The sequence below is a fragment of the Paraburkholderia sabiae genome (genome assembly GCF_030412785.1).
Lineage (GTDB): Bacteria > Pseudomonadota > Gammaproteobacteria > Burkholderiales > Burkholderiaceae > Paraburkholderia > Paraburkholderia sabiae.
This window is the reverse complement of record NZ_CP125295.1, coordinates 4,766,607-4,824,277: the sequence shown is the minus strand read 5'-3', so window position 1 is coordinate 4,824,277 and position 57,671 is coordinate 4,766,607. Positions and strand designations below refer to the sequence as shown.

Below are 57,671 nucleotides of genomic sequence, written 5' to 3'. Positions count from 1 at the left end.
GACGATACGCGCAGCCACTACGAAGACACCGACGAAGCGCAAGCGATCGAAGGCGTGCCCGTGCACCGCGATTACGCGGCGATGATCGACGAAATGCGTCGTCGCTCGGTGCGCGAGCTGTGGATGGCGCTGCCGATGTCGAAGGAAAAGATCATCCATCGCTTCGTGATGGAGTTCCGCAACGACTTCGTGAATATCCGCTTCATTCCGGATGTGCGCAGCCTGACGCTGTTCAGCCAGCCGATGGTCGATCTGCTCGGCGTGCCCGCGATCAACCTCGCCGCGTCGCCGATCACCGATCTGCGCGTGCTGCCCAAGCGCGTGTTCGACCGCCTGTTCGCGCTCGCCGCGCTGACGATGCTCGCGCCCGTGATGCTCGCGATTGCCGCGGCCGTGAAGCTGTCGTCGCCGGGGCCTGTGTTTTTTCGTCAGCGACGCAAGGGCATCGACGGTCGCGAGTTCGAGATCTTCAAGTTCCGCTCGATGAAGGTCCACAAGGAAGAGGTGGGCCGGATCACGCAGGCCACGCGCCGCGATCCGCGCATCACGCCCGTCGGCGCATTTCTGCGCCGCACGAGTCTCGACGAGCTGCCGCAATTCATCAACGTGCTGCGCGGCGAGATGTCGGTGGTCGGCCCGCGTCCGCATGCGCTCGAACACGACGACATCTACAAGGATCTGGTGAAGGGCTACATGCACCGCTACCGGATCAAGCCCGGCATCACCGGCTGGGCGCAGATCAACGGTTATCGCGGCGAAACCGACCGCATCGAAAAGATGATGGGCCGCGTGAAGCTCGATCTGTACTACATGCAGCACTGGAGCTTCTGGCTCGATCTGAAGATCGTCGGCCTGACGTTCTGGAAGGGCTTCGTCGGCAGCAACGCGTACTGAACGCTGCGCGCCACCTACATAGCAGAGGAACGCCACGCGTTCCGCATTCACTGAACCATTCAATCTCGAGGTGTAATTCATGAACCTGACGATCGTTGGAACCGGATACGTAGGCCTCGTGACGGGCGCCTGTCTGGCAGACATCGGACACGACGTATTCTGCCTCGACGTCGATCAGCGCAAGATCGACGTGCTGAACAATGGCGGCGTCCCCATCCACGAGCCGGGTCTGCTCGACGTCATCGCGCGCAATCGCAAGGCAGGGCGCCTCAAGTTTTCGACGGATGTCGAAGCGGCCGTTGCGCACGGCGATATCCAGTTCATCGCTGTCGGCACGCCGCCCGATGAAGACGGTTCCGCCGATCTGCAATACGTGCTCGCCGCCGCGCGCAACATCGGCCGCCATATGAAGGGCTTCAAGGTGATCGTCGACAAGTCGACGGTGCCCGTCGGCACGGCTCGCCGCGTCGCGCAGGCTGTGCAGGAAGAACTCGACAAACGCGATCTGCAGCAGATGTTCTCGGTCGTGTCGAACCCCGAGTTCCTGAAAGAAGGCGCAGCCGTCGAAGACTTCACGCGCCCCGACCGCATCATCCTCGGTTGCGACGACGACGTGCCCGGCGAAAAGGCGCGCGAGCTGATGAAGCGTCTCTATGCGCCGTTCAACCGCAATCGCGAACGCACGCTGTACATGGACGTGCGTTCCGCCGAATTCACGAAGTACGCGGCCAACGCGATGCTCGCAACGCGCATCTCGTTCATGAACGATCTCGCGAATCTCGCGGACCGTGTCGGCGCCGACATCGAAGCCGTGCGGCGCGGCATGGGTTCCGATCCGCGCATTGGCTACGACTTCCTGTATGCGGGCTGCGGTTATGGCGGCTCGTGTTTCCCGAAGGACGTGCAGGCGCTGATCCGCACGGGCAGCGAAATGGGCCATGGTCTGCGCATTCTCGAAGCCGTCGAAGCCGTCAACGAATCGCAGAAGAAGGTGCTCGCACAGAAGATCGTCGCGCAGATGGGCGAGGACCTGTCGGACCGCACGTTCGCGGTCTGGGGTCTCGCGTTCAAGCCGAACACCGACGACATGCGCGAAGCACCGAGCCGCGCGCTGATCGCCGAACTGCTGTCGCGCGGCGCGAAAGTCGTGGCCTACGACCCCGTCGCGATCGACGAATCGAAGCGCGTGTTCGCGCTCGACCTGCAAGGCAAGCCGCAGCAGCTCGCGCGTCTGACTTTCGCCGATGAAGAAATGCAGGCGGCCGAGCAAGCCGACGCGCTCGTGATCCTCACCGAATGGAAGGTCTTCAAGAGCCCGGACTTCGACAGCCTCAAGACGCTGCTGAAAACGCCTGTGATTTTCGACGGCCGCAACCTGTACGAGCCGGAAGCGATGCGCGAACTCGGTATCGAGTATCACGCGATCGGCCGTCAGGCTGCGCAGCCGCAAGGCGCATCGCAAGCGGCCGCTGCGTCGCTGGCTGCCGCCGCGCTGTAACGCTGCAATAACGCATCGACCTGACCGGAGGCCGCCCATGTTCGCCAACGTCCTGATCGTCTGTCACGCCAACGTGTGCCGCTCGCCTGCCGCCGAGTGGCTGTTCAGGTCGCGACAGCAGGAGCGTGGCGCGCAGCCCATCGCATTCCGCTCGGCGGGTCTGCGCGCGATCGACGGACATGGGATGGACCCGGTGATGCGGCGTCTGCTCGAAGAACGCGGCGTCGACGGCGGCACGGTCGGCACGCATCGCTCGCGGCGGCTCGATCGCCAGAGCGTGCGCGCCGCCGATCTGATCCTCGTCACCGAACAGCGGCAAGTGAAAGACGTGGAAGCCCTCGAACCCACGTCGCGCGGCAAGGTGTATTCGCTCGGCAACTGGAGCAAGTCGGACAGACAGGGCAACGGCGGCGCCGATGTCGTCGATCCGCACGGACGCGACGAAGCCGTGTATCGCGACAGCCTCGCGCACATCGAACACCTCGTCATGGGATGGCTGGACAAAATATGTTGAAACGACACATCACGATATCTCTTGTGCTGACGACTTTTCTGTCGGCATGCGCGACCGCGCCGGGGAATTACCTCGATACGTCGCGCCTGAAGGAAGACCAGCAGAACAAACCGGCGGAGACGTACCCCGTCAAACTGATCGACGCCTCGGTGATCCGGCAGCAACAGGCGCAGACGGCCGATGCGATCGCGCATCAGGTGCTGCCGCCGCCGGGCCCGTTCGCCGATCCGACGCAGTACGTGTACCGCGTCGCGCCGCAGGACATTCTCGGCATCACCGTGTGGGACCACCCCGAACTGACGACGCCGAACGGCAGCACGCTCTCGTCGGGCGGCAACACGACGCAGACGCTCGGCGGCGCATTGCAGCAGCCATACACCCAGGCATTGCCCGGTCAGGCCGATCCCTACGGGCAGACGGTCGCGCCCGACGGCACGATCTATTTCCCGTTCGTCGGCCGCATTCGTGCGTCGGGACGCACGACGGCGCAGCTCCGCGACGAGCTGTCGAAAAAGCTCATCCCGTACATCCGCGATCCGCAGGTCGATGTGCGCGTGCTGTCGTACCGCAGCCAGAAGGTGCAGGTGACGGGCGACGTGAAGACGCCTGGCCCGCTCGCGCTGTCCGACGTGCCGCTGACGCTCGTCGACGCGATCACGCGCTCGGGCGGTTCGACGGATAACGCCGATCTGCAACGCGTGCGTCTCACGCGCAAGGGCAAGCTCTATGTGCTCGACGCGAACCGCATGCTCGACAAGGGCGATGCCACGCAGAACGTGATGCTCGAACCGGGCGACATCGTCAACGTGCCGGATCGCAGCGACACGCGGATCTTCGTGATGGGCGAAGTGAAGACGCCGATCCCCGTTCCGATGAACAAGGGCGAACTGACGATCGCCGATGCGCTCACGCAGGCGGGCGGCATTCTCGACACCGACGCGAACCCGCGCCAGATCTACGTGATGCGCGGCATGAAAGAGAAGCCGACCACGCCCGACGTGTATCGCCTCGACATGACGCAGCCCGACGCAATCATGCTGTCGTCGCAATTCGAGTTGCAGCCGATGGATGTGGTGTACGTCGGCACGGCCGCTTCGACGACGTTCAACCGTGTGCTGCAGCAGGTGCTGCCGACGGTGCAGACGCTGTTCTATCTGAAGCAGCTGACGCGTTGATGTCTTTTTCGACGTTTGCATCGACTAGCGGCAGCCGCATTGCCTGAACCGCTGTCCGCATGCCGGCGCTTCGCATCCGAACCTGAACGGATGCAACGCACCGGATGCGGGCGGCGACCCGACCCGGGTCAACCCTGAGCACTCAAGCGAGTATCCAAGTGAGCACTCAAGCCAATCCCCATCTGGCCATGCAGGCCAGAACCGAAGAAGAGGACGTGGTCCTCGGCCAACTGCTGCAGGTGATCATCGACGACATCTGGTGGCTGATCGGCATCGCCGCGACCATCGTCGCGATGGCCGGCTTCTACTGCTATGTCGCGAAGCCCGTCTATTCGGCCGATGCGCACGTGCGTGTGGAAGCGTCGGACAACACGTCGCAGGCGCTCACGCAGACGCAAACGGGCGCGACGATCTCGACGGGACAGAACACGATCCCCACCGACGCCGAGATCGAAATGATCAAGAGCCGCGGCGTCGTCGCGCCCGTGGTTCAGCAGATGAAGCTGAACTTCTCGGTGACGCCGAAGACGATCCCCATTCTCGGCAGCCTCGCCGCGCGCCTCGCGACGCCGGGCCAGCCCGCGAAAGCGTGGCTCGGTCTCGGCTCGTATGCGTGGGGCGGCGAGGTGGCCGAAGTCGATTCGATCGACGTGACGCCCGCACTCGAAGGCAAGAAGCTGATCCTCACCGCAATGGACAACGGCCGCTACACGCTGATGACGCCCGACGGCCAGTTGCTGTTGCGCGGCGAAGCGGGCGAACCCGCGCAGGGCGGCGGCGTGACGATGCTCGTCAACAAGCTGGTCGCGCGTCCGGGCACGCAGTTCACGGTGATGCGGGCGAACGATCTCGACGCGATCGGCGCGTTCCAGTCGGCGATCAACGTGCAGGAGCAGGGCAAGCAGACGGGCGTGATCTCGATCTCGCTCGAAGACCAGAGCCCCGAGCACGCGGCCGCCGTCGCCAATGCGCTCGCGCAGTCGTATCTGCTCGAACACATCCGCACCAAACAGGCCGACGCGAGCCGCATGCTCGACTTCCTGAAGAGCGAAGAGCCGCGCCTGAAGTCCGATCTCGAACGCGCGGAAGCCGCGTTGACGGCGTATCAGAGCAAGAGCGGCTCGATCAACGCGAGCGACGAAGCGAAGGTCTATCTTGAAGGCAGCGTGCAGTACGAGCAGCAGATTTCGTCACTGCGTCTGCAGATTTCGCAGCTCGAACAGCGCTACGGCGACGATCATCCGATGATCAAGGCCGCGCAAGAGCAGATGGCCGAACTGCAGGCACAGCGCACGAAATACGCGGACCGTTTCCGCGATCTGCCCGCCACCGAAGTAAAGGCCGTGCAGTTGCAGCGCGACGCGAAGGTTGCAGAAGACATCTACGTGCTGCTGCTGAACCGCGTGCAGGAACTCTCCGTGCAGAAAGCGGGGACGGGCGGCAACGTGCATATCGTCGACGCGGCGCTGCGTCCCGGTTCGCCCATCAAGCCGAAGAAGGTGCTGATTCTTTCGGCGGCGACGATTCTGGGCCTGATCGTCGGCACGGGTTTCGTGTTCCTGCGCCGAAATATGTTCAAGGGTATCGACGACCCCGAAACCGTCGAGCGCACGTTCCATCTGCCCGTGTACGGTCTCGTGCCGCTGTCGGCGGAACAGGCGCTGCTCGAAAACGCCGCGGTGCGCGGCGGTACACGCCAGCGCGCGGTACTCGCAAACGCGAAGCCGAAGGACGTGTGTATCGAAAGTCTGCGCAGCCTGCGCACGTCGATGCAGTTCACGTTGCAGGACGCGCGCAATCGCATCGTGATGTTCACGGGTCCGCTGCCGGGCGTCGGCAAGAGCTTCCTGACGATCAACCTCGGCGTGCTGCTCGCGCATTCGGGCAAGCGCGTGCTGATGATCGACGGCGACATGCGGCGCGGCGCGCTCGAAAAGCATCTGGGCGGTTCGCCCGACAACGGCCTGTCGGAATTGCTGAGCGGTCAGATTTCGCTCGAAGAAGCGGTGCGCGCGACGGAAATCGACAATCTCGCGTTCATCTCGTGCGGCCGCCGTCCGCCGAATCCTTCCGAACTGCTGATGTCGCCGCGTTTGCCGCAATACCTCGAAGGCCTCGCGAAGCGCTACGACGTGATCCTGATCGACACGCCGCCCGTGCTCGCCGTCACCGACGCCTCGATCATCGGCGGCTATGCGGGCTCGACGTTCTTTGTCGTGCGCTCGGGCATGCATAGCGAAGGCGAGATCGCCGACGCACTGAAGCGTCTGCATTCGTCGGGCGTGCACGTGCAGGGCGCGATCTTCAACGCGATGCCGCCGCGTGCGCGCGGCAACTACGACCGCCACTACGCGGCCGTGCAGGAATACCTGAGCACCTGATGCGCGCAGTGCGCCTTCAATCAGCCACGGAGAGTTCACGATGAAGATAACGGTACTGGTGCCGACGTATCGCCGGCCGAAAGACCTCGCGCGCTGCCTCGCCGCCTTGCAGAAACAGGAACGCGTGCCCGACGAAGTCGTGGTAGTCGCGCGGCCCGACGACGACGCGACGCATGCGTGCCTCGCCGATCCCCTCGTAGTCGGTGCGTTGCCGCTGAACATCGCGCCCGTCGAATTGCCGGGCCAGGTCGCCGCGCTCAACTGCGGGCTGGACGCCGCGACGGGCGACGTGATCGCGATCACCGACGACGACGCCGCGCCGCACGCCGACTGGGTGCGCCGCATCGGCGCGGCGTTCGAAGGCGATGCGCGGCTGGGTGCACTCGGCGGACGCGACTGGGTTCATCAGAAAGGCGGCGTGCTCGACGGCTCGCGCTTTCTGGTCGGCAAGATGATGCGTTCAGGCAAGATCATCGGCAATCACCACCTGGGCGTGGGCGAAGCGCGCGAAGTCGATCTGCTCAAGGGCGCAAACATGAGCTACCGGCGTGACGCGATCCGCGCGATCCGCTTCGACGGCCGTTTGCGCGGCGCGGGCGCGCAGGTTCACAACGACATGGCCTTCAGCATGAGCGTGAAGAACGCGGGCTGGAAGCTCGTCTACGATCCGCGCGTCGCCGTCGATCATTTCCCCGCCGAGCGTTTCGACGACGACCGCCGCGACGCGCAATCGATGACGGCCGTGCGCAACGCCGCGTACAACCTGCATCTGATCCTGCGCGAGCAGTTGCCGCCGGGCCAGCGCGAAGTCGCGTGGTGGTGGTATGCGCTCGTCGGCACGCGGGTTTATCCGGGCGCCGTGCATGCGATGCTCGCGCTGACCTCGAAAGGCGCGCGCACGAAACTCGCGCGCTGGCACGCAGTGCGCACGGGCGCACGCGAAGCGCGCCGCGCGTACGCAGCGCATCGCGGCGCGGGGGTGCACGCATGACGACGAAGGTCCACGTGCATCTGTTTTACGGCGCCGATCCGCGTTTTTATCGCAAGGGCGAGGACATCGGCTGTCTGTACGGCTATCACCATGCCGAGTCCGACGAGTTTCAACTGAGCTACTCGCAGGACACGCCCGAAAGCAAACCCGTGCGCCTCGTGCGACGTGCGTTGAAGACGCTGCTCGGCTTCGATCTGATCCACACGCTGCGCAACCGCGACGAGATGCTGCGCTCGGACGTGATCTGGACGCACACCGAACACGAATGGCTGTCCGCCGCGCTGATGTTGCTGATGAACGGCAAGCGGGAGAATCAACCGCTGCTGATCGCGCAAAGCGTGTGGCTGATCGACAAGTGGCCCAGCTATGGCCTGCTGCGTCGCTGGTTCTATCGCAAGCTGATGGCGCGCGCCGATTTGCTGACCACGCTCGCGCGCGACAACGCCGAACTGTGCCGCGATTACTTCGATCGCGATGCGACGCAGCTTTTCTACGGCCTCAACACGCGCGACTTCCCCGTACAGCCGCCGATGCAATGGCAGCCGGATACGCCGCTGCGCATCGCGGCCATCGGCAACGATCGCGACCGTGACTGGGAAACGCTGATCAAGGCAGTCGGCAACGATCCGCGTTTTGCGGTGCGGCTCGCGACGCGCCGGCGCATTCCGCGTTCGCTGCGCTCGCTGAACGTCGATGTCGCGCCCGCAGCGGGTTTGAAGAAACAGCGCGAACTGTACGACTGGGCCGACGTGATCGTCGTGCCGCTGCGGCCGAACACGCATGCGTCGGGTATCACCGTGATGCTCGAAGCGGCTGCTGTCGGCAAGCCGATGGTCGTGACCAACGTCGGCGGATTGCAGGATTACTTCTCGGCGCGCGCCGCCGCGTATGTGCCGCCGTTCGATACCGACGCGCTGCGCAATGCGCTGCTCGGCCTGATGACGTCGCCGGAAGGGGCGCTGCAACAGGCGCAGGCGGCCGCGACGGAACTCGTCTCGCGCGATCACACGACGCAGCACTACGCGCAGCAGCACGTGAAAATCACGCGCGATCTGCTGCGCCGCCGTGGCCAGACCGCGCAGCAGGGCGCGCGCGAACGCGCAAGCGTTCGTCAGGCTGAAGCCGTGCCGTCGCAAAGCCGGGGAGGGAGGTAAGCGATGTCGTCGATTGCACCAGCCGGAATGGAAGGCACCGCGCGCGTCGCAAAGCGCGAGCGCCGCGACTGGCTGCCGCCCGCGTTGCTGTGGCTCGTCACGGCGATGCTGATCGTCGCGCACCAGGGCACGGTGCTCACGCTCGCGTTCCCGGTGCTGTCGATCGCCGTCGGTTTCTGGCTGTACTTCAAGGCGCCCGCGAAGTACGTCGGGTACATGTGGTGGCTGTGGTTCCTGAGCCCGGAAGTGCGGCGTCTCGCCGACTGGTCGAAGGGCGCGTTCACGCCGACGAGCCTGATCCAGGTCGCGCCGCTCGCCGTCACGATGATCAGCGGGCTCTCGCTGATCCGCTTCTACCCCGTGCTCGCGCAAAGACGCGGTTTGCCGGTCTTGCTGGTGCTGGGCGGGCTCGCCTATGCATTCATGATCGGCGTCGTCTCCAGCGGCCCGCTAGCGGCCCTGTACGACCTCGCGAACTGGGTCTATCCGATCCTGATCGGCTTTCACATCATGGCGCACTCGCGCCAGTACCCGGAATTCCGCGAGACCATCGTCAATACGTTCATCTGGGGCATGCTGCTGATGGGCGGCTACGGTCTCGTGCAGTTTTTCATCATGCCGCAGTGGGACGCGCTATGGATGCTCGGCTCGCAGATGAACTCGCAGGGCGACCCCGTGCCGTTCGGCGTGCGCGTGTTCAGCACGATGAATTCGTCGGGCCCGTTCGCGCTCGCGATGATGGGCGCGATGGTCTACGTGATGGCCGCGAACCATCGCGTGCGCTGGGTGGCGGGCGCGTTCGGCTTCCTGTCGTTCTGTCTGTCGCTGGTGCGCTCGACATGGGGCGGCTGGGTGATCGCGATGCTGATCCAGCTCGTCAAGTCGGACAACAAGGTGCGCATCCGCATCGTCGCGAGCGCGGTGCTGCTGACGGGCCTGTGCGTGCCGCTGCTCGCCGTCGGTCCCGTCGCGGAACGGATGCAGGCGCGCCTCGACACCATCATCAATCTGCACGACGACCAGAGCTACGCCGCGCGCAACGAGTTCTACGCGACCTTCGCGAAGACCGCGTTCACCGACGTGACGGGCGAAGGACTCGGCGCGACGGGCACGTCGACCAAGCTCTCGAACGACGGCGGCCAGCTCGGCCAGTACGGCAACTTCGACAGCGGCGTGATGAACATTCCGTTCGTGCTCGGCTGGCCGGGCACGCTGCTGTACATGTCGGGCGTGATCTGGCTGCTGCTTCGTGCGCTGCGCGCGTCGTTCAGATTGCGCGACGACAAATTCGCGTCGGCGTCGCTGTCGCTCGCACTCTCGATCTTCGCGATGCTCGTGTTCACCAATTCGCTCGTCGGCACGGGCGGCCTGCTGCTCTTCATGGGCGTGTTTTCGATCATTTCCGCGGCGCACTGGCAAAAGCTGAACCGGCGCCGCCAATCATTCTTTCATGGAGGCCACTGATTGAGAGTCGCCATCGTCACGCACGTGGTGCGTCATAACGACGGGCAGGGCCGCGTCAATCACGAGATCGCGCGCGCGGCGCTCGACGAGAACATCGAGGTCACGCTGGTCGCCTCGCATGTCGCGCCCGAACTGCTGCAGCATCCGCTCGTGCGCTGGGTGCCCGTGAAGATCGGCCGCTTCTGGCCGACCAATCTCTTGCGCCAGCAGGTGTTCGCGCTCAAGAGCGCATTGTGGCTGCGCATGCATCGGCGCGAATACGACGTGCTGCACGTGAACGGCTTCATCACGTGGATGCCCGCCGACGTCAACACCGCGCATTTCGTGCATACCGGCTGGTTCAAAAGCAAGTACTACCCGTTCGGTCTCGGCAAAGGGCTGTGGTCCGCGTATCAGTTCGTCTATACGCGCGCCAACGCCGTGCTCGAAGGCTGGGCGTACCGACGCTCGCGTGTGATCACGGCTGTGTCGCAGAAGGTCGCGGCAGAGATCGCGGCGATCGGCCTCACGCCGCGCAACCGGCTCGACGTGATCTACAACGGCGTCGATACGCAGGGCTTCGCGGCGGCGCATGGCGACCGCTCGCGCTTCAAGCTGCCCGAGGACAAGTTCCTGCTGCTGTTCGTCGGCGATCTGCGTACGCCGCGCAAGAACCTCGGCACGGTGCTGAAGGCGCTCACGCATCTGCCCGAACGCGTGCATATCGCGGTGGCGGGTTATCTGCCCGGCAGCCCGTATCCGGAAGAAGCGAAAGCGCTCGGCATCGCGGATCGCGTGCATTTTCTGGGGCTCGTCAAAGAGATGCCCGTGCTGATGCATTCCGTCGATGCGTACGTGTTTCCGTCGCGCTACGAGGCGATGAGCCTGTCGCTGCTCGAAGCGATGGCAGCCAGTCTGCCCGTCGTGACCGCCCATACGGCGGGCGGGGCGGAAATCATCACGCCCGACTGCGGCATCGTGCTCGACGATCCCGACGATCCGAAAGCGCTCGCGCAGGCCGTGGGCCGTCTCGCATCGAACGATGAAGAACGGCTCGCGATGGGCCGCGCGGCCAACGAACTCGCGACGGGCTTCGGCTGGGCGCGCATGGCGCAGCAGTACATCGCGCTGTATCGGCAGATCGCGGGACGGCGCGAAGACCGCCGCCACGCGACCACACTCAACGACAACCACGGTGACAGCGACGCGCTGACGGCGAACGTGCTCGCCGGGCCGCAAGGCGCGGACCGCGCCTGATGCACTGACAACGACAAGGAATGCACACACCATGAACCCACGTTCCATCAAATCGCTGCAGATCGGCATGCACTGGTTTCCCGAGCGCGCGGGCGGTCTCGACCGCATGTACTACTCGCTGATCGGCGCGCTGCCCGGCGCGGGCGTCGAAGTGCGCGGCGTCGTCGCGGGCTCGGAGCGCGTTGCGCACGACACGAACGGTGCGATCAACGGCTTCGGTTCGGCGGCGCAATCGCTGCCGCTGCGCCTGATGGCCGCGCGCCGCGCGCTGCGCCGCGAGATTCGCGAGCAGCGTCCCGACGTGATCTCGTCGCACTTCGCGCTGTACACGTTTCCGGGTCTCGACGTGACGCGCGGCATCCCGCAGGTTTCGCATTTTCAGGGGCCGTGGGCCGACGAGAGCCACGTCGAAGGCGCCGATTCGCTCGGCCAGCGCGCGAAGCGTTATCTCGAGCAGACGGTCTATGCGCGGTCGTCGCGACTGATCGTGCTGTCCGATGCGTTCGGCAAGATTCTCACGTCGCGCTACGGCATTCCCGCCGATCGCGTGCGTGTCGTACCCGGTTGCGTGAACGTCGACCAGTTCAATCTGCCGCTCACGCAGAACGAGGCGCGGCTGCGCCTGCAACTGCCGCTCGGCCGTCCGATCGTGCTGGCCGTGCGGCGTCTCGTGCGGCGCATGGGCCTCGAAGATCTGATCGACGCGGTGAAGGTCGTCAAGCGTCGTCAGCCGGATGTGCTGCTGCTGATCGCGGGCAAGGGCCGCTTGCAGGAAGAGTTGCAGCAGCGTATCGACGATGCGGGTCTCGGCGACAACGTGAAGCTGTTGGGCTTCGTGCCCGACGAGCATCTGGCGTCGCTGTATCGCGCGGCGGATATCAGCGTTGTGCCGACGGTGGCGCTCGAAGGCTTCGGCCTGATCACGGTGGAATCGCTGGCGTCGGGCACGCCCGTGCTGGTGACGCCCGTCGGCGGGTTAGCGGAAGCGGTGTCGGGGCTGTCGCAGGATCTCGTGCTGCCGTCGACGGGTGCGGACGCGATCGCCGATGGTCTGATCAAGGCGTTCGACGGCACGATCAGATTGCCGGATGCGGATGCGTGCCGCGCCTACGCGCGGGCGAACTTCGACAATCCGGTGATCGCGAAGCGCGTCGCGGCTGTGTATCAGGAGGCGATCCAGGCGGCGGCATAAGTAGCCTAAGCTGCGAGGACGAAAGGGGCGGCGTTGGTGCCGCCCTTTGTTTTTTCAGCGATAATTCCGATATTTAAGGAATTATCGAGCTTTGGACGAGCCTTAGAGTCATAATTCCTGAAATGTAAGAACTATTGACATCCGACGCGCCATGTCGCAATAATTCCGATATTCTCGTAACTATCCGTCTGCGTGCGCCGCAGGTGGGTTTATTCCTGGAATTCCGGAACTATGGCCCGCACCTTACCTCGACCGACCGCCGTCAACCCGTTGGCCCGCGACATGGCCGCATTGGGCCTGCTCGTACGCAACCGGCGCGCGCAAAGCGAACTGCGCATCGACGATGCCGCCGACATGCTCGGCGTCTCCAAAGACGTGCTGTCGCGCCTGGAGAACGGCCGCTCGGTCAGTCTCGACAAGGTGTTCAAGGTGCTGGACGGCCTCGGCCTCAACATGCTGGTTTTCACGAACCAGCAGACGAGCGCGGTACTCGATGCCGTCGAACCAGGCGGTCCGGTCGCGTCGAGCAGCACGGCGGAGAAGCCCTGATGGCTCATACCCTCCACGTCACGACTCACGAAGGCGCGGTCGGCCGTCTCGACTTCGAGGCGAAAGAGAGCCTCTATCGTTTCCAGTACCACGGCAACTGGACGTCGCGCCGGCAGGCGTTTCCGCTGTCGCCGCACATTCCGCTGTCGGGCGAAGAGCCCGCGGGCGGCGCCGTGCATCGCTTCATCGCGAATCTGTTGCCGGAGGGGCGGGCGCTCGATGTGGCGTCCGTCGTCTATCAGGTGTCGAAGGACAACACCTATGGGCTCATTCGCATGCTCGGCAAGGAGCCTGTCGGCGCGCTGAGCTTTCTTGCTTCCGACGACGCGGGCCGGCCCGTCGAGCCTGTGAAGCAGGAACAGGGCCCGCCCGCACGCCGCAACATCACGCCCGACGAACTGAGCCAGCGCATCCGCGAGCGTGACGCGATTCCGTTTCCGGTGTGGGACGGCAAAGTGCGGCTGTCGGTGGCGGGCTATCAGGACAAGCTGCAGGTGCTGCTCGAAGGCGAACGCATCGCGCTCGCCGATGGTCCGCTGAGTTCGACGCACATTCTCAAGCCCGAATCGCGCAGTTCCGTCACGCCGTGCATGGTCGCCAACGAGCACTACTGCATGACGCTCGCGACGCGCATGGGCTTGCAGGCTGCGCCCGTCGCGATCCGGCGCCTTCCCGAACCGATCCTGCTGATTCAGCGCTTCGACCGCGCAGTCGTAGTCGATGCGAAGGACGGCGAGTCGGTCGAAGCCGTGCGACGCCGGCATGTGATCGACGGCTGTCAGGCGCTCGACTTGCCCGTGTCGTTCAAATACGAGCGCAATTTCGGCAATACGCAGGACGTACGCAATATCCGCGAAGGTGTGAGCTTCGAGAAGCTGTTTTCATTGCAGCGGCATCTCGACAATCCTGCCGCGGCGCGCACGTTCATGATCCGCTGGGCGCTGTTTCAGCTGCTGATCGGCAACAGCGACGCGCATGGCAAGAACCTGTCGTTCTTCGTGCACGGCGGCGGTCTCGATCCCGCGCCGCTGTACGATCTCGTCTCCGTGAATGCATACGGCGAACAGGTCGAGCAGGACATGGCAATGGGGTATGGCGATGCCTTCAGGCTCGAAGAAATCACGCCGTTCGCGCTCGCAGACTTCGCGCAGCGCACGGGCACGGCGCCACGCTTTCTCGCACGCGAAATGACGCGCATGGCGCAGGCCGCGAAAGCACTCGCGCCTGATCTGGCGAATGCGGACGTGTACATCGGCGACGAGCGCACGCTGGTGCACACCATCGCTTCGTTCATCAACGCGCAGGCCGATCGCCTGTTGCAGTTCGCGCCGATGGTGCCGCAGGTCAGTCGCAAGCTGCTCTAAAAACAAAGGGCGCTTCGAGCGCCCCTTGTTCTTCAACGCAGTGTCAGCACGACACGCCGTTCTGGTTGCGCGCGAGATCGGCCTCGACCATCATGCGGCACAGCTGTTCGAGCGACGTCTCCGGATGCCAGCCGAGCTTCTCGCGCGCCTTGTCCGCGCAGCCGATCAGCAGATCGACTTCGGCAGGGCGATAGAAGCGCGGATTCACGCGAATCAGCGTCTTGCCCGTCGAAATATCGAGGCCGACTTCGCGCTCGTCGCGGCCTGTCCATTCGAGTTGATAACCCGCCGCTGCAAACGCCATCTTCACGAAATCGCGCACCGTCTCCGTGCGATTCGTCGCGAGCACGTAGGTGTCCGGCTCGTCCGCCTGCAGCATGCGCCACATGCCTTCGACATATTCGAGCGCGAAGCCCCAGTCGCGCTTCGCATCGAGATTGCCGAGTTCGAGCACATCGGCTTTACCGAGCTTGATCTTCGCGACGGTGTCGGTGATCTTGCGCGTGACGAATTCGCGGCCACGCAGCGGCGATTCGTGATTGAACAGAATGCCGCTCGTCGCGAACATGCCGTACGACTCGCGATAGTTGATCGTCGACCAGTGCGCGAACAGCTTGGCCACGCCATACGGGCTGCGCGGATAGAACGGCGTGTCTTCGCATTGCGGCACGGCCTGCACCTTGCCGAACATTTCCGACGTGGACGCCTGGTAGAAACGCATCTTCGGATTCACCGTGCGGATGCCTTCGAGCAGGTTCAGCACGCCGACGCCCGTCACTTGCGCAGTCGTCGACGGCTGGTCGAACGATACGCCCACGAAACTCTGCGCGGCGAGGTTGTAGAGTTCGTCGGCCTGCACGGTGTCGAGCAGACGCAGCGTGGAGCCGGCATCCGTCAGATCGTGTTCGACGAGTTGCAGATTCGGGTTGTCCATCACGCCGAGTTCTTCCATCCGCCAGAAGTTGACGGAACTGGTGCGGCGATACGTGCCCGTAACCTGATAGCCCTTGTTGAGCAGCAGCTTCGTCAGATAGGCGCCGTCCTGGCCGGATACGCCCGTGATGATGGCTTTGCGTTGTGTGGTCATGAGTTGCCTCTCGTCGGGTTGTCTGAAGTTGAATGAGGAGTGGACGGCGCGCGCGGCGGCTGGCTTTGTGAAGACGCAGCCACGTGGGACAGCCGCCGCACGAGCGGATCGATCACCTGAAAATCCTGCTGCGCCTTCACGCGATACAGCTCCGGCTTCGGATGCGCGCCGTCGGACATATGCGTTTTCCAGTCGGCCATCGCGGAGATTTGCGCGTAGTGGTCGACCAGTGGAACCTGCTGTTCGGCCGCCACACGCCGCGTCATCGCCACCATCTCCGCGAGACGCGCATTCAGGCGACCGTCGGGCATCGGGTTCGAGGTCTGCAGCACGGGCAGCTTGCCGAGCGCCTGCGCCGTTTTTACGAGCTCCGTTTCGGCCTGATAGAACTGCTCGGGCGTCTGGTTGTGCATCACTTCGTTGATGCCGTAGTTGATCGTGACGATCTGCGCATTCGATGCGGCGAGGCGGTCTTTCCACGGACCTTTGCGGCCCGGTCCCGTGCCGTCGCGCAGTTGCGTGGCCATCGTGCCGCCGACGCCGTCGTTCACCACTACGACACGCTCGCCATACTTCGCGCGCAACTGCTCCTGCAGATACGTGACCGCGTTATCGGGGCGTGGCCCGCAGTGACCGTCGCTGCACGAAATGCCGAGGGTCGTCGAGTCGCCGTACGCTTCGATCAGCACTTGCGGTTGCGCAGGCTCGTCCGCCGATGCGAGCGTCGCAGCGAAGGCAAGCGCACAGAGCACGGCGCGATGCATCCGTGCGGGCCTCAAGCGCTCGTCCTCGATGCTTCGCGTGCCGCGTGCAACAGTTCTTCGCGCGCTTCGTCGCGCTTCGTGCTGCGAGGCGACGCGCTGCCGTGAATCAGACGCCGTTCGAAGCCGAACCACGAGGCGCTTGCGTACGCGAGCGTGATCGCCAGCGCGAGCACGGCCGTCACCGGGCGGCTGTAGTGCAGCGGCCAGAGCACGTAGAGAACGGTCAGGTGAATCAGATAGATCGTGTAGCTGATCGTGCCGATATAGACGAGCACCGGGTTGCACAACACGCGCTTGACGATGCCCTTGCTTTGCAGCGCGATCACGACGACCGACGTGCATAGCACCAGCGACACGCTATACAGCCCCGCATTCGACAGCGGCGTATTGGCCGCGCGAAAACGCGGATAGTGCAGATGCAGCCACGCGAGCACGGCCAGCGCCGCGCAGATGCCGAGTGCAGCGAGCAACTTGAACGGCTCCAGCGCGTTCGCATTGCGTCGCACGGCGACGGCGAGCAGCGCGCCCGCCGCGAGCAGATCCATGCGGAACGGCGTCAGGTAATAGATCGGCCAGAACGAATCGAACCACGGCGTCGCGACGGCGCGCAGCACGGGAACGAGCACGATCAGCGCGGCCGCCACGTAACCGACCACGCGCTCGGGCAGCAGCAGAATCACGAACGGCCAGAAGATATAAAACTGCTCTTCGACGGCGAGCGACCACAGCACATTCAGGCTGTCATGGCCGCTTTGTCCGAGTGCATCGGCGATATTCGTCGCGAAGAACGCGTACCACTCCCAGTGCTGCGCCCAGCCGAGACCGAACAGCAGCGACGACACCAGCATCAGCAGCAGATACGGCGGCAGGATGCGACGCACGCGGCGCGCGTAGAAGTAACTGAAATACGACTGCTGGCGCGCCTTGCGTTCGAGCAGGATGCCCGTGATCAGAAAACCGCTCAGCACGAAGAACAGATCGACGCCCATCCATAGCGGCGCTTTCAGCGCGTGCTGTGCGAAGACGGCGAGCACAGCGATCGCACGCAGGCCGTCGAGCTGGACGATGCGTCGGTGATGAGTCGAAGGGGCGGGCAGGGTGCTGGCTGTCATGAGCGTCCGTGTATGCGCCTGATGCGGCATTCGAAGGGCCATGCACGATGTCGCGAGGCGATCACCATGAAGACGGGCGAAAACGGGTTTTATTCTAGGGAAATAAAAACACTAAAAAACCGGAATGAAATAAACGAATTGATTTGAATAATAAAAAAGACATTTTTGTATCGACGCGTGAGCCGTTACACCTCGATACACCTTTCCGAAGAAATGCGGCAAGAACTACCGGATCACGCGACGCGCCGGAAATTCACGGCCAGTTTTGCCCGCAAAATTGCCCGAAAAGCACGCAGACCGATTTTTTTCAATTTTCTTTTCGATCGTTTCAACACGCGAATAATTTTGAATTATTTGCGATTTACGTGATTCATTCTTTGCAATTACCGTTAAGCGCTGATTGGACCATTGCGCTTTAGCGATGCTTTAACGCTAATGCGCGCATTGCAGGTTCTTTTGCGCATTTCCGCATTGCATCCGGTGCTGCATGCCGATCGCTGCCTTTGTTTCGTCTCGACTGGAGAACCCGCGTTGCCTCGACTCACGCTTGCTCGCGCGATGTGCGCGTTTGCCTTGCTCGCCACGCTGCATGCGTTCGCGGAACCCGCGCTGAACGTGCAGACGTCGTGGATCGGCAATACGTTCGGCTTCGGCGACGGCAGCTGGACGCAGATCAATATCACGTCGCTCGCGGTGTCGCCGGATGGCAAGGTTTATACGAACGCCCCGTGGGACGAGAGCGGCGCGGAGGCGAGCGTCTATCAGAACGGCAAGATGCTCGGCTTCGCGGGCGGCACGCACGGCTGGGGCAACAGCGGCGGCAACGCGATTGCGATCAACGGGCGCTACGCGTATGTGGCCGTTGGTGTCGGCAACGAGAAGGGGCATCTCGTCGGGCAGGGCGTGTGGCCGGAGAAGGGCCGCCAGTGGTACGGCATCTCCCGACGCGAGATCGGCGACACGAAGCGCGTCGCGGCGTTCCAGTCCGCTGTGAGCAGCCTCGATCCGCATGCGAAAGCCGCCGCCGCATTCGAACTCGTCAACGACGTGCCGACGGGCACGCATGGCGACATCAACGGGCTCGCCGCGAGCGACACGACGCTGTATGCGTCCAACACGACGCAGAACCGCATCGAGGTGTACGACGCCGAATCGATGCAACGCAAATCGCAATGGAACATCGCCGCGCCGGGACGCATCGCGCGTGCAGGCGACGGCACGTTGTGGGTGCTGACGGATACGCTGAGCGAGCATCCGAAAGTCGTGCATCTCTCTGCCGACGGCCAGCGCCTGAAAGACGAATTGCCGCTGCCCACGGACGCCGTCGCCGTCGATCTCGCCGTCGACCCGCAAGGCCGCGTGCTGATCGCCGATAACGGTCCGCGCCAGCAGGTGCTGTTCTTCAGCAAGCGTGACGGCACGTATGCGTTGACGTCGACGCTCGGCGAACGCGGCGGCATTTTCTCGGGCGTGGCAGGCAAGCCCGGACCGCAGCGTTTCAACGGACTGACGGGCGTGGGCGTCGATGCGCGCGGCAACGTTTACGTGTCGACCAACGGCATCGGTCCGCGTTTCGAACCGACAGGCGCAGGCCTCGGCGCAACGCTCGAAAGCTATGCGCCCGATGGCAAGCGTCTGTGGCAGGTGGAAGGGCTGCTGTTCGTCGATGGCGCGTGGATCGATCCGTCGCGGCCCGACAGCGTCTATATGGGCAACAAGCGCTTCGAACTCGATCTGTCGAAACCTGCCGGCCAGCAATGGAAATACGCGGGCTTTCTGACCAACCGCTTCCGCTATCCCGACGATCCCGTCTTCAACACTGATCAATGGCCGGGCCTGCCCATCGCACGCCAACTGAAGGGCCGCACGTTCCTGTTCCTCACCGACATGTACGCGGACCATCTGAAGATCTATCGCTTCGATGGCGGCCGCGACGGCGAGACGGCGACGCCTTCGGGCTTTATCGCAGGCCGCGAACGCGCCGTACTGAAGGTGCCGAACGCGCCGAAGGGCGGCGACTGGATCTGGCGCGACACGAACGGCAACGGCCATTTCGACGCCGATGAATTCACGCCGAACACGACGGGCAATCACCTCGCGGGCGGCTGGGGCTGGTGGGTCGACACCAACGGCGACATCTGGCGCGCGCGCGATTCGAAGGGCATCAACCGCTTTCGATTCGGCGGCCTCGATGCGAAGGGCAACCCGATCTACTCATACGCGGACATGACCGCGTACGCGGTGCCGCAGCCGTTCAGCGAAGTCAAACGCGCGATCTACGACCCGCAAACCGATTCGATGTACGTGACGGGGTACACGCCCGAAGCCCCGTTCGACCGTGCGTTCTGGAAAGAAGTGGGCCGCGTGCTGGTGCGCTACGACAAATGGTCGAGCGGCAATCCCGTTGCGCGCTACACGCTGCCGCTGCCGTGGGACACGAAAGCGAAGCCCGTATCGACGCTGATCGGTCTCACCGTCGAAGGCAAGTACGTGTTCGCCGTCGAGCCCGTCGGCACCGTGCACGTCTACGACAGGGACACGGGCACACCCGTCGGCACGATGCAGCCGGGCCCGGAAGTAGGCCGTGCATCGGGTTGGGTCGACGTGCCCAACGGCATCAGCGCGCATCGACGCAAAGACGGCGAGTACCTCGTGTTCGTCGAGGAAGACGCGCGCGGCAAGGTCCTGATGTACCGCTGGAAACCCAACGCCTAAGCACAGATTCTCCACCCACACGCTACTCCGACAAAAACGCAACGCATGACTGACTCAAAAGGAATCCGATGGACAAGGGCATCCTAAGAAACGTAGTGATCAACCTGATCGGACTGGTGTTGCCGACGTTTGTTTCGCTCGTCACGGTGCCGTCGTACATCAAGCTGCTGGGCGTCGAACGCTACGGCGTGATCAGCCTCGTCTGGACGCTGATCGGCTACTTCAGCATCCTCGATCTCGGCATGAGCATGGCCGCGCAGAATCACATCTCGAAGGCGCGCGCGTCGAACGACGCCGATGCCTGCGAACAGGTGTTCTGGAGCGCGACGTGGCTCAATCTGGCGACGGGCATCGTCGGCGGACTCGTCATTTACTTCGGCGCGGCGCTTTATACCGCGTACTTCTCGAAGGTGTCGCCCGAACTGCAGCACGAGGTCTATATGGCGCTGCCGTGGCTCGCGGTGGCGATTCCATTGGCGAACGTGTCGTGGGTCTTCGCGGGCGCGATCAACGGCGCGGAACGCTTCGGCATCTACAACACGAACCAGACGCTCGGCACGTTCCTGTTTCAGCTGTTGCCGCTCGCGGCTGCATGGATGATGGGCCCGACGTTGCAGAACGTGCTCGCGGCCGCTGTCGTCGCGCGTCTGCTCGCCGCGATTCTGCTCGGACGTTCGGCGTTCAGTGTGCTCGGCATCCGCCGGTTGCGTGCGCCGCAATTCACAGTGGCGAAGGGCCTGTTCAACTTCGGCGGCTGGATGCTGATTGCGAGCATCACGGGCATGGTCGCCGAATCGCTCGACCGCGTGATGCTCGGCACGAGTCTCGGCGCGCGCTTCGTCACGTACTACACGGTGCCGCAGAACCTCGTCACGCGTCTGAACATCGTGCCCACGGCAATGCAACGCACGCTATTCCCGCGGCTTTCCGCGGTCGGCCGCGACGATGCCGACGTCATCATGCGGCAGTCGCTCGAGTTCCTGAACGGCGTGTTCACGCCCGTTGCGCTCGTCGCGATGATCGTGCTCGAACCGTTCCTGCATGCGTGGGTCGGCAGCGAAATCGCGGACGTGGCGGGGCCTGTCGGCCGCATTCTGATCATCTCCGTGTGGCTCGTCGGTCAGGCGAACCTCGCGCGCATCCTTATTCAGTCGCAGGTGCATCCCGCTTCCGCTGCGCGTCTCGGCCTGTTCGAACTGCCGTTCTTCGCGGGCGCATTGTGGTTCGGCATCGCGCATTTCGGGCTGACGGGTGCGGCCGTCGTGGTCGCCGCGCGCGGGCTGTTCGATTACGTCGTGCTGCTGCGCCTCTCCGCGATTCACGCGCGTCCGATCGTGCTCGACATGTGCGCGCATCTCGTCTTCCTGGTGGGCACGTTGTGGCTCGCCACCTTGCTGTCCAGCCTGCCGATGGCCATTGCCGCGGGCGCGCTCGTCGTGAGCGCGAACGTCGCCTGGTCGCTCACGATGACCCCTGCATTGCGCGATCTTGCGCGTTCGCTGCTTGCGCGTCTGAAGTTGCGACTCAATCCGAGGAATAGCGCATGAACCACGATATCGTTGAAGAAGACCTGCTGCGTCCCACGCCTGTGACGCGCGATGCAGGCCACGATCTCATCCCCACCACGCCCGTTTCCAGGCCACCTGCGACGCCCGTGAAACGACGCGGCGCGCGCAGCGTCGGCCCCGTGCGCGTCGCGATCATTCACGACTGGCTCGTCACCTATGCTGGCGCCGAGCGCGTGCTCGAACAGATCGTCGCGTGCTTTCCGGATGCCGATCTGTTCAGCCTCGTCGACTTTCTCGACGACCGCACGTTTTTGCGCGGTAAATCGGTGACGACGTCGTTCATCCAGAAGCTGCCGATGGCGCGCACGAAGTACCGTTCGTATCTGCCATTGATGCCGCTCGCGATCGAGCAACTCGACGTGTCCGCATACGACGTCGTGATCTCGAGCAGCCATGCCGTCGCGAAGGGCGTGCTGACGGGACCGGACCAGGTGCATATCAGCTATGTGCATTCGCCCATACGCTACGCGTGGGATTTGCAGCATCAATACCTTCAACAGTCGAAGCTGACGAGCGGACCGAAGTCCGCATTCGCGCGGCTCATCCTGCACTACATGCGCAACTGGGATATCCGCACGTCCAACTCCGTCGATGCCTTCGTCGCGAACTCGGAGTTCATTTCACGCCGCATTCGCAAGGTCTATCAGCGCGAATCCGAAGTGATCTTTCCGCCCGTCGATGTCGAGGCGTTCTCGCTCTGCGAACAGAAGGACGATTTCTATCTGACGGCGTCGCGCATGGTGCCGTACAAGAAGATCGATCTGATCGTCGAGGCGTTTGCGAAGATGCCCGAGCGCAAGCTCGTCGTGATCGGCGACGGTCCCGACATGCAGAAGGTGCGCGAGAAGGCGACGCCCAACGTGCAGATCATGGGCTATCAGCCTTTCAACGTGCTGCGCGATCACATGCGCCGCGCGAAGGCATTCGTGTTCGCGGCGGAAGAGGACTTCGGCATTTCGGTGGTGGAGGTACAGGCCTGCGGCACACCCGTGATCGCTTACGGCAAGGGCGGGGCGCTCGAAACCGTGCGCGACCAGTACGAATCGCATCCGACGGGCATCTTCTTCAACGAACAGACGACCGATTCGATCATCGATGCCGTCGAGCATTTCGCGAGCGATCCCGCGCGTTTCAGGCCCGCCGACTGCCGCGCAAATGCCGAGCGTTTTTCGATCCGCCATTTCCGCGAGCGCTTCTTCGGCTTCGTGCGCGAGTCGGTGCCGGCATTGCGCGGCGCGTCGCTGCCTTCCGACGATCCGCCCGTCATCGGCAAAGAACAGAAGCATGAAACGAGTGCATTGCGCGTGCTCGCGATCGATCAGAGCGGCGTGATGGGTGGCGCCGAACTGTCGCTGCTGGAGATCGTGAAGGCGCTCAAGGCGCGTGTGCAGGTCGTGCTGTTCGACGACGGCCCGTTTCGTGTGGCGCTGCATCGCGAAGGCGTCGCCGTCGATGTCCTCGATCCCGGCGCGATACGCGAGGTCCGCAAGCAGGGCGGCACACCGCCGTTGGCGAAAGCGGTGAAGGGCGTGGCGTCGCTGGTGCGCGCGACGGTCGCGCGTGCGCGTGACAGCGACGTGATCTACGCGAACACGCAGCGCGCGATGGTGATCGGCGCGATCGCGGGACGTCTCGCACGACGCCCCGTGGTCTGGCATCTGCGCGATATCGTGAGCCCCGAGCATTTCGGCGGCAAGCAGCTGGCGATCATCAAGTGGTGCGCGAAGTTGGGCCTCGCGCACGTGATCGCCAATTCGGCCGCTTCGGCGCGCGCGTTTTCCGATCTGACGCAGTTCGGTGACAAGCGCATCGACGTCGTGTTCAACGGCATTTCCAGCGCGCCGTTCAATGCGCTGCGCGATGTGCCGCAAAGCGTGCTGCGCGCGCGACTCAACTTGCCGCAGGACGCTTTCCTCGTCGGTTCGTTCAGCCGGCTCGCGCAATGGAAGGGGCAGCACGTGCTGCTCGAAGCGATGGTGCTCAATCCGCACATGCATGCCGTGCTGGTGGGTGCAGCGCTGTTTGGCGAAGACGCATACGAAGCGAAGCTGCATGAGTTCGTCGCGACGCACGGTCTTGAAGAGCGTGTGCATTTTCTCGGCTTCCAGGACGACGTGGCCGCGTGCATGTGCGCCGTCGATGTCGTCGCGCATACGTCGATCACGCCCGAGCCGTTCGGCCGCGTGATCGTCGAGGGAATGCTCGCGCAGCGGCCCGTGGTGGCGTCGCGCGCGGGCGGCGTGACGGAGATCATCGACGACGGCGTGAACGGCGTGATGTGCACGCCGGGCGATGCGCATGCGCTCGCCGATACGCTCGCCGAGTTGCGCTCCGATCAGGCCTTGCGCGATCGGCTCGTCGCACGCGGCTATCAGACGGCCGTGCGCAAGTTCGGTACGCAGACGTACGTCGAGGGCGTCGAGCGCATTCTGGCGAACGTGGCGGGCGCGCACGCAAAGATCGCCAGCTGAGAAAAGCAGAAAGGCCGGCGCGATCTGTATCGCGCCGGCCTTTCTTTTTGCCTGAATCTGCTTGAGTCGTTAGTGCATGCGCTTTGCAGCAGCAGGCTTCAAACTCGCCGACCACTTCATCGCAGGCAGTTCGACGCAACGATAAAACACCCATGCAGCGGCAAGCGCGACGAGCATAAAGCCGAAGGTCGGAAAGATCGACATCTGCAGCGCCGAGCGATACAGCAGCGACGACAGCAGCACGAAAATCGGCAGATGGATCGAGTACAGCGAGAAGCTGAAATCGCCGAAACGCGACAGCAAGCGGATCGCGGGCGTGTCGTTGTGACGCCGGCTCTTGAGCGCTTCGTTCAGATAGCACGCGAAGCCCAGCGCCCACAGCTGGAATGCGTAGTACTGGGCGAAGTGGAGCGCGGCACAGCCCAACGCCGTCAACATTGCCGCCGCGCCATACATGAGCCACGGCATGCGCTTCTGCGCTGTGTTGTGCTTCACCTGCGATTCGGCGATCCATGCGCCGAGCGTCCACGAGAGCCAGAACGACGTGAAGAATTGCAGTTCATGGCGCTCGAACACGAAGTACGACGCGATGTTGACGAGCGCAACGAGACCGAGCACGCCGTTCATGCCGAGCCGCTTGCGCAACGCGAAAAGCAGCGGATATACAGCGTAAAACTGCACTTCGAGCGACAGCGTCCACAGCGCGCCGTTGGAGCCATATGTCTTGCCGGCCACGCCTTGCAGCGAAAACAGATTGACGAAAAAGGCCTTCGGACCGATATCGAGAATCTTGTGATTGACGGGCGGAAACTGCAGGCTCGCCCAGTCGAGCGCCAGCGTGAGCAGCAAAGCGGCGAACAGCACGGGATAGATGCGCGTGAAGCGGCGTGCCCAGAAGTTCATCGCGTCGAGCCTGTAGGCAGGATTCGCCGCGAGCTTTTGCGCGGCGCTGCGATGAATGCAATAGCCGCTGATGACGAAAAAAATCGACACGCCCGCCGAGCCCCATGCAATCGGCAAAGTCAGGTACGCGACGATCGTGTTCAGGTCGAGCGACTTGCCCGCGACGTGGTGAAAGCTCTGCATGCCGACCCATTCGACCTGGCGGCAATGAAAATAGGCCACTAGCAGCGCAGCAAAGCCGCGCATCGCGTCGATGACGTGTTCCTTGTCGGCGACTTTTGTCTCACTGCGCGTCGCCGGCGCGAAGGACAGGGACGAGCCGTTGGCGCCCAGTGCTGTATCGCTCATGCGGTCCTTGATCGTTGATGGATGAAAAGGCGCAAGGCTTCAAGAGGCCGCGCGCCCGCGTGCCTAACGTACGCGAATGGTAGGTGAATAGACCGGCAAAAAAACGGCAAGAAATGATTCGAATAATTTGAATCGACATATGGCCGTTTTATTTCCGGAGTCGCGCATAAATCCACATAGCCGCTTGAATTATTTGACGTTTTTTTCGTGTTACGTTGATGCGGGAAAACTTTGACAGGGGTGGAGTCATGAACCTGCATTTGATCGCCGGCGTCGTCGTGCTGCTGCTGCTCGTCGCCGTGTCCGCATATCGCGAAGCACTGCGCAACGAGCCGATCAGCCGTATCCGCATGAATCCGGAAAAGATGCCGCAGTTCGAAGAGAACGAATAGCCACATCTGCGCAGCACGCATCGGCTCAACGGCAAGAATTACCCGGCGTATGCAAGGCGATTCAAAGATTCGGCGTCATTGTTTCCCGATGCTTTTCGAATGTCGGAATAAATGATCGTCAATCGAACAATTTGAAATAATTTAGATGCCGCGTTGCACAAAATTTCGAACAGTTTTGCGCTAGTCTTTTCCAGCACGACAATGCGCCGCCTCTCACGGCGATTGCATACATTCAATCCAACCGAGTGGAAATGCATACCATGCTGAAAGTCACCAAAGCCGTCTTTCCTGTTGCGGGCCTCGGAACACGTTTTCTGCCTGCCACGAAGGCGAGCCCGAAGGAGATGCTGCCCATCGTCGACAAGCCGCTGATCCAGTACGCAGTCGAAGAAGCGATCGCAGCAGGCATCACCGAAATGATCTTCGTCACGGGCCGCAGCAAGCGCGCCATCGAAGATCACTTCGACAAGTCCTATGAAATCGAAGCGGAACTCGAAGCGCGCGGCAAGGCGCAATTGCTTGAGCTGGTACGCAGCATCAAGCCCGCGAACGTCGACTGCTTCTATGTGCGTCAGGCCGAAGCGCTGGGTCTGGGTCATGCCGTGCTGTGCGCGGAAAAGCTCGTCGGCGAAAGTCCGTTTGCAGTGATTCTTGCCGACGACCTGCTGCACAGCGAAAAGCCCGTGATGAAGCAGCTCGTCGACACGTTCAACCACTATCACAGCTCGGTAGTCGGCGTCGAAACGATCGCGCGCGAAGCGAGCCGTTCGTATGGCGTCGTCGACGGCAAGGAGTGGGAAGAGGACGTGATCAAGCTGTCGGGCATCGTCGAAAAGCCGGCACCCGACAAGGCGCCGTCGAATCTCGGCGTGGTCGGCCGCTATGTGCTGATGCCGACCATCTTCAAGCATATCCGCGCGCTGAAACCGGGTGCGGGCGGCGAACTGCAATTGACGGACGCGCTGCAATCGCTGCTGACGGAAGAGCAGGTGCTCGCGTATCGCTACTTCGGTACGCGTTTCGATTGCGGCAGCAAGCTCGGCTATCTGAAGGCGACGGTCGAATTCGCGCTGCGTCACCCGGAAGTGCGCGCGGATTTCGAAGATTATCTGCAAGCCTATCTGCCGCTGCATCTGACGAAAGCCGCTGCATGAATCCAACGCCTGCGGCAGCGACGGCGCGTCTATGCGCCCTCGCGCTGCAGGTCGGTCGGCGCGAGTTCGCGTGCGATCAGGACGAAGCGGGCCCGCTGGCCGACGATGCGTGTGCGAGTATTGCGCGCACATCGTCGTCGGTCGTTTCGTTGAAGTCGGAATAGAACTGGCTGACAGCGAAGAAGGATTCCGGCGTCACCACACAGACGAATTCATCGATCTCGCCGCCGATCCGCGCCGACGCATCATATGGTGCAACGGGCAACGCAGCGACGATCTTCGCGGGCGAGCGAGCGCGCAATGCGCGTGCTGCGACTGTCATCGACGCACCCGTCGCGAGTCCATCGTCGACGATGATCGCGATGCGATTCGCCACGTCGATACTGTTGCGCTGCGGATCGCGAAACAGTACTTCGCGTCGCGCGAGTTGCACTTTTTCATCGGCCAGTACGCGCTCGAAATCAGCACGGGACACAGCCGTCTCGCGCAGCAGTTCTTCATCCACATACAACGCATCGCCCGATGCGATCGCGCCCATCGCCAGTTCGCATTGCCACGGCACGCCGAGCTTGCGCACCACTAAAACATCGAGGGGCGCACCGAGCGCGCGTGCGACTTCATACGCGACAGGCACACCGCCGCGCGGCAAGCCGAGCACGACGACGTCATCGCGTCGTGCGTATTGCTTCAGATGATCGGCGAGCGCACGGCCCGCGTCGGCGCGATCCGCAAACCGCTGGTGCATGATTCGCTCGCTCCCACGTCCGCTATCCCTTCACTATAGGACGTTGAGCATCGAAAGGGCCGACTCCTGCAAGGGCCGCAACACGCGATGCAGCGCCGCTTCCGACGTCTCCTTGCCCATCGGCATGTTCGTGCTGAGTGCGGCGACCACTTCGCCATGCCGGTTCTTCATCGGCACGGCCACACCACGCACGCCGATATCGAGTTGCTGTTCGATCACAGCGAAACCGTCCGCTTGCGCGCGACGAATCTTTTCGAGCAGACCCGTGCGGTTCGTCAGTGTGTGCGGCGTGAACGGTGCGAGCGACGTGTCGTTGAGCCACGTCTGCATCGCGTCCTGATCGCGGTGATACGCGAGCAGCACGACGCCGGGCGAGGTGAGCGGGGCGGGCACACGCGCGCCGAGCACGAAGCCTGTCGTCATCACGCGCGACGTGCCGTTACGCGCGATGAACACGAGTTCCCAGTCGTCGAGCACGCTCACATAGACGGATTCGCCGATCGACGCGCTCAGTTGCTGCAGATACGGCTGCACGGTTTTCGGCAGACGCGCCGAATCGAAATACGACCAGCCGACGCGCAGCACGCGTGGCGTCAATCCATACAGCTTGCCGTCGCCCTGCACATAGCCGAGATGTTCGAGCGTCAGCAGATAGCGGCGCGCGGCCGTGCGCGTCATGCCCGTCAGTTGCGCGGCCTGACTCGGCGTGAGGCGCGCGTGTTCGCTGTCGAACGACTCGAGGATCGCGAGGCCTTTTTCGAGGCCCGCGATCCAGTCGCGTTTGTCCAATGGCGGTCGGTTCATGGCAATTACCCCTTGATTCTGCGCGGCTAACGTATCGATACGCGCGATTATCGCTCACGTAGGGCAATTGCGTTTCGTTGGCTGATTCGTGCGCGGGCGATCAAATCACACCGGTCCATTCACCCCAAAAACCGCGCGAATCCTTGCACCCGCTGTATCCGCGCCACCACATCGTGCCTGGTGCAAACCCGCAAAGCGCGCGTTAATCGCACATAAACGTGCGATTAACGCACAGTTTGGCGTTGGCCAGCATTGCCCGACCTGGCTCGCTTGCCTATTCTTGAGCCACCTCAGCGGCTCGCGGTCTTGCCGGCGCCGCATCGACGGGAATAGCGAATGCGTCGCCCTGCAACACGGGTTTCACCGAAGAAGGTTCTGCCATGAGTCAAGCAACGAGTCAGCCCTGCATCATCTCCGTCGCGATCACGGGCTCCGTGCCGCGCAAGAAGGACAATCCGGCCGTGCCGATCTCGGTGCCCGAGCAGGTCGAGAGCACGCATGAAGCGTATGAAGCGGGCGCGACGCTCGTGCACCTGCATGTGCGCGACGAAGAAGAGCGTTCGAGTTCGGACCGCAACAGCTTTGCGGTGCTGCAAGAGGGCATCCGCAAGCATTGCCCGGACATCATCATCCAGTTTTCGACGGGCGGCCGCGGCCGTTCGTTCGAACAGCGCGGCGCGATGCTCGATTTGCGTCCCGACATGGCCTCGCTCGCGACGGGCTCGGTGAATTTCCCGACTACTGTCTACGAGAACCCGCCCGATTTCGTGCGCATGCTCGCACAGACGATGCTCGATCATGACGTGAAGCCCGAAATCGAAATTTTCGATCTGGCCATGCTGTACAGCACCGTCGATCTCGTTCAACAGGGCTTGCTGAAAGAGCCCGTGCACGTGCAGTTCGTGATGGGCGTGAAGAACGCATTGCCTGCGCGCCGCGAGATTCTCGAATTCGAAGTCGAGCAACTGAAGAAGCTCTTGCCGACGGCGACGTGGACGGCGGCAGGCATCGGCCGTCACCAGCTCGAAGTGAATCACTGGACGCTCGAAATGGGCGGCCATTGCCGCACGGGTCTCGAAGACAACGTGCGCTGGGACAAGGACACGCTCACGAAGAGCAATGCGCAGCTGGTGCAGCGCGTGGCGGATCTGTGCGCGCAATACGGCCGTCCCGTCGCGACGGCGAAACAGGCGCGTGAGCTGCTGGCGCTCAAGCCCGTCGCCTGAGCGCGCATTCAGTACGTTTTCTCATCGAGCCCACTATGCTTCGCTCCATTGCCACCGTGTCGGTTAGCGGCACGCTCGTCGAGAAGCTCGCTGCGATTCGCGCGGCCGGCTTCGATGGCGTCGAGATCTTCGAGAACGATCTGCTGTATTTCGACGGCTCGCCCGCCGACATTCGCAAGCGTTGCGACGATCTCGGCCTGCAGATCATGCTGTTCCAGCCGTTCCGCGATTTCGAGGGCGTCTCGAAGGAACGGCTCGCGCAGAATCTGAACCGCGCCCAACGCAAGTTCGAGCTGATGCACGAACTCGGCACCGATCTGGTGCTCGTGTGCAGCAACGTCAACGCAAACGTGATTGCAGACGACGGTTTGATCGTCGATCAGCTCGGCGAGCTTGCATTGCTCGCCGAACGCGAAGGCGTGCGCGTCGGTTTCGAAGCGCTGGCGTGGGGCAAGTATGTGAATTCGTATCGCCACGCATGGCGGCTCGTCGATGCCGTCAATCATTCGAATCTCGGGCTGATACTCGACAGCTTCCACACGTTGTCGATCGACGACCCCATCGATCCCATCGCCGACATTCCCGGCGACCGCATCGCGTTCGTGCAGATCGCCGATGCGCCGCTGCAAAAGATGGACGTGCTCGAATGGAGCCGTCACTACCGATGCTTCCCAGGGCAGGGCGAATTCGACGTCGCAGGCTTCGCGGATCGTGTGCTGGCGACGGGTTATCAAGGCCCGTTTTCGCTGGAGATTTTCAACGACGGCTTTCGCGCCGCGCCGACGGCAGCGACGGCTGCCGACGGTTATCGCTCGCTGCTGTATCTCGAAGAGCAGGCCGCGCATCGACGTGACGCATCAACAGTCACGCAGGATGCGCAGCCGCTGTTCACGCCGCCTGCGCCGCCCGCGCATTCGGGTTTCCAGTTCATCGAGTTCGCCGTCGATTCGACGAGCGCGCCGCGTCTTGCGCAGCGCTTTGCTGAAGCGGGATTTCATGCGGCGGGCAAGCATCGCTCGAAAGACGTGACGCTGTATCAGCAGGGCGATGCGTCGATCGTGCTGAACGCCGAGACGGATTCGTTTGCGAGCGAGTTCTTTCATCGGCACGGATTGTCGCTGTGCGCGTCGGCGTTTCAGGTCGACGATGCCGGGCGTGTATTCGAGCGCGCGACGTCGTTCGGCTATGCACCGTTTTCGGGCCGAGTCGGCCCGAACGAACGCGTCGTGCCGGGCGTGCGTGCGCCTGATGGCAGCCTGCATTACTTCGTCGATGCGCGGCCCGACGAGCCGACGTTGTATGAAGCCGACTTCGTGCTCGACGCGCAGGCCAACGGACAGCCGGCCGGGCAGGGCGAGCTGAAACGTATCGATCACGTGTGCCTCGATCTGCCCGCCGATACGCTCGATACGTGGATTCTTTACTTCAGGGCTGTGTTCGGCTTCGAAGCCGAGGCGGCCTGGTTGCTTCCCGATCCTTACGGACTGGTGCGCAGCCGCGCGGTGCGCAGCGCCGACGGCTCGGTGAGGATCGTTCTCAATGCGTCGGTGGACGGGCGCACGTCGACGGCGCAATCGCTGCATACGTATCGCGGTACAGGTCTGAATCACGTGGCATTTGTCACCGACGATATCTTCGCGGCCGTCGAACAGTTGCGCGCACGCGACGTTCGGCTATTACGGATCCCGTCGAACTATTACGATGACCTTGAAGCGCGATACGATTTCGCCGACAGCATGGTCTCGATGATGAAAGACGCTCACGTGCTCTACGACCGGGACGCGCAGGGCGGCGAATTCTTCCATGTGTACACCGAGCAGATGGACGGACGCTTCTTCCTAGAGATCGTGCAGCGCAAGGGCGGTTATGACGGATACGGCGCGGTGAACGCGCCTGTGAGACTCGCCGCGCAGGCACAGCGCAAGAACGGCTAGCAGCACGAACAGAGATCGCGCGGGTGACGTACTAGTGGTTACCCGTAGCGATCCGCGCAACACGACATACAGGCAACCCGGCTTTCCCCGCATCACTTCGGCTTTTCCCGTACTACCACGCAGCACTGGCGGCGACGGTCTCCGTTTGTCCGAAGCCGGCAAAGCGATGCTCTGCATCGTCATAACACTCAAAGATAAAAGGATCAGGAGATGAAAAGACGTTACCCCGAAGTCAAACTCGCGCTGGCTTGCGCAGCAGTGCTGGCCGCGATGCCTGCCTTCGCACAGAACAGCGTGACGCTGTACGGCATCGTCGATAACGGCATTGGTTATCAGTCGAGTTCGACTACGCTCGGTTCGACCGCGAACGGCCACTCGGCAGTCAAGATGGTCACGGGCGTGTGGGCGGGCAGCCGCTTCGGCCTGAAGGGCGCGGAAGACCTCGGTGGCGGCACCAAGGCGATCTTCACGCTGGAAGAAGGCTTCAGCGCGAACAACGGCGCGATGTCGACGACCAACCTGATGTTCAGCCGCCAGGCGTTCGTCGGCGTGACGAACGATGCGTACGGCTCGCTGACGGCCGGCCGCCAGTATGCGTCGTACTACCAGCTGCTGTCGCCGTACAGCCCGACGACATGGCTCACGGGTTTCTACGGCGCGCACGCGGGTGACGTCGACGGTCTCGATACGATTTATCGCGCGAACAACACACTGCTGTACATGTCGCCGAAACTCTACGGCTTCAAGTTCAGCGGCTCGTATTCGTTCGCGGGCGTGCCGGGCAGCGCGTATCAGGGTTCGACGTGGAGCACGGCCGTGCAATACGCGCAGGGCCCGATCGGCATCGCGGTCGGCTTCTCGAAGATCAACAACTCGAACGTGAACGGCGGCACTTTCGGCACCGACACGGCGACGTCGAACAACGGCTCGCAGGCGGGTGTCTCGGCTGTGACCAACGGCTTCCAGACGGCGCGCGCGCAGCAGCGCTTCGCGGTCGGCGCGGGCTACACGTTCAGCAGCCAGTTCGACATCACGGCAACGTACTCGAACGTGCAGTACATTCCGGGCATCGGCTCGTCGTACCGCAACCTGGCGATCTGGAATTCGGGCGGCATCGTGCTGCACTGGAAGCCGACGGCAGCGTGGGACTTCGCGACGGGCTATGCGTACACGCGCGCGACGCAGTCGAATGGCATCACGAGCAGCGCGTCGTACTCGCAGTTCAACCTGTCGGAGTACTACTCGCTGTCCAAGCGCACGGGCATTTACGCGCTGCAGGCATACCAGCGCGCGAACGGCCAGACGCTCGGCACGAACGGCCGCACCATCATCAACGCAACGGCAACGCTCGGCGACGGTTTCAACTCGACGCCTTCGTCCTCGCGCAGCATGGTCGGCGTCGGCGCGGGCATTATTCACCGCTTCTGATTCTCGCCTGAAGCTGTTTTATCGTTTGAACGCTGCTTGACGGTTGGCTGAAGTTGCCGTCGAGCAGGACAGGGCGCCGCGATTGCGGCGCTTTGCTTTTGCGGGCCCGCATGCTGCATCGAGTTGCATTTGCGGGCCGGGATCGGCGCTTGCTGGCCGCGTCGGCGGTTGAATTTCCGTTTGTGACGCGCTGAAATCGGCATGGCGACAGCAAAAAGCCATCAACGGCATGCATCATGGACGGACAGCAAGGAGAGCCAGTGGGCATCGAGATGCTCAGCGGCTGCTACAATCCTGCGTCATTGCAATGAAGGTGAACACATGGGCTTTGAACAACTGGCGAAGCTGAGGGACGAACTCGCCAAGCAGGCAAAAGCGCAGCGCAAGGAAAAGCAGGCTGCGGACACGCACGCTGCCCACCCGGGCAAGGATGCGAAGGCTAAGGACTCGAAACCCAGAGACGCGCGTCCGGCGGGCAAGCCTGCCGCGAAGGCGGACCGCAAGCCGGCGCCCGCGCGTCCGGCCGCGAAGCAGCAGAATCCCGTCGATCCCGTCGTGCATACCATCGGCAAGTTGCAGAAGCGGTTCCCGCTGGCATTTCCGAAGAATCCTGCACCGAAGGTCGCGCTGAAAATCGGCATTCTCGACGATCTGCTCGCGCAGGCCGGCGAACTGAAACTGACCGAGCAGGAAGTCCGCGATGCCGTGAGCACGTGGTGCCGTGGCAGCCGCTATTGGGCGAGCCTGACGGAAGGCGCATCGCGCGTCGATCTGACGGGCGCGGAAACGGGCAAGGTCACGGCGTCGGAATCGGCGTTCGCGCGACGTCGTTCGGGCGGCCGGACGAAACCGGCGGCGAAGACTGATGGTGCGGGTGTTGTTGAGAAGGCGGCGGGTGATGCGACTGCGGCTGCGGCTGCGACTTCCGCTGAGGCTCCGGCCAGCACGGATGGCGAAGAAGGAAACGCGCCGGCTGCTGATCAGGCGCAAGGTTGATGGATTGAGGTTGTAGGGAGCGGTGGCGGGTTTGCTGCTGCTTATTCGTTATTTGACATAATCTTAATTATCAACATTCTGGATGTAGCGGCCAAGTTGTAATGTCCGCTTTTAGCCAACCCCAGCCAGCCATCCCCGCACCAACAACAAATCACTGCGCCGCGCCACGCCCCCGAACAAACGCCGCATACCCATTCTGTGTCTTCAGAATCTTCTCAACACAATCGTCGTAATCCGAACCCTTGGCATTGTCCGGTCCATACATCCCGCGACATTGCGCGAACAGCGTGAGCGTCGCGCCACCGGGTTTGGCCACTCGCGTCGCGGAAAACGACACCTTGCCCGAGCTATACGGCACTTCGGTTTCGATCGCCAGCGCATCGGCGCGCGTCACCGACGTATCGGAGTGCTGCTCGACGTAGCGCTTCGTCTGCGCCCACGCGGCGTCGCACTGCGCCTCCTGGCAATCGACGGCTGCATTGCGCTGCGCGGCGGCGAGACTGGTTTCGTTGTGCTGATACGCCTGCGCCTGGCGCGCTTCCTTTTCGGCGGACGAACAACCGGCGAGCACCAGAGCAGCCAACACACATGCATTGATCTTTTTCACAGGCAACGTCTCCCTGACGATAGTCGAGCGCGATTATATCCGCGCGCCCGAAGCGCCCGCAGATCCATTCGAGTGCCACGCGCCCTCGCCCAGCCATCTTTCGCGCCCAGCGCAGACAAGAAAAAACGCGCGCTCCGCTGCACACGGAACGCGCGTCAGAAGCAGTCTCGCGCGAGACTCAAAACCACGCAATGTCACGTCATACCGCGATGCATCGCATGCACTGAATCTCGCACACGTCGAGCCGCTTAGAAGCGGTGACGGATGCCGACCGTGCCGACGACTTGCGAATCCGTCGACGAAGCGCTCACGCCGACGATGTGCGCCGTGATACCCGAGCTGCCCGTGCTGCCGACGTGCTGGTAAGCCGCTTCAGCATAGACATCGGTGCGCTTGGACAGTGCGTAATCCGATTGCAGCGTGATCTGGTGGTACTTCGGATCGACGCCTTGCAGGCTTGCATCGGTGTACGTGTAGGCACCCGACAGCGACCATGCCGGCGTGATCGCATAGCGGCCGTTCAGTTCGAAGTTCGTGAAGTGCGCACCCGTGCCGTTCAGCGTGAAGCCGCTCGACTTGCCCGATGCCGTCGAGCCGATCGCCGTCGCGTTCGCGAGTTGCGTCTGCGTGAAGACGAAGCCGACGTTCGCCGGACCGAACGCGTAGCTGACGCCCGCGCCGTACGTGCGTTGACGCGAAGCCGTGAAGGTCGCGTCCGTGCTCACTGCGCCGCTCGTGTTGCTCGAGCCCGCGCCGTTCAGTTGCAGGTAAGCCGCCGCAACCTTCAGGCCGCCGAATGCGTACGTTGCGCCGACGCTGTACGCGCGGTTGTCCGAGAAGCCGTCAGCTTCGTTCGAAAAGCCGTACATCGCGCCGAGCTTGAAGCCCGCGTAATCGACGCTCTGATACTTCACCGAGTTGCTGACGCGGAACGAGTTGTTCAGGTTGTCGTTGTCGTACGGGTGCGAAGCCAGCGTGCCGCCGTATTGCGTGCCGTTCAGCGACAGCGGGCCCAGATTGTCGACGAGGTTGTCGTACTGACGACCGAGCGTCACCGAACCGTACTGGTTGCTTGCGAGACCGACGAATGCCTGGCGGCCGAACAGTCGGCTGTTCTGGCCCATCGCGCCTGTCGACAGGTTAAAGCCGCTTTCCAGTGTGAAGATCGCCTTCAGGCCATTGCCGAGATCTTCCGAGCCGCGCAGGCCCCAACGGTTGCCGTTCAGGATGCCGCTAGCCTGCTGGATGTTGCTGTGACCGCCGGAGTTGCTGGAGTACGTGAGGCCCGTATCGAGCAAACCGTAGAGCGTCACCGAATTTTGAGCGTGTGCTGCGCCGGCCGTGGCGAACAGCGCGAGCGAGAGGGTCGAGAGTACGAGCTTTTTCATCTTTTCTCCATTATTCCGATAACGAATGCTATCGTGGCGCGGAGAATATCTGATTGATCTGGCATTGCGACTTTGTCGTTGTGTTTTAACCACCCTTTAAATGCTTTCCTAATCTTCCCGGTAACGCTATTCGTAATTTCGGCGATGCAGGTGCAGATGTGAAATGGGGCGCATCCCTCTCGCGGATGCGCCCCAAGTGCCCAATTCTAGCTGTTCCCGGAATACAGGCCTGCGGATTCTATGAATCGGTTGTTAAAGCCGCAAGCGGCGGAATGCGCATTTACCTTTCCTATTCTTATAATGGTAAGGAATGGCAATCCAATGACCTGATTTAAATTCTATTTAAAACTCGCAATAAATCATTGTCAATTAGAAGCATTGCGTTTTTTAAAGCGATCTGGGCATTACGCACGCGGCGTTAACGCGCCTGTCGTCGCAGGATTGTCGGCCACCGACAATTCGCTGATGGCGCTCGCGATCGGCGCGGGGTCCGTGTTCTTCTGCCACGTCGACGACGCGGGCTTCTGGGATGAAGCAACGTCAGGGTTCGTCGCGCAGCCCAAGGACCTGCAGGTAAGTGTCGAGCGAACGCTGAACCGCTTGCGCGACGAGCAGCGTGATCGCGGTGTAATCACCCGTCACGCAGGCTTCATCGAGTGCATCGTAGTACGCGAGGCGATCTTCCTTGCGGATGATCGCTGGGGGATAGCCCGCCTTCATCAATTCGAAATTCAGCAACAGGCGCGCTGTACGTCCGTTGCCGTCCACGAAAGGATGAATCTTGACGAACCGCGTGTGGAGTTCGGAAGCACGCGCAACAGGATGCAGCGCGCGCGCCTGGGCGTGCCATTCGACGAGCGACTTCATTTCCGCGGGCAGATGGAGAAAGTCCGGCGGAATCGTGCTTGCGCCCGCAATCACGACGTTTTCCTGCCGATACCGCCCTGCTTCACCATCGTCGATGCCCTTCAGCACGAGACTGTGAATGTTGCGGATTTGCCATTCCGACAATGACTCGTCCTTCGCGACCAGTTCCTCGACATAGAGGATGGCATCGCGATGGTTGGTCGCTTCGAAATGCTCTCGAAGCGATTTCCCGCCTACCGTAATGCCTTCGAGTACGACCTTGGTCTCACGCAGCGTAAGCGTGTTGCCTTCGATTGCGTTGGAGTGATAGGTCCATTCCAGTGCCAGCTTCTCGCGCAATGTGGCGAGCGAATGCTTCGGCAACGGGCGAGCCGCGTCGAGCTTCGACTTGTCGTTATCGATGGCCTCGAATTGCGCGCTAGGTGAAAGTGTCATCTGTGTTGTGAGCGCAAATGGTGTGTCGAATCGATCGTGCGCATGGCCCGATCATAGCATCGCCCTTCTGCCGTGCGTTTCGCTGAAACGCCTGTCAATCCACAATCTCCGGCGCATCAATCGCCCGCTTCAACAAATCGACGAACGCCTGCACTGTCTGCGGCAGCGTGCGTCCCGCCATCGTCTGAACCTGCAGCGTGCGCTGATGCAGTTCGGGGTTCGTAATCGGAATCGCCGCCAAACCATCCACTTCGAGCCGGCTGCGCACGGTCAGATAACCCGTCAGCGTCACAGCATCCGTCAGCCTCACGAAACTCTGCAGCGCCGCGTGATAGTTGCTGACGAACACCGGCTCGAAAATCAGCCCTTCGAGGCTGCATGAAATATCGAACAGCTGCCGGATCGTCACGCCCTGGTTGTCCATCGCGAGCGGCCACGGCGTGAGGTCCTTCAACGACACCGACTCGCGCGCCGCCAGCGGATGCCCGCGCCGCACCAGCGCATAGATCGGCGCGCGCTGCGAGTAGTGCACGTTGATCTCCTTCTCCGGCGCGATGCTGAAGCACACGGCGATGTCCACCGTCCCTTCCCTCACCCGCTGCGTCGCCACGGATGGCGCGGACACGTCGAGCTGAAAATGCGTCGACGGATACGTCTTCAGAAAATGCGCGAACACCTGCGGCAGAAAATGCGGCGCGACGCCCTCCGAACTCGCGACGCGGATCGTCGCGTGCCCCTCCTCCGCCAGCCCGCGGATTTCGCCGATCACGCGCTCCGTTTCGAGCACGCTGCGCCGTGCGTGTTCCGCCAGCAGGCGGCCGGCGTCGCTCAGCACCATCCCGCGCGGACGACGTTCGAATAGCGGCGTCCCCAGTTCTTCCTCCAGCTTGCCGATCTGCCGGCTCAACGCCGACACGGCGACGAAAAGCCGCTCCGATGCCTTGCTCAGCGACCCGCTGCGAGCCACTTCCAGAAAGTAACGCAGTGCTGTGTTGTCCATGTCCGCTTTGCCGTTTCGGCAACGATTCGTCGCAAATATTGTAATTGTGCAGAAATATCGGCGACCGCAGCATCGATTCGACTGCTTATTGACGAACCCGCGCCCTATGTCGGCGCGAAGCACAGGAGACCTGCCGTTGACTCGTGATATCGCCATTCAAAACGCGGCCAGCCAGTATGATTCCGGCCGTTTTCTCGATGACTTGCGGCGCCGCGTCGCGTATCGCACGGAGAGCCAGGAGACCGACAGCGGCGAACGCCTGCGCGGCTATCTCGACGACGAACTGACGCCGCTGCTCACACAGTGGGGCTTCACCTGCCGGGTCGTCGACAATCCCGCGAAAGGCGCAGGTCCGTTCCTGATCGCGCATCGCCATGAAGACGATGCGCTGCCGACCGTGCTCAGCTACGGTCACGGCGACGTCGTGCGCGGCTACGACGCGCAGTGGCGCGACGGGCTCTCGCCGTGGGACGTGACCGTCGACGGCGAACGCTGGTACGGCCGCGGCACCGCCGACAACAAAGGCCAGCACAGCATCAATCTCGCCGCATTGAAGGCCGTGCTCGACGCGCGCGGCGGCAAACTCGGCTTCAATCTGAAGCTGCTGTTCGAAACGGGCGAGGAAGTCGGCTCGCCGGGCCTGCACGCGCTCTGCACACAACTGCGCGACGAACTCGCCGCCGACGTGCTGATCGCCTCCGACGGCCCGCGCCTGTCCGCGCATCGTCCGACGCTCTTTCTCGGCTCGCGCGGTCTGGTGAACTTCAAGCTCGAACTGACGCTGCGCGAAGGCGGCCATCATTCGGGCAACTGGGGCGGGCTGCTGCGCAATCCGGGCGTCGTGCTCGCGAGCGCGATTGCGTCGATGGTCGATGCGGACGGCAAGATTCTCGTCGACGGGCTGCGCCCGCCGCCCATTCCCGACTCGGTGCGTCGTGCGTTGTCGGACATCGCCGTGGGCGGCAATCCGGGCGAACCGACCGTCGATACCGACTACGGCGAGCCGGGCCTCACGCCAACCGAGCGCGTGTTCGGCTGGAACAACCTCGAAGTGCTCGCGTTCCGCACCGGCAACCCGGAGAAGCCCGTCAACGCGATTCCGCCTTCGGCCATCGCGTTCATGCAGATCCGCTTCGTGGTCGGCACGGACTGGCAGAACCTCGAATCGATCGTGCGCAAGCATCTCGACGAGCACGGCTTCGGCATGATCGAACTCGACGTGGAGCGCGGCGCGCCCGCGACACGCGTCGATCCCGACAACGCGTGGGTGCAATGGGCGCTGCGTTCGCTGCGTCAGACGACGGGCGACGAGCCCGTGCTGCTGCCGAACCTCGGCGGCACGCTGCCCAACGACGTCTTCGCCGACGTGCTCGGCATGCCGACGATCTGGGTGCCGCACTCGTATCCCGGCTGCTCGCAGCACGCGCCGAACGAGCATCTGCTCGGCCCTGTCGTGCGCGACGGACTGCGCATCATGGCCGGCCTCTTCTGGGATCTCGGCGCGCAGGACGTGAGCGCAAACAATCCCGCACCGCATGTTTCGACCACCCCCGCCTGAGGACGTCGCAATGAACATGGATTCCGTCACCGCACATCATCCTTCTTCGTCGCACGATTCGCATGAAGCAGGCGCGTCCGCGAAGTCGGGCACGAGCGTGTCGCGCCTGATCATCGCAACGTCGATCGGCAACGCGCTCGAGTTCTACGACCTGATCGCCTACGGCTACTTCGCGACCACGTTGTCGAAGCTGTTCTTCCCCGCGCACAACGCAACCGTCTCGCTGCTGCTCACGCTCGGCACGTTCGCGCTGTCGTATCTCGCGCGGCCGATCGGCGCGCTCGTGCTCGGCTCGTACAGCGACAGAAAAGGCCGCAAGGCTTCGCTCACGCTGTCGATCGCAATGATGACGCTCGGCACGGGCATGGTCGCGCTGATGCCGACGTACGCGTCGATCGGCTTGCTCGCGCCGATCGGAATTTTCGCGTCGCGGCTGTTGCAGGGTTTCTCGGCGGGCGGCGAGTTCGGCAGTTCGACGGCATTCCTGATCGAACACGCGCCGCAGCGCAGCGGCTTCATGTCGAGCTGGCAGTTCTCCAGCCAGGGCGCGAGCACGCTGCTCGCGTCCGCGTTCGGCGCGGTGCTGACGGGCATGCTCACGCAGCCGCAACTCGAAGGCTGGGGCTGGCGCATCCCGTTTCTGTTCGGCATGCTGATCGGTCCCGTCGGGCTTTATATCCGCAGCCGTATCGATGAAACGCCCGAATTCGAGCGCACTGAAAAAGCCGAATCGCCCGTGCGCGAACTGCTCGCGACACAGAAGTCGCGCGTGCTGGTGTCGATCGGCTCGCTCGTGCTCACGACGACGGCCAACTACATGATTCTCTACATGCCGACCTACGCGGCGCGCCAACTCGGTCTTGCGCCGTCGTCGGGCTTCATCGCGACGCTGCTCGCGGGGCTGATCGTCATGGTGCTCACGCCGATCGTCGGGCACTGGTCGGACAAGGTGGGCCGCACGCGCATCATGCTCGGCGCGGGCGCGCTGTTCTTCGTGACGGTGTATCCCGCGTTCATGTTCATGAATGCGCATCCGTCGCTGCCGACGCTGCTCGCCGCCGTCACTTGGGTCGCGCTGCTCAAGGCCACCTACTTCGCGCCGATTCCCGCGCTGATGGCCGAACTCTTCCCGACCCGCACGCGCACGACGGGCATGGCCTTCGGCTACAACATCGGCACGACGATCTTCGGCGGCTTCACGCCGCTCGCGGTCGCGGCGCTGATCGCGGCAACGGGCAACAACCTCGCGCCGGGGCTGTATCTGATGATGGCCGCTATCGTCAGTCTGCTGACGCTGGTCTGGGCGCGCGCGAAATTGAACGCGCATTGAATGGTGCAATGAGTCGAATGAATCACGAGGAACCCGCACGTATGCAAGCCGATGTGCCGCAGGAAGTGAGAGGCGCGATCCAGTTTTCGATCGATCACGAATCGCCGTGGGACCGTAACGCCGATGGCAAGTTCGGCGTGCATGTGAACGATCCGCCGCCGTGGAATCGGCTGCTCGGGCCGATTCATGACCGCGGGCCGGTGTCGGGTGCCGTGGCCGTCGACGGAAGGCTGCTCGCGACATGGGGCGAGCCGGATCGCGCCGACCTGACGTTCAGCATCGCGAAGACGTACCTCGCGCTGCTGGCGGGCGTCGCGCACGATCGCGGCCTGCTGCCCGATCCCGACGAGCCCGTACGCGTGCGCGTGCCGGGCATCGGCTTCGACGATGCGCACAACGCGTCCATCACGTGGACGCAGCTGTTGCAGCAGACGAGCGAATGGCAAGGCAAGTGCTTCGGTCTGTCGGATCAGGCCGATCACTATCGCGCGGTGACGTTCGGTGATCCGCCCAGCGGCAAAAAGGGCGACCTGCGTCCGCTGCAGCAACCCGGCACGTATTGGGAATACAACGACGTGCGCATCAACCAGCTGTCGCTGGCGCTGCTGCATCTGTTCGGCAAGCCATTGCCCGAGGTGTTTCGCGAAGCCATCATGCGGCCCGTCGGCGCGAGCGAAAACTGGCAGTGGGTCGGCTATGACGATGCGTGGCTCGAAGTCGGCGGCAAGCGCGTGCAGTCGGTGCCAGGCGGCTCGCACTGGGGCGGCGGGATGTCGGTGAGCGCGAACGATCAGCTGAAGGTCGCGCAGATGCTGCTTGATAAAGGGCTTGTTGGTGGTGCCAACAGCGGCCGCCGCGTGATCTCAGCCGAATGGATCGCGCGGATGCAAACGCCCTGCGCGCTCGCGCCGTACTACGGCTATCTCGTGTGGCTCAACACAGCGCGGCGCGTGTTTCCCAGCGTGCCGGAATCGAGCTACTTCGGCGTCGGCGCGGGCAGTTCGTTCATGTGGATCGAGCCGGAGCGACGCATCGCGCTGATCGTGCGCTGGCTCGATTCCCAATACGCGGACGCATTCTTCGGCAAGATGCTGAGCGCTATCGATACGGCCTGCTCACGATAGCGCTCGCGCTTCACTAACCGCCGCGATCCAGCGATTCCAGAATGCCGTGCGCGGCGGCAACCCGATCCGCAATCGGAAAATTCCGGTTGCCGAGAATCACGATGCCGATGCGCCGCGACGGCACGAATGCGACGTACGAACCAAAGCCGTTGGTCGAGCCCGTCTTGTTGATCCAGACGTCGTCCTTCGGCGCTTCGGGGGGCACGATTGCCTTGACGGGCGTCGCGTCGAGCGCCATCGCCGAGCCGTTGCCTTCCAGCAGCGCGCTCAACTTGACGGGATACGGGTATTGCTCCCAGATCAGATCCTGCGTCATCGGACCGGCCTGGAAATAGCCTGTATGCGTCTGCGTGATCGCGCGTTGCAACTGGCTGTCGACCGTGACGAGCTTCATGTTGGCTTCGATGAAGCGCAGCATGTCGGCCGCCGTCGATTTCACGCCATACGCCTGTGCCGCGAGCACGCCGCCCGCCATGCGGATCGGCTTGCCGTCCTTCGTATAGCCCTGTGCGTAATCAGCCGCCCTGCCAACGGGGACGTCGATGAAGCTGTTTCTCAGCCCAAGCGCCGGAAAGAGCCGCTGCTCGATCAGCGCCGTGAAGTCCTGCCCCATGCTCTTCGCCGCGATCAGGCCAAGCGTGCCGATGCCCGGATTCGTGTACGTGCGGACCGTGCCGGGCGCATACGTCGGACGCCATGCCTTGAAGTAGCGCATCAGTTGCGCGTCGTTGTGGATTTCGTCGGGCACCTGAAGCGGCAGCACGCCCGGCGTGTGCGTGCCGAGATTCAGCAGGCCAAGTTGCCCGAACGGTGTGCCGTGCAGCTCCGGCAGATATTTGCCGACTTCATCGCTCAACGATAACTGCCCATCGACCTGCGCCCACTCCGTCAACGTCGCCGTGAACGTCTTGCTCACGGAGCCAAGTTCGAACAGTGTGTCGTCGGTGACGGGTTCATGAGATTGCGTCGATGCAACGCCATAGTTGAACACCTGCGCCCGCCCGTCGACGATCACACCGACTGCTACACCGGGAATGCCGTTTTTGGCCATCATCGGCTGGATCGCTGCGTCGACGGCCTGTTTGACGCGAGCGCCCGCGTGCATCCCGCGCCGTTGCGCGGACGCAGCCGCACCGGCGCCGAACGCCTGAGCCGCAACACCAGCTAACCCACCACCGATCATCGTGAATGTGAACTTCCGCCTCGTGACCATTGCTTCTCCTTGAAGTGCCGCCACTATCGCGTTTTCGCAGTCGACTGACAAACGATGATAAATTGCCCGATGCCCCAGAAAATCTTATGACTCGAACATGCGACCGTATCTGCCTCTGAACGCGCTGCGCGCGTTCGAATCGTCGGCCCGGCATCTGAGCTTCACGCGCGCCGCGCTCGAACTGAACGTCACGCAGGCGGCCGTGAGCCAGCAGGTGCGGACGCTCGAAGAACGCCTCGGCGCGACGCTCTTCAAGCGTCTGCCGCGTGGACTCGCGATCACGGATGAAGGACTCGCGTTGCGTCCCGTGCTCAGCGACGCGTTCGATCGCATCGAAGCCGTGCTGCGGCAATTTGAAGGCGGGCATTTTCATGAGGTGCTGACGGTCGGCGCCGTCGGCACGTTCGCAGTGGGCTGGCTGATGCCGCGTTTGAAAGCCTTTCACGACGCGCATCCGTTCGTCGAGTTGCGTCTGATGACGAACAACAATCTCGTCGATCTCGCCGCCGAAGGTCTCGACTTCGCGATCCGTTTCGGCGACGGCACGTGGCCCGGTTCACGCGCATCGAAGCTGTTCGACGCGCCGCTGTCGGTGCTGTGCACGCCGGAGATCGCGCAACGGCTGCATACGCCCGCCGATCTCGCCAGCGAAAAGCTGCTGCGCTCGTATCGCGCCGACGACTGGGCGAGCTGGTTCGCGGCAGCGGGTCTCGCGCCGCGTCCCGTGCGCGGGCCCGTGTTCGATTCGTCGCGGCTGATGGTGGAAGCGGCGATGCAAGGCGCGGGCGTCGCGCTCGCACCGGCGTCGATGTTCGAACGCGATCTGTCGATGGGACGCCTTGCGCGTCCGTTCGATATCGACGTGCACGCGGGCAGTTACTGGCTCACGTGGCAGAAGGCGAAACCGGCGTCGCCCGCGATGCGCGCGTTCAGCTTGTGGATTGCAAAGGAAGTGGCCGAAGGCGGGGATGCATCGGGCGAAGCGCCGTAAAAGCGCCCTCGCCCTGGAAACGAATCACATCTCGGTGAGATGTGCAGCCGCCGATGTCTTTTCGCGCTGTTCGCCGATCTTGATGTGCGGCACCATCATCACCGACAGCACCGCCCCAACGCAGATCACGAAGATCGACAGGAAGGTCAGATGCAGCGAATGATGGAGCGCCGCGCGCACCATGTCGTTGGCCGACAGCGCGGCCTGGGCGGTCTGAGCCGCACCCGGCGTCGCATCGAGCAGCGAACGCAACTGGTCGGACGTGATCGACATACCCTTGAAGTGACTCAGGCCGAAGTTCAGCACCGCGCCGAAAATCGCCGCGCCGAGCGTGCTGCCCAGGTTGCGTGAAAACAGGTTCGACGCCGTGGCCGAACCGCGTTGCAACGGCTGCACGATTTCCTGAATCAGGATCAGCGAACTGACGCTGACGATCCCCATGCCGAGTCCCATCACGAGCGACCCGACACCCGCCGTGACGGGCGAGCCGTTCGGCTGCAGCAGCGCGAACGCGATAGCGCCGAGCGGCAGGAAGAAACTGCCCGCGACCATCAGGCGCCGCAGCCCGAGCCGATGAAACGACTTCGCGGTGAAGGTCGCGCCCGACGGCCAGCCGAGCATCACCATCGTCAGCGCAAGCCCCGCAACCACAGGCGATTGATGCAGCACGCCCTGCACATACATCGGCAGGAACGTGGTGAGACCCATCAGCGCCATGCCGGACATCACGGTCGCCGCATTGCACGCGGCGATGGGCCGCTGGCTCCACAGCGCGAACGAGATCATCGGCTCCGCCACGCGCCGCTCGTGCCACACGAACAGCACGCCTACGACGACACACAGCGCCACTTCGAACAGCGCGCGGCCGTTGTTTTCCGAGCCGGCGTCGGTGAGCGCCATCATCAGCGCACCGATCGCGATGGTGAACAGCACTGCGCCCATGATGTCGATCGACGGACGCTGGTGACGCTTCTCTTCATGCAGGAACGAGATGAAGAAAAACGCGGCCAGAAAACCGATGGGTACGTTGATCCAGAAGATCCACGACCACGACAGATCGCGGATCAGCAGACCGCCCGCCATCGGACCGATCACGGCCGAGATCGCCCAGACGCTCGCCAGATAGCCCTGAATCTTGCCGCGCTCGCGCGCCGGATACAGGTCGGCGACGATGGTCAGCGTGACGGGCTGGATCGCGCCCGCGCCCATGCCCTGGATCAGCCGGAACACGATCATCGCGGGCATCGACCACGCGAAACCCGCGCCGATCGAGCCGATCAGGAAAATGGCGATGCCGACCAGCACGGTCGGCTTGCGGCCGAACAGATCGGCGAGTTTGCCGAACACGACGGTCATCGCCGTCTGCGCGAGCAGGAACGACGAGAACACCCAGCTGTAAAGGCGCAGGCCGCCGAGTTGCGTGACGATTTGCGGCATGGCCGTCGAGACGATGGTGGCCTCGATAGCCACCATCGCCATCGACGCCATCACGGCCGCGATGACGAGATGACGCTTCGTCTGGGGATGGTTCGACATGGGGAAACGGTCTTATGTGTGCTGCGCCGGGGGTGTCGACCGTTCGCGGAAACAGCGCGGTTTTCGCGAGACAGTCGATGCGCAAAGAAATGTATGCTACCGCTTAATTGGCGCGCGCGCACTTGGATGTACACGCTTTGATCCGGCTGTGATGGATTTTGAGCGGCGCGGATCACTCACACGCAGCCGCCAGCCGACGCGCCAGCGCCTGCGCGCCCGGCATGTCGAGCCGCAGCGACGCGTACGCGCTGCGCTTCACGTCGTCGGGCAAGGTCGAGTCCCACTTTTCGTTGTCGATGTTGCCGATCGCGCGCAACGCATCCGTGGTCTGCGACGGCGTCAGCGCGGCGATCCGTTGCAGCGCGTCCTTCATCGAATCGGCGCCGTGGATGCGCACGCTCACCGTTGGTCCCTGGTTCCATGCATCGAGGCCTTCGGCGCGCAGCAGCACGACGAGGGCATCGTTGATCCAGTCGCCGGACCATGTCGCGAGCACGGTGTTGCCGCCATGCGTGAACACGGAGCGCGTGGCCAGTTCGTTCGACGCGAAATAGCGGCGCGCCTCTTCGAGCAGTTCGCGCCCCGTCGAATCGAGGAACACGACGGGCGCGCCGTCCTTCAGCACGTTGAACATCTCGCGCCGCACCTCGTCGTGCACGAGCGAGCCGCCGCCGTCGAACACGGGCGGCACGCCGCCCTGGTCGGGCTTCACGTAGACGGTCTTGCGCGGCGCGTCGACTTCCTGCACACGCCAGCGCTGACCGCCGAACACGAGTCCCTGCCCCGGCGCCAGCGGCCGCGACACAGGCACCGAGCCGAGCACCTTCGCGCCCGCGACGATGCGGAATTCGTCGTCGGTCGAAAACGATGCGTAGAACTCGTAGTGATTGACCAGCCGCTCGCCCGCCACGCCGTGCAGCAGCAAGCCGCTTGCTTCCTGCACGATCAGATCTTTCGAACCCAGGCTGCGCAAAATGGCCGCGAAGGTCGGCTTGTCGATCGCGCCGAACGGGCCTTGCACGACGAGCGTGTCCCACAGTTCGTTTGCTCGCGCACCGCCGCGCTCGGCGATGATCGACAGAATCTGTTGCACGAGCGTCGACGGATGCATGCCGCCAGCGCGCGGCGGCTCGAACCAGCCGCGCAGCAGCAGATTCACCATCGCCACCGATTGCACGAGGCTCTCGCGCAGCCGGTCCGACAGATCGGAGCCACTGTGCAATTCCGCTTCGACGCAATAGCTGCGCAGAATCGCCGCTTCGCCCTTGCGCCGTCCCGAGCGCCCGAGCCGCTGCCGCAAGCTCGCCACCGACGGCGGCGCGCCCACCTGCACCACACTCTTCACTGCGCCGATGTCGATGCCGAGTTCGAGCGTCGTCGTGCAGACGGCGCTCGCGGGCCGGTCGCCCTTCTTCAGCGCCTGTTCCGTCTGCTCGCGCAATTCCTTCGACAGACTGCCGTGATGCGGCCAGAACTCGTTCGGATAACCGTCGCGCTCGCATGCGCGGCGCAATAGATCGGCGTAGAGCTCGACCTGCCGGCGGCTGTTCGGAAAGATCAGATTGTTCGAGCCGCGCAGCACCTTGTACATGTGATTCGCGACTTCGACCGTGCTGGCGGGCACGACGTCTTCGAGACCGGGATTCTCGATGCCCGGTTCGAACTGGATGCGCGGCGGCTTCTCGACATAGCCTTTGATCAGGATCTTCAGTTCCTGTCCGGTATTGCCCGACTCGACGATCTGCACGTCCTGCGCGCCTTTCGGACGCAAAAATTCGGCGGCGAGCCGCATGTCGCCGAGCGTCGCCGACAGGCCGACGCGCGGTACGCGCCGCCCGCACACATGATCGACGCGCTGCATCAGCGACTGCAACTGCATGCCGCGCTCCGAGCCGATGAACGCATGCAACTCATCGACGACCACATAACGCAGCGCGCCGAACGTCGTGGCCAGCGAGGCTCCTCGCGTGACGAACATCGCTTCGAGCGATTCGGGCGTGATCAGCAGCACGCCCGTCGGCTTTTTCACGAAGCGCTGCTTGCGTCCCGACGAGACATCGCCATGCCAGCCAGTGACGGGAATCTCCTGCGCCTCGCAGAGATTGTCGAGACGCGACCATTGGTCGTTGATCAGCGCCTTCAGCGGACTGACGTACAGCACGGAACCACTGCACGGTTCGTCGCGCAGCAGGTTCGACAGAATGGGAAGAAAGGCCGCTTCCGTTTTGCCCGCGGCCGTCGCCGCCGCGATGATCACGTCGCGGTCGGCATCGATCAGCGCGGGCACCGCCCGCTCCTGCGCATCGCGCAACTCGGTCCAGCCTTCGCGCCAGATCCAGCGGCGAATGCGCTCGTCGAGCAGGTCGAAGCTGCGCGAATCAGTTGAGCCGGAAGCTGGCAAGCTCATCGTCGCTGTCGGACGCGGCGTCGTTGACGATGTCGGCCGCGCCGCCCGTGTCGCGCTCGATATCCATGCTGCCGATCAGTTCGCGCCAGTCCGTCGACGGGTTCTGCTCCAGCACCGCCAGAAAATTGATGAACGCGGTGATCGTCGTGCGCGGCGTGCGGAAATACGCTTCGCCGAGGCGTGTCGCGCAGTGCGCCATGAACGCGGGAATCGCTTCCTCGGGCACGAGCGCCTTGCTCGCGTCGCCGAATGCATAGACGAGGCGCAGCTTGTCGAGCAGCACGTAGAAGTCTTCGGGCGTGAGCGCGGCGAGACGGATCACGGGACCGCTGTAGTCGACGAGACCGTTGGTCGCGAACGCGTTTTCCGCGAGGCGCGACTGCAGCGCCGCGTAGCTGTAGAGGCCACGTCGCGTGTCGAGCAGAAACTCGGGCGTGCCGCCGAGCACGAAACCGAGCCCTTCCGCCGTGCCTTGCAGCGAGTCGTTCAGGATGCGCAGGATCTGCTCGTAGTTCGCGTTGCGCGCCTGCAGATTGGCGAGCTTGTACAGGTTCACCATTTCGTCGAGGCACACCATCAGGCCGCTGTAGCCTGCGAGCCGCACGAATCGGCCGAGCACTTTCAGCTGGTCGTACATGTTCGCGTCGTCGACGATGGTGCGCACGCCGAGCGCCTGGCGCGCATCGGTGCGCGTCGAGAACTCGCCGCGCAGCCAGCGCACGGCGTCGCTCTTGAGCTTCTCGTTGCCTTCCTCGAAACCCTTGCAATAAGCGGCAATCACATCGGCGAAATCGTAGCCGTTGACCATCTCCGTCAGTTGCGAGAGCTGCGCGCGGATCACTTCGTCGCTGCTGCGGCCTGTCGCTTTCGCTTCCGTCTTCGCCTGGCCGATGAACTTCTCGACCACGCCCGCGAGCGCGCCGCCTTCGGGCTTGGTACGCGTCGCCATGTTCTTGACGAGTTCCGCGTACAGCGAACGCGCCTGGCCGCCCGACGCATGCAGGCGCCGGTCGGGATTCAAATCCGCGTGGATGGTGACGAGCTTTTTCTCGAGCGCGATTGCGCGCACGAGATTCAGGAAGAACGTCTTGCCCGCGCCATATTCGCCGACGACGATGCGAAACGCCGAGCCGCCGTCCGCGACGCGCTCGATGTCCTTCAGCAGCGCTTCGAGTTCGCGCGCGCGCCCGACCTGGATCAGATGTTGCCCGATGCGCGGCACGACGCCGGCACGCAGGGATTGCAGGACCGCGTCGCGGTCCCTGGGGCGAATCGTTGTCATGCAGCCAACCTTTGTGCGACTTCCTGATTGATTTCGACGGGATCGTCTCCGTCCGTGAGCGGCTCGTCCCAACGGTCGAGCGACGCCTCGTTCACCTGTTCGATCGCGCCGTCGAGCATCAGTTCGAGATGCGACGCGGCGTCGGCGAGTTCGGCGCGCGTCCACGACGCACGCGTGACGAGCAGACGCAGGAACGACAAGTGCGCGTCGTCGAGGCCCAGCAGCGGCTCGTTTGCTTCGTCGCTTGCTTCCGCGTTTGCGTCAGACGTTTGCTGCGCTTCGTCGTGCGTGGCCGTTGCTGCTGGAACCTCAAGCACGTGCTGTTCCTTGACGGCTTCCGGCGTGCGAACGTGCTCGGCGGCGTGCGGGGTTGCGTGCGCCGTGTGCGCTTCTTCTACGAACACGTCGGCCAGCATCGACGACACGCGCGCCGTCTCTTCCTTGAGTGCGGCGATGCGCGTCGCGTCCAGCACAAATTCGTGCTTCGGTGCAGCGGGCTTCGGCGCGTCGGCGTGTTTCTTCGACGGCTTCGTGCCCGCATGCGCCGGTGTGACAGCCGCGCCGCTCGCATGCTGATGCAGATCGGTGTAAAGACGCTGCGGATCGATGCCGAGCATCCGGTACACCTTTTCGAGCAACCGCACTTCGTCGCGCGACACGACGCCGTCGGCATTTGCCGTATGCACGAGGAACGACGCGATCGTCGCCTTCACATCGTGCGACAGCGGTTCGAGCTTCTTCTTCAAGCCCGCGCTCGCCGTCGGCTGCGCGAGTTGCACGAGGTTGCGCGCTTTCAGACGCCTGCGCTGTTCGTCCGACAAATGCGGCCACTGGTCGATCTGCCATTCGATCACGGCCGTCTCGCGCTGCGTCGCATCGCCGTCCGCGCGCGCGACGGTCGCGGCCAGGTCGACGATGATCGTCGCGACTTCATACGCGTCGTCGATCGCGAGCGGGCTTGCGCCCGGTTCGATCGTGAACAGCGCGACGGCGTCGGTCGGCTTCGGCGTGCGCGCGCCGAGGCGCACGTCCGGCTCGACGGCGATGCCCGCTTCCGCGAGCGCTGTCGTGAACACGACGGCCTTGTCGCGCGTCATCTTGCCGCCCGACCGGAAGCGCGCCAGCAGCGCGCCGAACGTGCTGACGGCGGTCTCCCCGGCGATTTCGTCGGCGAGCGCATCGATCGCGTCGTGGGTCGCCTGCGGCCACATCGTGGGCGGCAGCGTCAGCGTCGCCTCGAGCGTGCCCTGCGCCTCGGGATAGCGGCCGAGATAGCGGCTGTACGCATCGAGCGCCACGGCGCTTTCGTGCATCAGCAGTTGCAGCTTGTTGCGCGTGCCGTTGACGGCGGCGATATCGGGCAAACCAACCAGAAACCCCGGCACGGGCACGCTCTTCAACGCGCGGAACGACGGCTGCGGCGACGCATCGAGCTTCGTGCGGTTCGCGGGCAGCAGCATGCCGACGCCGAAACGGTCGCGATATTGCCGCGTGAAGACCCGGTCGAATTCCTCAGGACAACGCGCGACGGCCGTGCGCCGCACCATCATCGGATCGAGCTTGACCCACGCGAGCGCCCAGTCAGCGGGCAGCGGATGCTGGTCGAGCGCCGCCTGGCCAAACGCGACGCGCACGTTCAGCGGCACCTGATAACCCGTCGCGAGTCCGTCGGGCGCGGGTTGCAGATACATCCGCGTGTGCCGCGACGCCATCAGCGACAGCGCATCGATCAGCGCGCGCACGTGCTTTTGCCAGCCGTAGTTGGCGTCGAGATTGATCAGGCGCCGCAGTTCCTTCGCGATCGCGTTGAATTCGTCGCCGCTCACCTTGCCCGCCGCGCCGTCGACGAGAACCCGCCGCTCCAGCCCGTACAGATAGAAAAACAGGTAGCCGGTGTTGATGTCCGACTTTTTGCGGTCGGACGCCAGCCATTCGAGGTACGCGCGGCGCTGCTCGGGCGTAAAGCCGCCATAGCTCAGCGCGACACTGCCCAGTCCCGCCGACGGATCCGCGCCGTCGCGAGCCACGTCGAAGCGCACATCGATCACGCAGGCTTCGATCGAATCGGCGTGCGAGCGCTGCACGTCGCCCGTGTAGAAAAAGCCTCCCGACACGTCGACGCCGTGGATATCGACGGTTTCGCCCGGCGCGATCCAGCGCGCAGACGTACGCATAGCCGGCCGCGCGCCGGAGGACGCGGGGCCGATGCGGTAGGCGTCGGCCGTAGCGCCCGCCATGTTCATCGATACCAACGGCTCGTCGTCGTATGAGCCGGAAGAACTTGTCATGAAATTGCGCGGCTCTTCGCGAGCCCTGTGAGATCCGGATGAAAACGGCGACACCTGCGATTCGGTCTTCACGCAACGTGTCGTCCGATGCAAGCTTGAAGGGAAACCAGCGACGATCCGCCCGTACCACGAGCACGGTCGGCACCAGAACAATCAGATGGCCGCCGGGAGCCGAAAAGCAAGCCCCATCGGCGTGCCCATGACGACAGCCACACCCTCCCGTGACTGTTACGTCCGCGGCGCGTTGTTCTCCCCTCCACATCGCCGGGAATCCGTTGCCCGGCGCGGTCGCGACCTTTGATTATATGTTCTTTTTCAGGATCGATCCGGTGGCGCGAAAACCCGTGTTCGCGCGCCACGGAATGGCTATCCGAAGGCGCGCTGAAAGGGGCTGAACTTACAAAAGGCTTTGTACGCAAGCGCACGATCGCTCCCCAACTAATTCGCATATTTTGCAAGCTCATTTTGCGAACTAGGGGTACACTCAGCGGCATGTCTTAAGCGCGCGGCATTGCGCCTCGCGCGCCTAATCCGAATCCCATCTTCGGCGCTTCAAGCGTCAGATTTTTCGCACCGTCTCTCAGGTTCTGGACGGCCCTCGGAATGCCAGAACCTATTCACGCCAGCGGAAGCTGGCGTCTTTTTGTGGGCTGCCAGAAAGGACACGTTTTGGCCCGCGACGCCTGCACCTTGCACGCCCTGCACACTTTGCACGCCTTGCGTGGCTGACCCGGCCGCCGGCGTCGGCGCGGCGACGAGCGTCAGACGACGGCGCCGCACCGACGCGTACGTCGCAAGCGCAAGGCCGCACCAGATCAGGCCGTAGCCCGTCAGGTCGATCGCCGTCAGCCGTTCGTGGAAGACCGTGAGCGCGAGAACGAAGGTCACGGTCGGCGTCACGTACTGCATCACGGCCGATTCCGTCAGCGACACCAGTGGCATCGCGTACGCGTACAGCGCGAGCGGCACCACCGTCAACGGCCCCGCCAGCATCATCAGCACCGACGCGTCGATGCCGTACGACGTGAAAGCGAGCGCATGGTGCGAGGTCAGATAGCCGAAGTAGCCGAGCGCGAACGGCATCATCACCACCGTCTCGCGCCACGTACTGAGGATCGCATTGCGCGTCGGCCACACCTTGCGCGTAAGGCCCAGCAGCGAGAACGTCACCGTCAGCATGAGGGCGAACACGGGCACGCCACCGTGCGCGACGCACTGGACGGCCGTGCCCGCGACTCCGAGCGCGAGCGCCAACGCTTTCAGACCATTCAGACGCTCATTCAGAAACACGATGCCGAGCGCCGCGGACAACAGCGGGTTCAGGAAATATCCGAGACTCGCCTGCAGTGCATTACCCGTCACCGACGCGAGGATATACACGACCCAGTTCGCCGACAGCAGCACGGCCGGCAGCAGCGCGAGCGCGAACGAGCGCCAGTCGCCCATTTGCTGCCGCAACGCAGGTTTGAGCGCGATCACGACAGAGAGCAGCGCGAACGACCAGAACACGCGATGCGCGAGCATTTCCGGCGCGCTCACTTCCTTCAGATGCCAGTAGTACAAGGGCATCAAGCCCCACCAGCACAGCGCCACGAGCAGCGCAGCGTAGCCGGCGCCCTCCTTCTGCTTCTGATTGTTTGCATTCATGGCTGTAGCGCCTCGTCGAGTCGATCGATCAGAACTTCCACTTCATCCACGCCCAAAATCAGTGGCGGCGACAGGCGCAGCGAATCCGGCGCAGCGGAATTCGGCATCGCCAGCACGCCGCCGTCGATCAGATCCAGCCACACGTCCGATATGCGCTTGTCCAGTTCGCCGGCGAACCACGCGTCGAGTTCGAGACTGAGCGCGAGACCCTTGCCTCGCACGATCACGCGTCCGTCGAAACGCTGCGCGATGCGCGCTTCGATCAGCGCGCCCATCGCCGCCGCGTTCTCCACCAGCCGCCCGCTTTCGACGAGATCGAGCACGATCAGCCCGCAGTGCATCGCGAGCCGGTTGCCGCCGAACGTCGAACCGTGCACTTTCGCCTTGCCGGGTGCGCCGAACACGGCGTCGAAGTCGGCGTCGTTGAGCAGCACGGCCGACAGTGGCACGAGTCCGCCCGTCAATCCCTTCGATACGACGACCATGTCGGGCGCCGCCGACGCATCGCTCATGCCGATCGCGTCGATGCCGAACCAGGTGCCCGTGCGGCCCAGCCCGCAATAGACTTCGTCGGCGATCAGCTTCGTGCCTGTTGCGTGGCACAAGGCCACGAGCCGCGCCGACGTTTCCGCGTTCCAGTGCTGCGCCGACGACGAACCCGCGACGGGCTCGAACACGACGGCGGCGACCTTGCGGCTCGCGAGCACGTCTTCGAGCGCGGCGAAGTTCTGCGCGTCGACGTGATGGACGTTGCCCGGCTTCCACGGCAGCGCCTCCGTCCAGAACGGATTGCCCGTCATGAACGACGAGAACATCGACAGGCCATGAAACCCGTCGCGAAACGTGACGACGTCCGTTCGTCCCGTGCTCGTCATCGCGAACTTCACGGCGCTTTCGACACCCTCGGCGCCCGTGGTCGCGAAGAACACTTTCTGAAAACGCTGGCCGGACAGCGCCAGCAACCTGTCGGCGAGCAGATGCTGCGACTCCGCGCATTCGAACGGAAACACATTCACTGACGTGCGCTGCAACGCATCGGCGAAACGCGCGAGCAGCGCCGCATGCGCATGCCCCAGATTCGCGGTGCCAAAGCCCGCGAGACAATCGAGCAGCGCGCGGCCATCGGCTGTTTCGATGTAGCAGCCGTCGCCGCGCGCGCCCGTCATGTCGAGGCCCGCGTCGTCGAGAAACTGCGCCCAGTACGGATTGACGGAATCGAAGCGCGCTCCGTCCTCAGAACCGATCTCAGACTTCAAGCGGCCTCCTGCCTTCGTGGAGTCCATGAAACTCGAGTTGCGTCTGATCGCCATAGAAGAACGCGACCGATTCGAGTTGCCGCATGTTCACTTCGAGCATGAAGAGCGCCGCTTCGAGGCTGTAGCGCTGCTGCGCCGCCGTCACGTGAGGAATGTCGGCGAGGAACAGGCGCGACAGGCTCGGATGATTCAGTTCGTCGTTCGTCTCGCCATGCTTCGCCACGATGTCGCCCGCATGCAATGCGTTCTCGACGAGCGCGGCGATATGCTCGTGCACGGGACTGTGCTGGTCGCGCAAGCCTTCCGTGACCATGATCGACGTGAAGAACGCCGTCGGCAGACGATGCGCGAGCACCGTGTAGGCGTCGATATAAAGCGCGGTGAGCGGCAGCGGCACCGACGCGCGCACGTCGTTTTCGTTCATGCCGAGCGCGACGCATGTGGCGAGTTCGAACGCTTCGTGACCGTACTCTTCCTGGAAGTACTGGAAGAGCCGCGCGCGCAGATTGCGCTTGAGGCGGCGCGACAACAGCGGTCCAAGGATTTCGACGAAGCGGTCGGTGACGTGATACTGCTCGATGTACAGGCCTTTTACGAGCGGCGTGATCTCGTTGCTCGCGAGCGCCGCCGATGCATAGACGTTGCTGCCGAGATCGTCGAGTGCTTTAAGCAGAAGACGCTCTGCGCGTGCGGCGAGTGTGAGGCCGCTGCATGGCTCTCTAACGCTTTCGGTCTCCACTGACGTCACTCGCTTACCGACACGCAGCGGCGCAATTTCGATGAAATGCGCGAACGACAAGAGATACGTTTGCAGATCGACGGGATCGAGCGAGGCGAGGCTGTGAAGACTTTCGCACGATGCGTTTTGTACTGCTTCTGTCGATGGAGACCAGCTCACGCGCCCGAACACTTCGTCCAGCACGCGCTGCCATGCAAGCAACAGTTCCGGAGCATTTCGACGCGCATACGCAAGCTGAAAATGCAGAGCCTGCAGCGCGAAATTGTCAGCGAACTTCCCGCCATGCTGATCCGAAAACGGAAACGCAACCGCGGCCGCATCACGATCGAGCGCTTCGTCCGCGAGCATTTGCTGAACAACGGCAAGCACGTCCTTGTACATCGCCAGCCGCTTCTCGACGACAGCGCCCAAGCGCTGCCCCACTTCCGCGCACAACGCGACCGCGCGTTCCGTTTCGGACGCCACTCCGTCGATGCCCGAATCCGTCTCTTCGATCAGCGAGAGCGCATCCAGTTGCACGGTCAATGCGCGTATCCACGCGGGACACTCGCCATCGTTCAGCTTCACCCAGATATCGGACGAAGGCCGCATCAGTTGCGCGACGACGTCGGCGACTTCGTCGCGCGCGACGCCTTCGAACGACAGATCGATCGCGTCATCGCCGACGCCGATCGTCAACGCTTCGCTTCCAAAAGAAGACACCTCGCACGGCACCAGCGCCGGCCGTCTGTATCGATCGATATCCCAGCGTTCCATGACCGTTCTCAGGCAAAGATGCGCGGTTTGACGACGGGCTGTCTGCCGTAGAAATCGAGAATCTGGTTTTCCTGCAGCACCATCGTTTCGATGGAGAGCATCACGTGCTTCTTGACCGTCATCTGCTCTTCCGGCGAAACGGCTTCGATTTCCGACAGCAGGCTAAGCGAAATGTCTTCGTGATCGAACTCGTCGTTGATCGTCGCGTGACGGGCGATCGGACGCCAGAAGCCTTCCGGAATGCCCATCTCGCGGCAATAGTTCGCCAGTTCGATATGAAAGCTCACGCTCGGCTGCTCGAACAGGAACAACAACGACTTGAAGCTCAACGGATGCTGGCGCGCATACACGCCCAGCGACGCGCACAGCGCGAACGTAGCGGGCAGCGGCACCAGATCGTCGAGATTGTCAGTGCGGATCGAGACGGCGTGCAGCGACTGCCGCAGCATGTCGTCGTGATTCAGTTCCGAGGCGAGAAAGCCTTGCAGCATCTTCTGCACCTTGACGGGCCCGGCATGCGTGAGCGCGGGCGCAATCAGCCCCGGCGCTTCACGCACGATATAAAAGTACTCGAGCGCATAGCCGATCAGCGCGCTCTTCGGCAGCGTGCGGTCGCACAGCCCTTGATACAGGCGCGATTTCGATTTCGCGGCGATCGTCTCCGTCGCGAACTTCCTGAGCCGGTGATAGAACTCCTCGCCGGACAGACAACCCTGCGGCTCGGGAAACGCGCTTTCCGTCAACAGACCGAGCCGGTCGAACTCTTCGATCAAGCCGTCGATTTCCGGCGCAAGCTCGATATGGCGGCGTTTCAGTTCGGGAATCGACGTATCGCCGCGCCGGAGCGATTCAACGAACGCCTTGAGCGCGCCCTGCTTGTCGGCAATGACGGAGCACGATTGCTCGCGATAGTCGACGGTCAGGCCATTGTCTTCTTCCGTCAGTTGCACGCCGGGACGAAAACGCGGCGCGGCGAAAAGATCGGCGGCTGTCGTGACTTGCATCATGCTTCTCCGCTGACGTCGAGCTGGCGCAACAGCGTCGGCGACGTCGAATAGTGTTCCCAGATACCCGTGTAGAACTGGTCGTACAGTTCGATGAACAGATGCGTCTGCGCGCGCAGACGGCGCACGTCCGAATCGGCGATTGCGGGAATGCGCGAAAAGATCTTGCGCGTGAGACTGCCGT

At 63.2% G+C, this 57,671-nt stretch carries 45 protein-coding genes and 1 pseudogene (2 of these 46 cut by a window edge); 26 read left to right on the top strand and 20 right to left on the bottom strand.

Going from position 1 to position 57,671, the window contains the following annotated elements; genetic code table 11:
• The 12 genes from QEN71_RS21740 to QEN71_RS21685 all read left to right on the top strand — a co-directional run.
• Positions 1 to 894, top strand: partial view of an undecaprenyl-phosphate glucose phosphotransferase gene (locus tag QEN71_RS21740; protein ID WP_201652409.1) — the 3' portion only. Its footprint begins 504 nt before the window's first position; only the last 894 of its 1,398 coding nucleotides appear in the window; its start codon lies off the left edge, out of view; it ends in the stop codon at positions 892 to 894.
• Between the two features lie 79 nt (positions 895 to 973).
• Positions 974 to 2,392, top strand: coding sequence for a UDP-glucose dehydrogenase family protein (locus QEN71_RS21735; RefSeq protein ID WP_201652411.1), 1,419 nt, complete (start codon positions 974 to 976; stop codon positions 2,390 to 2,392).
• 37 nt (positions 2,393 to 2,429) lie between these two features.
• Positions 2,430 to 2,906 (top strand): arsenate reductase/protein-tyrosine-phosphatase family protein, encoded by a 477-nt coding sequence (locus tag QEN71_RS21730; RefSeq protein WP_201652413.1) that lies wholly within the window; start codon positions 2,430 to 2,432, stop codon positions 2,904 to 2,906.
• Entirely contained in the window at positions 2,900 to 4,081 is a 1,182-nt protein-coding gene (locus QEN71_RS21725; protein WP_201652415.1) for a polysaccharide biosynthesis/export family protein, read from the top strand. The genes QEN71_RS21730 and QEN71_RS21725 overlap by 7 nt, the downstream gene beginning before the upstream one ends.
• A gap of 188 nt (positions 4,082 to 4,269) precedes the next feature.
• On the top strand, positions 4,270 to 6,462 hold the full coding sequence (locus QEN71_RS21720; protein WP_201652450.1) for a polysaccharide biosynthesis tyrosine autokinase: 2,193 nt from the start codon (positions 4,270 to 4,272) through the stop codon (positions 6,460 to 6,462).
• A 40-nt stretch (positions 6,463 to 6,502) separates the two neighbouring features.
• Positions 6,503 to 7,453 (top strand): glycosyltransferase family 2 protein, encoded by a 951-nt coding sequence (locus tag QEN71_RS21715; protein ID WP_201652417.1) that lies wholly within the window; start codon positions 6,503 to 6,505, stop codon positions 7,451 to 7,453.
• On the top strand, positions 7,450 to 8,607 hold the full coding sequence (locus QEN71_RS21710) for a glycosyltransferase (RefSeq protein ID WP_201652419.1): 1,158 nt from the start codon (positions 7,450 to 7,452) through the stop codon (positions 8,605 to 8,607). Before QEN71_RS21715 ends, QEN71_RS21710 begins: the two co-directional genes overlap by 4 nt.
• Positions 8,608 to 8,610: 3 nt before the next feature.
• Positions 8,611 to 10,071, top strand: a complete 1,461-nt coding sequence (locus QEN71_RS21705) for a glucose-6-phosphate isomerase (protein WP_201652422.1) — start codon at positions 8,611 to 8,613, stop codon at positions 10,069 to 10,071.
• Entirely contained in the window at positions 10,072 to 11,307 is a 1,236-nt protein-coding gene (locus tag QEN71_RS21700) for a glycosyltransferase family 4 protein (RefSeq protein WP_201652424.1), read from the top strand.
• A 31-nt stretch (positions 11,308 to 11,338) separates the two neighbouring features.
• Positions 11,339 to 12,499 (top strand): glycosyltransferase family 4 protein, encoded by a 1,161-nt coding sequence (locus QEN71_RS21695; RefSeq protein WP_201652426.1) that lies wholly within the window; start codon positions 11,339 to 11,341, stop codon positions 12,497 to 12,499.
• A gap of 231 nt (positions 12,500 to 12,730) precedes the next feature.
• Positions 12,731 to 13,048, top strand: coding sequence for a helix-turn-helix domain-containing protein (locus QEN71_RS21690; RefSeq protein ID WP_233471946.1), 318 nt, complete (start codon positions 12,731 to 12,733; stop codon positions 13,046 to 13,048).
• Positions 13,048 to 14,412, top strand: a complete 1,365-nt coding sequence (locus tag QEN71_RS21685) for a HipA domain-containing protein (RefSeq protein ID WP_201652428.1) — start codon at positions 13,048 to 13,050, stop codon at positions 14,410 to 14,412. Before QEN71_RS21690 ends, QEN71_RS21685 begins: the two co-directional genes overlap by 1 nt.
• Positions 14,413 to 14,455: 43 nt before the next feature.
• Here QEN71_RS21685 and gmd read toward each other — a convergent pair whose 3' ends face one another.
• From gmd to QEN71_RS21670, 3 genes are read right to left on the bottom strand one after another with little or no spacing between them, the layout of a single operon-like run.
• Positions 14,456 to 15,499: a GDP-mannose 4,6-dehydratase gene (gene gmd / locus QEN71_RS21680; protein ID WP_201652430.1), complete on the bottom strand. Its 1,044-nt coding sequence runs from the start codon at positions 15,497 to 15,499 to the stop codon at positions 14,456 to 14,458.
• Positions 15,496 to 16,263 carry an SGNH/GDSL hydrolase family protein gene (locus QEN71_RS21675; protein WP_201652455.1) on the bottom strand — a complete coding sequence of 256 codons (768 nt, stop codon included), beginning with the start codon at positions 16,261 to 16,263 and terminating at the stop codon, positions 15,496 to 15,498. Before QEN71_RS21675 ends, gmd begins: the two co-directional genes overlap by 4 nt.
• 11 nt (positions 16,264 to 16,274) lie before the next feature.
• Positions 16,275 to 17,375, bottom strand: coding sequence for an acyltransferase family protein (locus QEN71_RS21670; protein WP_201652432.1), 1,101 nt, complete (start codon positions 17,373 to 17,375; stop codon positions 16,275 to 16,277).
• A 531-nt stretch (positions 17,376 to 17,906) separates the two neighbouring features.
• On the opposite strand from QEN71_RS21670, the gene QEN71_RS21665 reads away from it, so the two are divergent.
• From QEN71_RS21665 to QEN71_RS21655, 3 genes are all read left to right on the top strand, one after another.
• Positions 17,907 to 20,090, top strand: coding sequence for an NHL repeat-containing protein (locus QEN71_RS21665; RefSeq protein WP_201652434.1), 2,184 nt, complete (start codon positions 17,907 to 17,909; stop codon positions 20,088 to 20,090).
• A gap of 68 nt (positions 20,091 to 20,158) precedes the next feature.
• Entirely contained in the window at positions 20,159 to 21,637 is a 1,479-nt protein-coding gene (locus tag QEN71_RS21660; RefSeq protein WP_201652437.1) for an oligosaccharide flippase family protein, read from the top strand.
• The gene (locus QEN71_RS21655; protein ID WP_290468219.1) at positions 21,634 to 24,129 is read left to right on the top strand and encodes a glycosyltransferase family 4 protein; all 2,496 of its coding nucleotides are present in this window, start codon (positions 21,634 to 21,636) and stop codon (positions 24,127 to 24,129) included. Before QEN71_RS21660 ends, QEN71_RS21655 begins: the two co-directional genes overlap by 4 nt.
• A 69-nt stretch (positions 24,130 to 24,198) precedes the next feature.
• Here the strand turns inward: QEN71_RS21655 and QEN71_RS21650 are convergent, their stop codons facing one another.
• Entirely contained in the window at positions 24,199 to 25,380 is a 1,182-nt protein-coding gene (locus QEN71_RS21650) for an acyltransferase family protein (protein WP_201660398.1), read from the bottom strand.
• A gap of 248 nt (positions 25,381 to 25,628) precedes the next feature.
• Here QEN71_RS21650 and QEN71_RS21645 point away from each other — a divergent pair, with 248 nt between their 5' ends.
• Together QEN71_RS21645 and galU are read left to right on the top strand one after the other, a co-directional pair.
• A complete protein-coding gene (locus QEN71_RS21645; RefSeq protein WP_201660401.1) occupies positions 25,629 to 25,772 on the top strand; it encodes a hypothetical protein in 144 nt (47 codons plus the stop codon).
• 260 nt (positions 25,773 to 26,032) lie between these two features.
• Positions 26,033 to 26,926: a UTP--glucose-1-phosphate uridylyltransferase GalU gene (galU, locus tag QEN71_RS21640; protein WP_201660403.1), complete on the top strand. Its 894-nt coding sequence runs from the start codon at positions 26,033 to 26,035 to the stop codon at positions 26,924 to 26,926.
• A 76-nt stretch (positions 26,927 to 27,002) separates the two neighbouring features.
• Here galU and QEN71_RS21635 read toward each other — a convergent pair whose 3' ends face one another.
• Both QEN71_RS21635 and QEN71_RS21630 read right to left on the bottom strand, forming a co-directional pair.
• Positions 27,003 to 27,671 carry a phosphoribosyltransferase gene (locus QEN71_RS21635; protein WP_201660406.1) on the bottom strand — a complete coding sequence of 223 codons (669 nt, stop codon included), beginning with the start codon at positions 27,669 to 27,671 and terminating at the stop codon, positions 27,003 to 27,005.
• Positions 27,672 to 27,704: 33 nt separating this feature from the next.
• Complete coding sequence (locus tag QEN71_RS21630) at positions 27,705 to 28,475, bottom strand: IclR family transcriptional regulator domain-containing protein (protein ID WP_201660409.1); 771 nt, start codon at positions 28,473 to 28,475, stop codon at positions 27,705 to 27,707.
• A 380-nt stretch (positions 28,476 to 28,855) separates the two neighbouring features.
• Here QEN71_RS21630 and QEN71_RS21625 point away from each other — a divergent pair, with 380 nt between their 5' ends.
• The 4 genes from QEN71_RS21625 to QEN71_RS21610 all read left to right on the top strand — a co-directional run bounded on the left by QEN71_RS21625 (position 28,856) and on the right by QEN71_RS21610 (position 34,059).
• Positions 28,856 to 29,701, top strand: coding sequence for a BKACE family enzyme (locus QEN71_RS21625; protein WP_201660412.1), 846 nt, complete (start codon positions 28,856 to 28,858; stop codon positions 29,699 to 29,701).
• Between the two features lie 35 nt (positions 29,702 to 29,736).
• Complete coding sequence (locus QEN71_RS21620) at positions 29,737 to 31,635, top strand: bifunctional sugar phosphate isomerase/epimerase/4-hydroxyphenylpyruvate dioxygenase family protein (protein WP_201660414.1); 1,899 nt, start codon at positions 29,737 to 29,739, stop codon at positions 31,633 to 31,635.
• Positions 31,636 to 31,845: 210 nt separating this feature from the next.
• Positions 31,846 to 33,063, top strand: coding sequence for a porin (locus QEN71_RS21615; protein WP_201660417.1), 1,218 nt, complete (start codon positions 31,846 to 31,848; stop codon positions 33,061 to 33,063).
• A 321-nt stretch (positions 33,064 to 33,384) separates the two neighbouring features.
• A complete protein-coding gene (locus QEN71_RS21610) occupies positions 33,385 to 34,059 on the top strand; it encodes a ProQ/FinO family protein (protein WP_201660420.1) in 675 nt (224 codons plus the stop codon).
• Positions 34,060 to 34,210: 151 nt separating this feature from the next.
• Here QEN71_RS21610 and QEN71_RS21605 read toward each other — a convergent pair whose 3' ends face one another.
• On the bottom strand, positions 34,211 to 34,666 hold the full coding sequence (locus QEN71_RS21605; RefSeq protein ID WP_201660424.1) for an META domain-containing protein: 456 nt from the start codon (positions 34,664 to 34,666) through the stop codon (positions 34,211 to 34,213).
• Between the two features lie 248 nt (positions 34,667 to 34,914).
• The gene (locus QEN71_RS21600; RefSeq protein ID WP_201660427.1) at positions 34,915 to 36,054 is read right to left on the bottom strand and encodes a porin; all 1,140 of its coding nucleotides are present in this window, start codon (positions 36,052 to 36,054) and stop codon (positions 34,915 to 34,917) included.
• A gap of 414 nt (positions 36,055 to 36,468) precedes the next feature.
• On the opposite strand from QEN71_RS21600, the pseudogene QEN71_RS21595 reads away from it, so the two are divergent.
• Positions 36,469 to 36,582, top strand: a pseudogene (locus QEN71_RS21595) (GntT/GntP/DsdX family permease); the annotation flags it as partial.
• 12 nt (positions 36,583 to 36,594) lie between these two features.
• Here the strand turns inward: QEN71_RS21595 and QEN71_RS21590 are convergent.
• Positions 36,595 to 37,356, bottom strand: coding sequence for a Fic family protein (locus QEN71_RS21590; protein WP_201660430.1), 762 nt, complete (start codon positions 37,354 to 37,356; stop codon positions 36,595 to 36,597).
• 94 nt (positions 37,357 to 37,450) lie between these two features.
• Positions 37,451 to 38,356, bottom strand: coding sequence for a LysR family transcriptional regulator (locus QEN71_RS21585; protein ID WP_201660433.1), 906 nt, complete (start codon positions 38,354 to 38,356; stop codon positions 37,451 to 37,453).
• Positions 38,357 to 38,492: 136 nt separating this feature from the next.
• Between QEN71_RS21585 and QEN71_RS21580 the strand changes: the two genes are divergently transcribed.
• The 3 genes from QEN71_RS21580 to QEN71_RS21570 are packed head-to-tail and all read left to right on the top strand — an operon-like array spanning position 38,493 to position 42,368.
• Entirely contained in the window at positions 38,493 to 39,914 is a 1,422-nt protein-coding gene (locus QEN71_RS21580; RefSeq protein ID WP_201660436.1) for a M20 family metallopeptidase, read from the top strand.
• Positions 39,915 to 39,924: 10 nt separating this feature from the next.
• Complete coding sequence (locus QEN71_RS21575) at positions 39,925 to 41,244, top strand: MFS transporter (protein WP_201660439.1); 1,320 nt, start codon at positions 39,925 to 39,927, stop codon at positions 41,242 to 41,244.
• A gap of 41 nt (positions 41,245 to 41,285) precedes the next feature.
• Positions 41,286 to 42,368 carry a serine hydrolase domain-containing protein gene (locus QEN71_RS21570; protein WP_201660573.1) on the top strand — a complete coding sequence of 361 codons (1,083 nt, stop codon included), beginning with the start codon at positions 41,286 to 41,288 and terminating at the stop codon, positions 42,366 to 42,368.
• A 13-nt stretch (positions 42,369 to 42,381) separates the two neighbouring features.
• On the opposite strand, the gene ampC is transcribed toward QEN71_RS21570, so the two are convergent.
• Positions 42,382 to 43,473, bottom strand: coding sequence for a class C beta-lactamase (gene ampC / locus QEN71_RS21565; protein ID WP_377791969.1), 1,092 nt, complete (start codon positions 43,471 to 43,473; stop codon positions 42,382 to 42,384).
• Between the two features lie 205 nt (positions 43,474 to 43,678).
• Here ampC and QEN71_RS21560 point away from each other — a divergent pair, with 205 nt between their 5' ends.
• Entirely contained in the window at positions 43,679 to 44,572 is an 894-nt protein-coding gene (locus QEN71_RS21560) for a LysR family transcriptional regulator (protein ID WP_201660442.1), read from the top strand.
• A 24-nt stretch (positions 44,573 to 44,596) separates the two neighbouring features.
• Here QEN71_RS21560 and QEN71_RS21555 read toward each other — a convergent pair whose 3' ends face one another.
• The 9 genes from QEN71_RS21555 to QEN71_RS21515 form a co-directional block, all read right to left on the bottom strand.
• Positions 44,597 to 46,108 carry an MDR family MFS transporter gene (locus QEN71_RS21555; protein ID WP_201660446.1) on the bottom strand — a complete coding sequence of 504 codons (1,512 nt, stop codon included), beginning with the start codon at positions 46,106 to 46,108 and terminating at the stop codon, positions 44,597 to 44,599.
• 172 nt (positions 46,109 to 46,280) lie between these two features.
• Positions 46,281 to 48,515 carry a DEAD/DEAH box helicase gene (locus tag QEN71_RS21550; protein WP_201660449.1) on the bottom strand — a complete coding sequence of 745 codons (2,235 nt, stop codon included), beginning with the start codon at positions 48,513 to 48,515 and terminating at the stop codon, positions 46,281 to 46,283.
• Positions 48,487 to 49,797 carry an ATP-binding protein gene (locus tag QEN71_RS21545; protein WP_201660452.1) on the bottom strand — a complete coding sequence of 437 codons (1,311 nt, stop codon included), beginning with the start codon at positions 49,795 to 49,797 and terminating at the stop codon, positions 48,487 to 48,489. Before QEN71_RS21545 ends, QEN71_RS21550 begins: the two co-directional genes overlap by 29 nt.
• Positions 49,794 to 52,085 (bottom strand): tellurite resistance TerB family protein, encoded by a 2,292-nt coding sequence (locus QEN71_RS21540; RefSeq protein ID WP_201660455.1) that lies wholly within the window; start codon positions 52,083 to 52,085, stop codon positions 49,794 to 49,796. Before QEN71_RS21540 ends, QEN71_RS21545 begins: the two co-directional genes overlap by 4 nt.
• Before the next feature lie 552 nt (positions 52,086 to 52,637).
• On the bottom strand, positions 52,638 to 53,732 hold the full coding sequence (rarD, locus tag QEN71_RS21535) for an EamA family transporter RarD (protein ID WP_201660458.1): 1,095 nt from the start codon (positions 53,730 to 53,732) through the stop codon (positions 52,638 to 52,640).
• Positions 53,729 to 54,988 (bottom strand): aspartate aminotransferase family protein, encoded by a 1,260-nt coding sequence (locus tag QEN71_RS21530; RefSeq protein WP_233472126.1) that lies wholly within the window; start codon positions 54,986 to 54,988, stop codon positions 53,729 to 53,731. The genes rarD and QEN71_RS21530 overlap by 4 nt, the downstream gene beginning before the upstream one ends.
• The gene (locus QEN71_RS21525; protein ID WP_201660464.1) at positions 54,978 to 56,483 is read right to left on the bottom strand and encodes a heme oxygenase-like domain-containing protein; all 1,506 of its coding nucleotides are present in this window, start codon (positions 56,481 to 56,483) and stop codon (positions 54,978 to 54,980) included. Before QEN71_RS21525 ends, QEN71_RS21530 begins: the two co-directional genes overlap by 11 nt.
• Positions 56,484 to 56,491: 8 nt before the next feature.
• Positions 56,492 to 57,490, bottom strand: a complete 999-nt coding sequence (locus tag QEN71_RS21520; RefSeq protein ID WP_233472127.1) for an iron-containing redox enzyme family protein — start codon at positions 57,488 to 57,490, stop codon at positions 56,492 to 56,494.
• Positions 57,487 to 57,671, bottom strand: the 3' end of a protein-coding gene (locus tag QEN71_RS21515; protein WP_201660467.1) for an iron-containing redox enzyme family protein. The gene runs 802 nt beyond the window's last position; only the last 185 of its 987 coding nucleotides appear in the window; its start codon lies off the right edge, out of view — the gene reads right to left on this strand; it ends in the stop codon at positions 57,487 to 57,489. The genes QEN71_RS21520 and QEN71_RS21515 overlap by 4 nt, the downstream gene beginning before the upstream one ends.

Excerpts from the sequence above, each read along its gene's own strand:
- QEN71_RS21675 (WP_201652455.1), bottom strand. The coding sequence starts at position 16,263 with ATGCATCGCGCCGTGCTCTGTGCGCTTGCCTTCGCTGCGACGCTCGCA.
- gmd (WP_201652430.1), bottom strand. The coding sequence starts at position 15,499 with ATGACCACACAACGCAAAGCCATCATCACGGGCGTATCCGGCCAGGAC.
- QEN71_RS21715 (WP_201652417.1), top strand. The coding sequence starts at position 6,503 with ATGAAGATAACGGTACTGGTGCCGACGTATCGCCGGCCGAAAGACCTC.
- QEN71_RS21570 (WP_201660573.1), top strand. The coding sequence starts at position 41,286 with ATGCAAGCCGATGTGCCGCAGGAAGTGAGAGGCGCGATCCAGTTTTCG.
- QEN71_RS21670 (WP_201652432.1), bottom strand. The coding sequence starts at position 17,375 with ATGACAGCCAGCACCCTGCCCGCCCCTTCGACTCATCACCGACGCATC.
- QEN71_RS21690 (WP_233471946.1), top strand. The coding sequence starts at position 12,731 with ATGGCCCGCACCTTACCTCGACCGACCGCCGTCAACCCGTTGGCCCGC.
- QEN71_RS21560 (WP_201660442.1), top strand. The coding sequence starts at position 43,679 with ATGCGACCGTATCTGCCTCTGAACGCGCTGCGCGCGTTCGAATCGTCG.
- QEN71_RS21625 (WP_201660412.1), top strand. The coding sequence starts at position 28,856 with ATGAGTCAAGCAACGAGTCAGCCCTGCATCATCTCCGTCGCGATCACG.
- QEN71_RS21610 (WP_201660420.1), top strand. The coding sequence starts at position 33,385 with ATGGGCTTTGAACAACTGGCGAAGCTGAGGGACGAACTCGCCAAGCAG.
- QEN71_RS21645 (WP_201660401.1), top strand. The coding sequence starts at position 25,629 with ATGAACCTGCATTTGATCGCCGGCGTCGTCGTGCTGCTGCTGCTCGTC.
- QEN71_RS21685 (WP_201652428.1), top strand. The coding sequence starts at position 13,048 with ATGGCTCATACCCTCCACGTCACGACTCACGAAGGCGCGGTCGGCCGT.
- QEN71_RS21545 (WP_201660452.1), bottom strand. The coding sequence starts at position 49,797 with ATGACAACGATTCGCCCCAGGGACCGCGACGCGGTCCTGCAATCCCTG.
- QEN71_RS21555 (WP_201660446.1), bottom strand. The coding sequence starts at position 46,108 with ATGTCGAACCATCCCCAGACGAAGCGTCATCTCGTCATCGCGGCCGTG.
- QEN71_RS21660 (WP_201652437.1), top strand. The coding sequence starts at position 20,159 with ATGGACAAGGGCATCCTAAGAAACGTAGTGATCAACCTGATCGGACTG.
- QEN71_RS21620 (WP_201660414.1), top strand. The coding sequence starts at position 29,737 with ATGCTTCGCTCCATTGCCACCGTGTCGGTTAGCGGCACGCTCGTCGAG.
- ampC (WP_377791969.1), bottom strand. The coding sequence starts at position 43,473 with ATGCACGCGGGCGCTCGCGTCAAACAGGCCGTCGACGCAGCGATCCAG.
- QEN71_RS21585 (WP_201660433.1), bottom strand. The coding sequence starts at position 38,356 with ATGGACAACACAGCACTGCGTTACTTTCTGGAAGTGGCTCGCAGCGGG.
- QEN71_RS21590 (WP_201660430.1), bottom strand. The coding sequence starts at position 37,356 with ATGACACTTTCACCTAGCGCGCAATTCGAGGCCATCGATAACGACAAG.
- QEN71_RS21630 (WP_201660409.1), bottom strand. The coding sequence starts at position 28,475 with ATGAACCGACCGCCATTGGACAAACGCGACTGGATCGCGGGCCTCGAA.
- QEN71_RS21615 (WP_201660417.1), top strand. The coding sequence starts at position 31,846 with ATGAAAAGACGTTACCCCGAAGTCAAACTCGCGCTGGCTTGCGCAGCA.
- QEN71_RS21695 (WP_201652426.1), top strand. The coding sequence starts at position 11,339 with ATGAACCCACGTTCCATCAAATCGCTGCAGATCGGCATGCACTGGTTT.
- QEN71_RS21720 (WP_201652450.1), top strand. The coding sequence starts at position 4,270 with ATGCAGGCCAGAACCGAAGAAGAGGACGTGGTCCTCGGCCAACTGCTG.
- QEN71_RS21550 (WP_201660449.1), bottom strand. The coding sequence starts at position 48,515 with ATGAGCTTGCCAGCTTCCGGCTCAACTGATTCGCGCAGCTTCGACCTG.
- rarD (WP_201660458.1), bottom strand. The coding sequence starts at position 53,732 with ATGAATGCAAACAATCAGAAGCAGAAGGAGGGCGCCGGCTACGCTGCG.
- QEN71_RS21655 (WP_290468219.1), top strand. The coding sequence starts at position 21,634 with ATGAACCACGATATCGTTGAAGAAGACCTGCTGCGTCCCACGCCTGTG.
- QEN71_RS21725 (WP_201652415.1), top strand. The coding sequence starts at position 2,900 with ATGTTGAAACGACACATCACGATATCTCTTGTGCTGACGACTTTTCTG.
- QEN71_RS21600 (WP_201660427.1), bottom strand. The coding sequence starts at position 36,054 with ATGAAAAAGCTCGTACTCTCGACCCTCTCGCTCGCGCTGTTCGCCACG.
- QEN71_RS21520 (WP_233472127.1), bottom strand. The coding sequence starts at position 57,490 with ATGATGCAAGTCACGACAGCCGCCGATCTTTTCGCCGCGCCGCGTTTT.
- QEN71_RS21650 (WP_201660398.1), bottom strand. The coding sequence starts at position 25,380 with ATGAGCGATACAGCACTGGGCGCCAACGGCTCGTCCCTGTCCTTCGCG.
- QEN71_RS21540 (WP_201660455.1), bottom strand. The coding sequence starts at position 52,085 with ATGACAAGTTCTTCCGGCTCATACGACGACGAGCCGTTGGTATCGATG.
- QEN71_RS21705 (WP_201652422.1), top strand. The coding sequence starts at position 8,611 with ATGTCGTCGATTGCACCAGCCGGAATGGAAGGCACCGCGCGCGTCGCA.
- QEN71_RS21735 (WP_201652411.1), top strand. The coding sequence starts at position 974 with ATGAACCTGACGATCGTTGGAACCGGATACGTAGGCCTCGTGACGGGC.
- QEN71_RS21710 (WP_201652419.1), top strand. The coding sequence starts at position 7,450 with ATGACGACGAAGGTCCACGTGCATCTGTTTTACGGCGCCGATCCGCGT.
- QEN71_RS21635 (WP_201660406.1), bottom strand. The coding sequence starts at position 27,671 with ATGCACCAGCGGTTTGCGGATCGCGCCGACGCGGGCCGTGCGCTCGCC.
- QEN71_RS21525 (WP_201660464.1), bottom strand. The coding sequence starts at position 56,483 with ATGGAACGCTGGGATATCGATCGATACAGACGGCCGGCGCTGGTGCCG.
- QEN71_RS21730 (WP_201652413.1), top strand. The coding sequence starts at position 2,430 with ATGTTCGCCAACGTCCTGATCGTCTGTCACGCCAACGTGTGCCGCTCG.
- galU (WP_201660403.1), top strand. The coding sequence starts at position 26,033 with ATGCTGAAAGTCACCAAAGCCGTCTTTCCTGTTGCGGGCCTCGGAACA.
- QEN71_RS21575 (WP_201660439.1), top strand. The coding sequence starts at position 39,925 with ATGAACATGGATTCCGTCACCGCACATCATCCTTCTTCGTCGCACGAT.